This is a genomic window from Peribacillus sp. NPDC097224 (genome assembly GCF_044761985.1).
GTDB lineage: Bacteria > Bacillota > Bacilli > Bacillales > DSM-1321 > Peribacillus.
The window spans coordinates 1-57,671 of the sequence record NZ_JBIWDK010000002.1; the positions used below are offsets into that span (position 1 = coordinate 1).

The window sequence follows — 57,671 nt, forward strand, 5'->3', positions numbered from 1 at the left end:
CTCGACTTGCATGTATTAGGCACGCCGCCAGCGTTCGTCCTGAGCCAGGATCAAACTCTCCGAAGAAATGTTTGACTTGCTCATTTTGCTTTTTTTATAGTGTGTGCTCACTCAAAATTTACGTTGGCGCTTTGTTTTGTTCAGTTTTCAAAGAGCAATTTCGTTGTCGTTTCTCTCAAAGCGACTTCGTTAGTTTATCATGTTTCGTTGCTGTTTGTCAACAACTTTTTTAAAATAATTTTCAACAGCTTGTTGAGCCGTTTAAGTTGCTGTCTTAGCGACAAGAAATAATATACCATGTATAAAAAATGTTTGCAATATATTTTTACAAAGTTTTTTTTAAAAAAGTTTTCATTTTCATTTCTTCTATATAAACTTCCCCTGCATTCACTTTATCTCCGTAACAAAATTAAAATATCCCGCATATTTCATCTTGAATTTATATATAGATAGATTGATATCTTTTTTATGAGGTGAAATGATGAATCTTTTATTGGTTGCGCTACTCATTTGTTATAGCATGGCTCTTTATTTATTCTGCACCGCTTTTTATGAAGCCATTAAATTCAGTAAAGAAAAAGGGAAAGTGAACGGCACGACCTTCTTATTCAGCTTTATCTTCGCCTTGATTTTCACCAGGATGACCTATTTATTCTATCCCTATGAATAAAAGCAGTAAGTCGCGTCAGACTTACTGCTTTTATATGAGTCTTTTTCAACCTTCTTTCCCTTCAGCTTTTAAAAACGTCGTTAGACCAACCAAGATGATGGTGCCTCCGAGAACTTGAGTCCATAGAATAGGCTCATCGAGAATAAAGTAAGCAAGGACCGTGGCTCCTACCGGCTCCAGAAGTATCGCCATCGAAATGGTTGTAGTACTTAGCCATTTCAATGTCCAGTTGAATAACGAATGTCCTAATAACGTTGGAAAGATGGCAAGGAGAATGAAATAAATCCAATCTTCAACGGCATAGGGCGCGAGTGCCTCGCCTTTAACAAGAACATAGACGAACAAAGTAACCGCACTAATGCTATACACGACAAATGTGTATGTTATAGAAGAGATACGTTTTACAACACTCTGTCCAAACAATAGGTAACCCGTTACTAATGCACATGCGATAAGGGCTAGGACATCTCCCCAAAGTGCCATCCCGCTGATTCGGAAATCTCCCCAGCTGATGACAAAACTTCCGGCTATCGCGATGACGCCACTACCTATCGCTCTCAACGAAAACCTTTCTTTAAAAAAGAAGTAAGCCCCCGCGAAAGCGAATAACGGCTGAAGTGTGACAAGGACTGTCGAACTGGCCACAGATGTGTAATTGAGCGATTCAAACCACAGTATGAAATGAAAGGCTAGAAACACACCAGCGGCAATCGATAACAACCAGTCCTTTTTCCGGATGAGCTTGAGTTCATGCCGGTACTTGATAAGGAAAACAGGAAGCATCAATAGAACGGTAAATAATAATCGATAAAAAGCAATGATTCCCGAAGGCGCAGTTGCTAATTTGACCAAGATCGCCGAAAAAGAAACCGAGGCTACTCCTATAGCTAAAGCCAAATAGGGATTCATTTTTGGTTTGGGCTGCATTCTCTCTCCTCTTTCCCCGAATTCTAGTTTGAAGTTTATTTTACTATGGTAGAATTATAAGGGATAGTTTATTTGAAATGGGCAATATTGAATAGATTATTAATTCTTCTATCTTTTCTGAGGAGATGTGAATGGTATGGAATGGGTGTTCGAACCTCAATCTGAACTGCAGATATTGATAAAGTTAGGGATTTCGGCTCTCCTCGGATTAATCATTGGGTTAGAGAGGGAGATGAAACGGAAACCAGTCGGACTAAAAACAAGTCTGGTCATTTCCATCGTCAGCTGTTTATTAACAATCGTTTCGTTGGAATCAGCTTATAAATTTCCAGGCAGTGACGATGTTAATATCACGATGGACCCTCTTCGTCTTGCGGCCCAAATCGTATCAGGGGTCGGTTTCATCGGTGCAGGGGTCATCCTGCGTCGCGATAATAACAGCATTTCCGGTTTAACGACCGCCGCCATCATATGGGGTGCCGCAGGTATTGGGATTGCGGTCGGGGCAGGGTTCTTCCTTGAAGCGATCGCTGGAGTCATCCTGTTAATCATCAGTGTCGAATTGGTGCCGTCCCTTGTCACTTGGCTCGGACCAAGAAAATTGAGACAAAAGGAAATCTTTCTAAAGCTAGAGATCAAGGGTAAAGATGATATTGCTATCGTACTGAAGAAAATTAAAGAAGAGAATATTTACATCAAGGCGCTTCGGATTAAAGATGTCGAAGAAGACCTTCACCTTTTAACACTAAAAGTGTTGGTCGATTATAAAGTCAAGACTTCCGAGGTGTACTATACCGTCTCTAAACTCAGTGAAATATCCAGAGTGGAAATTGAAAATGGCTAATGTACAAAACCCGTTTGAATTCCTTCAAACGGGTTTTTCTTACTCATTTTACAAATTATAAAATTTAATATTGACTTTTCTTCGGATTCCGAATAAAATAATTATTGTACCATAACCCGGGGGCTTAGCTCAGCTGGGAGAGCGTTTGGCTGGCAGCCAAGAGGTCAGGGGTTCGATCCCCCTAGTCTCCATACTTCGAAACCCTTTGCTTTTAAGCAAAGGGTTTTTCTTTGTATCCCTCCCCTTTTCTTCTCAAAAAACTTCCCTTTATAATCGCCTTAACAGTAATTCATGCTTTTTCCCTCTACGTTGAAATAGCTACATTTTGCTTACCTTTGCCTCGATACCATTCTCATCTCACATCGGACGATTCAAACCAGCCACTCATCAGTTGTTTTTTCTTGTGTTTCTGATATTTTTAGAAGAGTGAAGGAGCTAACTGTTTTCGGAATAAATTCGTCAGGCACTTTTTCACATTTATTTTAACTAAAGTGGAAATAAGGGTACAATTAATAACTCTTATATAAATAATTAATGAGGTGAAAGAATGATTGCAAAGACTGAAGAAGATTTTAATGGCTTGAAAGAAATCGGCAAAATTATTGCCTCCATTAGAGATGAATTGGTACAAAGATCAGTCCCTGGCGTAACGACCAAAGAACTTGATGATATTGCTGGAGAACTGCTAAAGAAGGCAGGTGCCATTTCCGCCCCAAAAGGGGAATATGATTTTCCTGGTTATACGTGCATTAGCATTAACGAAGAAGTGGCGCATGGCATTCCAGGTGAACGGGTTATTCAAGAAGGGGATCTCGTAAATATAGATGTCTCCGCTTCAAAGAATGGTTATTTCGCAGATACAGGAATCTCATTTGTAGTAGGAGAGGGCAATGAAGTCTTAACGAAACTATGCGATGTCGCTAAAAAGGCATTTGATGCAGGTCTCAAGAAAGCAAAACCTGGTGCCAAGAAAAGCAAAATCGGAAAAGCGGTCTTTGAAACCGCGAAACAACATGGATTCACTGTTATCGAAAATCTTACGGGACATGGTGTCGGACGAAAGATCCACGAAGCACCTGCCCATATTTGTAATTATTATGATCCTTGGGATAACGAAATACTAAAGGAAGGGATGGTTATCGCATTCGAGCCATTTATTTCAACCTTTGAAGAAGAAGTATTCCAAAAAGAAGATAATTGGACCTATGCCACAGAAAAAAGCTTTGTAGCTCAATTGGAGCATACGATTATCCTTACTAAAAATGGCCCGATTATTGTCACCCTTTAATTCAAGCATAGACGGTAAAGTTTTATATTAAAATAGTAGTACACGGCGGAGTGTTCTTTACACTCCGCTTTTATCTCGTCAGGTAGGGAATATTGCGAGAATGATTCGGGGAGTGAAGGCATTTACGCTAACTTCTACTCATCATTTTCTTGATCTTGCGAACAGCGGGTACTAGAACGGATTCTTGTACTTTTGTAAGGGCTACACCCAACCCAACCATCAGCATCAAGGCGATAATCAATCCTAATACCAAGCTCACTATTTCTCCAACTTCTTTAAATACAGCAACCAATACGGCAACCATTCCACTCGCCTCCCTTTACCACCACTTTTTTACGAACTTCTCACCAAACTTAAGTGAAGGATTATTTACTTTCCCTTTTCCGTGACATTAACTGAACGAACGATTACCTATAGATAGTCTCATTATAACCAAATGTATAATATTGGTCCATTTACCACCTTTGTGAATATGAAGACACGCCCGACTCCGCTAGTCCGCTATCCATTTCTTTACTCATAATATGTAGTTCCCTTTTTGGTAATGACATCAAAAAAAGCTAGCCCAATCACTCGAGCTAGCTTAATTGAAATACATATATCATTTCATAGGATTATGATATTTTCTCTTCATCCTTCATATATTCATGCTCCCAGAAATCCGCATTTTTAATCCCCAATGCTTTTGGATCAAAAACTGGGTCCACCCCTTGTTTCTTTTGTTTCTCGTAATCCCGTAATGTTATGAGTGCTGGTTTGGCTAGAATCAGAATCGCTATGACATTGAGCCATACCATGATTCCTAACCCCGCATCCCCTAAGGCCCAAGCCACTTCTGCCGTTCGGATCGTTCCATAAAAAGTGGCGGCAAGGATAATGACCTTCAAGGTGTGCATCGCCCATTTACTATTCCGATTTCGCATCAGGTAAGCAATGTTCGTTTCTGCGATATAATAGTAGGCCATGATGGTCGTAAAGGCGAAGAAAAAGAGGGCTATAGCAACGAATCCTGCACCAAACCCAGGAATCACACTATCAATGGCCGCTTGTGTATAGCCTGGACCAGGTTCCACCTCTCCTAAGTTATTCACGATTGACGTCCCATCTTCCGCTTGCGTATTGTACATGCCTGTGAATAAGATCATGAAGGCAGTAGCCGAACAAACGAATAGGGTGTCTATATAAACGGAAAAAGCTTGGACAAGGCCTTGCTTGGCCGGATGGGAAACTTCGGCTGCAGCTGCTGGGTGAGCACCCGTTCCTTGACCAGCCTCATTCGAGTACACGCCGCGTTTCACTCCCCACGCGATGGCCATCCCGATCAACCCACCAAATGCAGAATCCAGACCAAAAGCACTTCTAAATATTAATGATATGACACCGGGTAATTCTGCGATATTCATGAAGACGATGATAACGGATAATAGAATATACCCGAGGGCCATAAACGGAACAATTAGTTGTGCTGCATTAGCGATCCTCTTTACGCCACCGAATATGATGAACCCAAGTAAAAGGACCACGGCAATTCCTGTGATGAACGGCTCAACACCGAAGGCATTTTCCACTCCAGCGGCAATGGAATTGGACTGGACGCCTGGCATAAGAATCGCCATTGCGATAAGTGCCGCGCCTGCGAAGAGGACGGCGAACCATTTCCACCCTATCCCTTTTTCAATATAATAAGCAGGCCCCCCACGATATTGACCGTCTTGCTTCACTTTATAAATCTGGGCTAACGTAGATTCTATGAATGCGCTGGATGCCCCTATGAAAGCAATGGCCCACATCCAAAAAACCGCACCTGGTCCACCGAAGGCGATGGCCGTCGCCACCCCAGCTATATTCCCTGTCCCGACACGTCCTGAAAGGGCAATGGATAAAGCCTGGAATGAAGAAACCCCCGCTTTCGAACTCTTTCCCCGGAACATCAATACAATCATTTCTTTAATATGCCTAACTTGTAGAAAACGCGTCAATATGGAGAATAATAGCCCGACCCCCAATAAGATATAAATGACCGGCGAGCTCCATAACACTCCATTCAAAGCATCTATGAATTCCTTCAAGTAAGTTCCCCCCTTTTATCGATTAGAATATTCAAAATTATATAACAATTTATATTTTTCCACAATATGTTATGTTAGTTTTTCTTACATTTGAAATAATTTTGTCGTAAAAAAGGGGAACCTTCTTGACAGCATAAAAAAGAAACGCCTGCGTTATCCGCTGGCGTTTCTACTTTCATATGGAGGTCACAAGACTGAAGTAGCGCCTTGTATTGCGTGTTCCAGTTCACTTGTTCTTTTCTTTGTAACTGATTCGTTCCAACCAAAGTATTCAGCCATGTAGTTGGTTACGGCTTCTTTATGAGTTTGAACCAAATCGATATCAAACAGAAGCGTTCCAGTTCTGCGGAAGAAGAAATCTACAGGAGTGGCTGCCATTTCATGGTCCAGTGCATATTGCAATTGTACGAATAACACTTGCGGTAGGCCTGTACGGCTTCCCCCATCCTTTTCATTGATGGCAATGTTAAATAACACCGGCGCGTTCGACCCGTACATGGACAGGATCTTTCTTGAATCTTCAACAGAGAGCCCTGCATCTACACCCATTTGAATATGGTTCTTGATGTATTCAGGGAAGTTGTTCGACCCACCTACATCTCCACCTGAAACGCGGATCCGTTTTGTACTATGATCAGCGAACAATTTGTTCAAGTCCTCTGAAAACTTCTTGGCCACTAGGTCTACGGTCGTTTTGGCCATTTTGCGGTACCCGGTCAATTTCCCACCGGCAATCGTGATAAGACCTGAATCGGACACCCATATTTCATCTTTTCGTGAAATTTCAGAAGGGTCCTTGCCTTCTTCCAGAATCAATGGTCTTACACCGGACCAGGTTGACTCGATATCTGCATCCGTAACCTTCACTTCAGGGAACATGAAAGCTATCGCCTTCAAGATATAATCACGGTCTTCTTGCGTTACACCCGGATCTATCGGATCTCCTTCATAAAAGGTATCTGTCGTTCCAACATAAGCTTTACCCGCACGCGGAATGGCAAAGACCATCCGTTTATCCGGCGTATCGAAATAAATGGCCTGTTTCAAAGGGAACTTCGATTGGTCAATGACGATGTGAACACCCTTGGATAGCTTAAGCGTTTTTCCTTTTTTCGAGTTATCTTTTTCACGAATTGAATCGACCCATGGTCCAGCTGCATTGACCACTTTTGCTCCAAGTATTTCGTATTCTTCATCTGAATGTACGTCCCGGACTTTTACTCCAGCAATTTTACCATCTTCATAGACCAATTTTTCTACCTTCGTATAGTTGATGGGAGTCGCCCCTTTATCGACGGCCGCCTTCATGACTTCAATCGTCAGACGCGCATCATCCGTACGGTACTCAACATAATACCCTCCACCTTTAAGCCCGTCTTTCTTGACAAGCGGTTCTTTCTTCAAGGTTTCATCCGCAGTAAGCATTTTTCTCCGTTCACTTCTCTTGACGCCTGCAAGGAAATCATAGACACGGAGACCGATAGATGTGCTGAATTTGCCAAATGTCCCACCTGCATGCATCGGAAGGAGCATCCATTCCGGTGTCGTTACATGCGGTCCATTTTCAAAAACGATTTCTCTCTCTTTACCTACCTCGGCAACCATCTTCACTTCCAACTGCTTAAGGTAACGCAATCCACCGTGGACAAGCTTGGTTGATCGACTTGATGTACCAGCCGCAAAGTCTTGCATTTCAACTAATGCCACTTTCATGCCGCGTACGGTCGCATCCAATGCTATCCCTGCACCGGTGATGCCTCCACCTATTACAACTAAATCAAATTTCTCTTTTTTTAATTTATCGATTGTTTCTTTTCTATATCTATTTGAAAACCTCATATCTAACTCCTCCTTGGGGTGTTATCTTGTTGGTTCTTCTAATAATCAGCATATACTCTATTATCTTCCCATTCTAGTAAGCCAATAACCATAATCAGGATATAAATATAGAGAAAGAGACCACAAATGCACATCATCGATTTCTCGATAACGCATTCGTGGTCTCTCCTATTCTCCGGCCGAGTTATTAACTTGTTTTCAGTATATCATAGTGTTGCCTGTATTTAAAAGACTTTGCTTATTTTATTTAAAAGCCATTGCCGCGTGCACGGCCTTTTTCCAGCCTTCGTATAATTTTTCACTTTCCTTCTCTTCCATGGAAGGCGTGAAAGTCTTGTCTATTACCCACTGCTGGGCGATTTCTTCTTGATCCTTCCAATAGCCAACCGCTAGTCCAGCCAAGTATGCGGCACCCAGCGCTGTCGTTTCATTCAGTGTCGGCCTTTCCACGGGTACCCCTAATAAATCACTTTGGAATTGCATTAAGAAGTCGTTCTTCACTGCCCCGCCATCCACTCGCAATGTCTTCAGCGCAATACCTGAGTCTGCTTCCATCGCATCCAGGACATCCTTCGCTTGGTAGGCAAGGGATTCAAGGGTAGCGCGTATAAAGTGCTCTTTCGTTGTCCCACGTGTTAGTCCAAATACAGAGCCACGTACATCGCTGTCCCAGTATGGGGTTCCCAGTCCTACGAAGGCTGGCACCACATAGACGCCATCCGTGCTGTCCACTCGTTTTGCATACGCCTCACTATCCTGGGCGTTATTCAGCATCCGCATGCCATCACGTAACCATTGGATTGCAGAACCGGCTACGAATATGCTGCCTTCCAGTGCATATTCAACCTTGCCATTCAATCCCCAGGCAAGCGTCGTCAATAGGCCATGTTCGGAATCGACTGCTTTTTCACCCGTATTCATAAGCATGAAACATCCTGTTCCATACGTGTTTTTCGCCATTCCCTGATTAAAGCAAGCTTGGCCGAATAAAGCGGCTTGTTGGTCGCCTGCTGCTCCGGCAATTGGAATCGATTGCCCGAAGAAATGATATTCGATCGTGTTCGCATACACTTCTGAAGAAGGTCTGACTTCCGGTAACATGGACTTTGGAACATCCAGGATTTCCAGAATCTCTTCATCCCACTTCAGTTCATGGATGTTATACATCAACGTTCTTGAAGCATTGGAATAGTCCGTCACATGGGCTTTTCCTCCTGAGAGCTTCCAGATCAACCACGTATCGATCGTTCCAAATAGTAGTTTGCCTTCATCGGCCTTTTGACGTGCACCTTCCACATTATCGAGGATCCATTTCACCTTTGTACCGGAAAAATAAGCATCAATCAATAATCCCGTTTTCTTCCGGAACATGTCATTATGACCTTTTTCCTTCAACTCTTCGCAGATGGCACTCGTCTGTCTGGATTGCCATACGATGGCATTATAGATAGGGACTGAGGTTTCCTTATCCCATACGACTGTCGTTTCACGCTGGTTCGTTATTCCAATCCCGGCAATTTGTTCAGGCTTTATGCCGGATTCCGATATGACGCTCGCAATGACGGCTAAAACCGACCCCCAAATCTCATTGGCATCATGCTCAACCCAGCCCGGTTTCGGGAAATGCTGTGTAAACTCCCTTTGGGCTACATGGACCAACTCGCCCTTTTCATTGAACAATATTGCCCGTGTGCTTGTTGTTCCTTGATCCAAAGATAAGATGTATTTTTTCATAGTATTTTCCCCCAACCTCTTTAAATTAACTAGCTATATTCTTACTCTCTATTTCATGCGACTGTTTTTTTCCAAATACGTAAGCCACTATCAATAATACTAGGCTTCCTGCAAAAACAGACCAACTTACTATCGTGATTTCACCTAAAAAGAATGCTTTATAAAAGATGGCTCCGAGTCCCCCACCTACTATCGGACCTACGACTGGAATCCATGAATAGCCCCAATTCGAATCTCCTTTACCTGGAATAGGAAGAAGAAAATGTGCAATACGTGGACCCAAGTCACGGGCAGGGTTAATGGCGTATCCTGTTGTCCCACCTAGGGACATCCCGATCACAACAATCAATAAACCGACTGCAAATGGATTTAACCCTTCCGTAAATTCATTGGCCCCTATAAATAGTAAACCAAGAACAAGGATGAATGTACCAATCATTTCGCTTAATAGATTGGAAAAAGTATGTGGGATCGCTGGTGAAGTCGCGAATACACCAAGCTTGGCACCCGGATCGTTCGTACCCTTCCAGTGCGGTAAATAATGCAAGAATACTAATGTTGCACCTAGAATCCCACCAATTAACTGACCTATGATATATCCTGGAACGTCTCCCCAAGGAAACTCCCCGATAAGTGCAAAACCTATGGTGACAGCCGGATTTAAATGGGCACCACTAATGGAACCGACTGCAAAAACACCCATTGTCACAGCTAACCCCCACGCAATCGTCACGACAATCCATCCAGCATCTTTGGCATAAGATCCTTTCAATGAAGATCCCGCCCCGATGCCTGCACCAAAAAGAACCAAAATCATCGTACCTACTACTTCTCCCCAAAATGGTGTCATATTAAAACCTCTTCCCCTCTAGAATAATGACCATAAATCAATAAAAGGAGGCCCACAGCAGAACTAACCCACAAGTAAATGGGAATTTTCCGTTGTGAATCTCCTTATCTCCGTCACATCTATTAACTTGTATTTTAGATTAATATACTAGTTAATGAAAACGCTGTCAAACTATTTATCAAAAAATAGAAAATTGTTTTATATTTTTTATTTAAACATATTCCATAACTCCGTTTTGGAAGTGGTGATCGACGATGCTCCCGCCTCAAGTGCGTTCAGGACCTCATCTGAATTACGGATCAACCCTCCGGCCAAAATCGGCGTTTGCAAATGTTCCTTCACCTCTTTAATCATCCAGGGCATGGCACCTGGCAACACTTCGATATAATCAGGCTTTGTCTTCTTTACCAACTTATAACTTTTCTCCAACGCATGGGAATCTATTAAAAAAATCCGTTGAATCGCGACAACGCCCTTTTGCTTCGCTTTTAAAATCACACTGGACTTTGTCGAAATCAAGCCATAAGGTTGGACCTCCTGGCAAATGAATTCCGTGGCATACTCATCACTTTTGATTCCTTGAATCAAATCTACATGGAAAATCATTTTCTTATTACGTTGCTTGGCCATCAAGCTCACATTTTTCAGCTGTGATATATGTAAATCCAGAAAAACCCCTATCTCATAGGAACTCTCCAAGAACCTCTCGAAATCCTTCATGCTTGCCGAAGCAGGCAGTATCTTCTGATCCATCATATCCTCCTCCTATGCTAACAATCCCATCATAATCAGAACCTGCCGTAAAAACAATAGGTCCCACCATCATTCCATAAGGACGCTCGCATTTATCCAAATTCCACTAGAAAAGAATGCATGTACCCTAAGCATACAAAAAACCTAAATAAAGAGCCATTATTTAGGCCTTTTGTTGTTTTTTGATAGTCAAAGAGCCAATTTGATATTCATGGCACCCTCAACCAGCTCAAATGACTTAATCTGCCCGACCGGTACCTTTTTCACCATATCCCATGCGTTAAAATCAATTTTGATCATCCGATTATGATATTCAAAAAATGGCGGTCTATTAAACAGTTTATGGTTGATGAAATTAACATTAATCGGTTTCATCCCAACAAGCTGAAAGAGAATCGTTCTTTTATCGATTTGCACCGGCTTCAACGTGACGGTGAAGGCAACTTTTTTCTTCAACATCATTTTCTTTACCTCTGTAGTCCCACTCAGCACGATATACTCTGGTGAAATATGCACATCAATGTCTTCTTCACCTGACTTCTTTTCTATTAAACCCGCCATCATCTTTGCCGTAATGGGGATGGAAACCCCCTCCGTTGTAGCCTTATTGATTATATCCTTGAATTTATCAAACATGATTTCCCTCCCTTGCCCTATGCAAAAAACTCCGTTGAATCATCTTATTCAAGATTGGGTAATTGCGGAACGACCCATTACCTCCCCTTCACACCCTATTACCATATTTTATCAGTATCTGCCCTGTTCAAACAGGTGACCACCCTCAAATAAAAAAACGCCACTCGGGATGAGCGGCAGTTAACGTCTTATTTTTTCTTCTTCAATTCGACTAGTTCACTGGTTTTTTTACCATTGACGAAGGCTTTAATCAGGCCCACATTTTTCGCGTAATATCTAGTAGAACCATTACTTTCCTTTACTTCAACAACCTTATTGAAGGTCCCTGCTGGTGTTTTGACGGTTTTACTCATCGATGTAACCTTAGCGATGTACGTATTACTTCCATCCCAGCTTTCCCATTTAGCTCCGACCTTTAGCGGGTAACCTAAAGCGATAAAATACTCTGATTCGGGCCAACCGATATAATAACCCTCACCCGTTTCTTTTTCAACTTCCTTCCAGCTCTCCCCGGCTCCCTTTAGGTTCCAGATTGTCCAAACCTTATTGTACTTTTCCCCAGTGCTCGAGTGGGTATATTTTTTTCCGTTACTTTTATAGACATACACTTTGGACGTATCCCTTTTATAACTCGCCACTTTTTTCTTGAACTTTAGAAATTCCGTGGATACATAGGCTTTTTTCTTATTATAACGGATTTCGGACCATCCTGATTTTGTTTTGGAATAGACCGTTACTTTGGTTCCTTTTTTCAACGAGCCCACTTTTTTCGCCTTATCGGAAGCCTTCTCCCTGACATTCAAGTTGCTTGCTGTCACAGTGGCACTTGATGTACTCGCCGCATCGGCTGTCGCGGTGAACGGAAATGCTAGGCTACTAATGAAAAGGATGGCCATCATCATTTTGAATAATTTGCTTACATTCATACTATATTCTCCCCCTGATCTCTTACCTAAATACCTAAATATGATATAGGTATTTTATCATAAATAATTGAAAAATAAGGTTTATAAGTAAAATAAAAGAAATTAAAAGCTATTTCATCTATAAAACAAAGACAGATGAATGCCCTCAAACAAAATAATTTAAATTTGGTATTACTCCCTACAGCATTAAAATTCTGGTAAAATTAATTCACGCTAAAATGGCGAACGATAGAATAGGAGATTACATGATAAAAAAAGGACTTTCACTATCCGTTACCCTCCTCTGCTTATTCTTCCTTGCTTCATGTTCAAATGATGGGTACCAGGATGCTTTGGACAAGGGGATTGAATATCTAGGAAAACGGGATTACCATCAGGCAGCCATCCAATTCGAATTGGCCTTAAAGGAGAAAAAAAGGGATGAGGATGCCTCCGCTTATCTAGATCAGGCAAATCATATGGATACGGCAGTCACTGCATATGAAGAAAAAGAATTTGATACTTCCCTTGAATCTCTAAATGCCGTCATTACGAATAAAAGCACGTTGAACACGTTGCAGACCGAAGCTAAAAAACTAAAAGAGGAAATCCTTGCTGATCAGGAAACAACTTCTTCGTTTGAAGACACGATGAAGATTGTGAAGGAACTTATCGCAAAAGAAAGTTACAGTTTAGCACAAAAGAAATTACAACTTTTAGAAAAAAGCTTCGAGTCGGATGAATTGCTATCAAGCTATCAATCTGAGTTGACTAAACTTACGGAACAAGTCGATCTTGCCCTGAAAGACCAGGAAGAAACGCAACCAGAAGAAAAGAAAGTAAAGAAAACTGAAGATAAGAAAACCGTAGAAAAAGCCGACGGTCAAAAAACTGCGTACCAACTATATCAAAATGGCCGTTATGGGTTCTCCATGTACTATCCCAAAGGCTTAAATATGGACACCCCGCCAACCAATGGTGATGGAGCCAGGTTCTATAATGAGGAATTTGAAATTACCGCCTTTGCTAGCCATACGAATATAATCAACGATGAAGAAACGATTGAAATGTATTATGAAGATGCTTTGAAAAATATCACAGAAGAAATCGCCTATCAGCGACTTACGGACGATTGGTATGTCATTTCCTACGAAGAAAATGGGAACGTTATCTATAAGAGGTACTACTTTAATGATCAAGTGGGCACTACCTTTATCATTAGCTATCCCGCTAGCGAACAGGAAAAGTACGGTCCAATCACTTCTCATATCGCAGAGACCTTCACCCCATCCACCAACTCATAACGGGGTGAGGACGAGGCCATGAGAATGAAAATGAATCAGGGCCAACATCAGTACCGGGGAGATTCTAGATTGAAAGGTTACATTCCCTTTGAAAATAGCCGCACCATCAAAAGAAGCAGCCAGGTCCCTTTGCCTGGCTGCTTCTTTCATTTACCCTCGTATTATTCAAAATGCAAGGTATAGTCTTCTGCTTTAATCCATTTTAATTTCTTTGAGAAAACGTAGATTAGTACAAGGTTCAACACAATCGGAAGAATGAAGAAAATGATGACCATGATGGATATGTTACTGAAAATCCATCCGCCTTCCGCCAGTTTCATGTAGTTCAAGGGACCGACCAATCCCGATAAACCAAATCCAGCACTATATGGGGTCCCTTGTATGTTTAACAAACCTGCCAACGCACCAAGAATAGCTGACGTGATTAACATGGGAAACGCAATTTTCGGTTTCATGAAGAAATTCCTCATTTGAATCTTAGGGGAACCCAACACATGGGCTAAAGCCGTCCCTAATGAATTCGCTTTGTAGCTTGCAATGGCTAGGCCAACACCAGCTGCCACGATGCCTAGGTTGGCCGCACCAGATCCTATCCCTGAGAGCATAATGACCGTCGCTACCCCAACCGTTGAAATGGGCGATAAGATAATAAGACAGAAGATAACGGAAATAATGGCTCCCATCAAAATGGGTTGCAAGGACGTCACGTTAGCGATGCCGACTCCTAATAGTCCCGTAGCGGATTTTACGTATGGCAGAATGAAGTATCCAATCATGCCTGGTACCAAGATACTTAAAGTCGGCATCAAGAGAATCGCATACGCCTTTAATTTGTCGCCAATTAATTGCAGGAACAATACCGTCAATGCCGCGGTAATTCCGGTATTGATGACAACGCCAATCCCATTAAGGGCAAATAAACCGTCAGCCGTTTTCTGGATGGCACCACTTCCGACCATGGCCGCTATCCCGATACTGGCCGTTTGAATGGATGGTAGCTTGAACGAAATCCCGACCATCACCCCAATCATGACAGGTAACAAACTCATCACGAAAACGGTGATATCGAATATATGCTGTAACACGGGAAAATGTGGAATCAATAGTTTAAGTATTTCCCCTAACAAAGCATTCGGAATTAATGAAACGACAATCCCTATGCTCATCCCCGTTAATAATTTATTAAAAAAATCTTTCATCTAAATAATCCCCTATCTCGCTATAATGTACACAATTATAAGAAATATTCTGACAATAGTCAAAGGATTTTTTTTAATACTTCACCGCGAAAGTGTATAAAAGTATTTTGAATAAGAGAAACTTACTTTCTAATAACGCATATATTCTAAATTATCTGTTTTCTATTGACCTTTACTAATACTACCTGTATAGTCGTAATTAATTGAATAGTTCATATTCTTATCCAGAGAGGTGGAGGGACTGGCCCTTTGATACCTCAGCAACAGACTTTACTGTACTGTGCTAATTCCAGAAGTGTTCAACTTGAAGATAAGAAGAGAATATAAGCATTGCTGATTATACCTCTTCTTTTTTTGAAAGAAGAGGTTTTTATATTTTAATAAGGAAAGTAGGAATCTACCATGTCTATCACTTTAACGAAAGCTCCATTCAAAGCCGATCACGTAGGAAGTCTATTAAGACCAGAAAGTGTACATCTGGCAAGAAAGCAACATAAAGAAGGAATCATTACCGCCGAACAATTACGTGAGGTTGAAACGAAGGAAATCAAGCGTATCGTCGATAAGCAAATAGAAATCGGTTTAGAGGCAGTGACTGATGGGGAATTCAGACGCACCTGGTGGCACTTTGACTTCTTGGAACATTTAAATGGAATCGAAGGGTATGTCACGGAAAAAGGCCTCACCTTTGATGGAATTGAAACAGAACGTTATAACGTTCGGAATACAGGAAAGATTTCTTTCAACCCCGATCACCCCTTTATTAAAGACTTTATTGAGTTTAATGAAATCGTGGACGGACGGGCTGTGGCGAAACAAACCATCCCTAGTCCCAATCAATTATTTGCGGTAGGTGTCCATAATGAAGAAATCTATCCTGACATCGAAGACTATGCAAAAGACATCATCAAAGCCTATCAAGATGCTTTACAAGCCTTTTACGATGCCGGTGTACGTTACTTACAATTAGATGATGTATACATAGCCAGACTTTCCGCTCCGGATTTCCAGTTCAAAGGAGGAAAATATACAAGAGAACAATTAATCGACCTAGCCTTGCGCGTGATTAATGGTACGTTAGAGGGGAAACCAGAGGATTTGGTTGTCACGACTCACCTTTGTCGTGGGAATTACCAATCGACTTGGGCTTTTGAAGGCAGCTATGCCCGTATCGCACCAACTCTATTGGCCAAGGAAAATGTAGATGGATTCTTCTTGGAATACGATGATAATCGTTCTGGGGATTTTAAGCCATTAGAACACATTCCAAATGACGGTGCACAAGTTGTCCTTGGCGTGGTCACTTCGAAGAATGGCGAACTTGAAGATAAAGAAACCGTTAAATCACGTATTAAAGAAGCGGCACAATTCGTGCCACATGAACAATTATGCTTAAGCCCTCAATGCGGATTCGCTTCCACACATCTTGGCAACAAGCTAACGGAAGAGCAGCAATGGGAAAAGTTAAAATTCGTCGTGGATGTCGCCAAAGAAGTCTGGGGATAAGAACAAAAAGGGACGAGCCTATGCTCGTCCCTTATTCAGCAACATCGATCGTCCTCATCCTCTTTCTTCCCCACTACATCATCTGTCACCTTATCATCGAGCTGGTTCTTCAATGTCAATTCTGCGGCCTTTCCATCACTTGGCGACCCATCGGAAAAATACATCGGAAATAAGGAAAAGAACATGATATAAAAAGAGAAATATATGAATTGGTACCAGAGGACCGACTTCTCCAAGATTCCCTGATAAACCAAACTATATATCAACAACATGCTAATTAGGTTAAAGAGGGCTCCCCCTAAGTAAATCAAACTATTCGTGAACTTATTATCATATTTTAATCCCTTGAACTCACAATGCCCATTCCAAAAGTAGTATTTTCTCACTTCTATATTGCAAAAGGAGAAAATCTTATCTCCACATCCGATCTTGATTTTTTTCTCCGTACCGCCAAATAGTGTGACAAAGAATAGATGCCCACCTAAATGAATGAGCGTGACAACCGGTAAAATCAGAAAAAAGGAAAAGAGAAATTTAGTGATATCAGACAAACCGAACATGCCAATCATCCTCCTTATTTGAGCTTGGTGTATACAGACAAGTCCTTATTCGAAGGATGATACTCTCTTACCCGGTGTGGATACGTTATAACTAGTAAATATTCACATGTCTTAAGGGACTCCCCCTTTAACCCACAAAAAAACCGGCAGATCATCTGCCGGTCCATCCGTTGCTATCGCTCCAATTCAAGAGTGCCAAAGACCTCATCATTACTTTGTCCCGGCTTCATCCCAACATGTTTATACTCTGGAGTGAAGACCGATGTTTTGATGGGACAAGCCATCTGCCTCTGCATCTTTCCTTCTCCATCAGGCACTTCGACTATCATGCCGCGCGCTTGCAGTTGCGGGTGATTGGTCGCTTCAGAAAAAGTCAGCACCGGTTCGACACAAGCCTCGAAATCTTCGAATATGCCCTGCCATTCTTCAAATGTCTTTTCAAGAAATGCATGCTTGATGATCCTTTTGAATTGGATGCTGCTTTCCGCATCTTGCTTCATGCTTAACTCGAACAGTTCAGGCTGTCCGATTGCTTCACATAACACTTCACGGAATGATGGCTCCAAGCTTCCAACCGAGAAGTAACGGCCGTCTTTCGTTTCATAAAAATCATAAAATGTTCCGCCATTCAATACCAATTTTTCCGGTTCAAGCTCCAATCCACCCTGTAAATGTAGGGGGGCAGATATCGCATTCAAAGCAAAGCTGCAATCGGTCATGCTAATATCGATGAACTGACCTTCACCCGTCCGCTCCCGGTAGATGACTGCCGACAAAATCCCGATGACAGCGTGCATGGAGCCTCCTGCAAGGTCGGCTATTTGTGTTCCATTTTTTGCAGGTCCTCCTTTTTGCGTACCTGAGTAACCGGACAATCCCGCTATCGAAATATAGTTGATATCATGACCTGGACGATTCTTGTAGGGACCAGTCTGACCAAAGCCAGTAAGCGAACAGTAAATCAACTTTGGATTGATTTGTTTTAATTCTTCGTATCCCAGCCCCAACCGATCCATGACACCCGGCCGGAACTGTTCAAGGACAATATCATATTCCTTCACTAGATTCTTTACGGCATCAATCGACTCCTGCCGTTTCAAATCAAGGGCAACCGATTTTTTTGAACGGTTCAAATATTGATCGACTCCCCATGTATCAACCTTGGCCGGCCGTTCTACCTTCAACACTTCCGCTCCTAAGTCTGCAAGCATGAGCGTAGCGAATGGCCCTGGCAAAAGTGTCGAAAAGTCTAGCACTTTCAGATTGGTCAACAGTGTCATCGTTCATGCACCTTCCTTTTCTACCAAATGGATGCATTCTTCCTCAGTTGGGATTTCTATCTTTTATACTCATTCTTCTTCCACCCTTTCGTTTCCTGCAAAACAACATTCACATCCAATTCAATGCGACTAACATTGGTACATGTTCAATTTAAAATAATAAAATAACCGGAACCATGTCTGTGAACATGGTCCGGAAGTTTTCAGTCATACTTTTCATCAAAATTAATTTCTACTTCTTCGAGCTTAACGAATCTCGTTTTCCTAATCAGTTTATACCCAAACCAGAGGGCGAGAAAAAGAGGGATTCCTAAGTACGCCGCCACCACACTTCCCCAATCGATATGGTCCGAAAAGAACGCTTGGATATTTTGAGCCAAGATGACGACCATTCCAATCGTAATGGCAAATATCGTCCCGATTGGAAACCATAAAGCCTTGTACGGCAGCTTATCCAATGAATGCCCTTGTAACACATATGCCTTACGGAAGCGATAATGGCTTATGGAAATGCCCAGCCAGAAGATAAATCCCGTTATCCCGATCGCGTTCATTAGCCATAGATATACGGTGCCATCACCGAATATGGAAGCCAAAAAGGCAAGCATTCCGATGGAACATGTTAAGATCATACCCGCCACTGGGACACCTCGTTTGTTCAGTTTGGCAAAAATCCGGGGTGCTTGCCCGGCTTTAGCCATCGAATATAACATACGGGTAGAGGCATATAAGCTTGAATTCCCCGCAGATAATACCGCAGTTAAAATCACGGCGTTCATCAGGGAAGCCGCAAAGGCTACTCCCGCTTTCTCAAATATGAGCGTAAATGGGCTGACCATAACATTCTCGCCTTGTAAACTTGAATTCGTATAAGGGATAAGCAGCCCTATCACGAAAATCGCCAATATGTAAAAAAGGAGAATCCTCCAGAAGACGCTTTTAATGGCCTTCGGTATATTTTTAGCTGGATTTTCACTTTCCCCAGCTGCAACACCAACGATTTCCGTCCCCTGAAAAGAAAAACCTGCTGCTATGAAAACGATGAATACCCCCATGAACCCACCTGGAAAAGGAGCATCGTCCACTGTGAAATTTTTAAAGCCTACCGCTTCCCCTCCCATAATGCCTACAATCATGAGTAAGCCGACAATGATAAAAATGATGATGGCCGTAACTTTAATGAAAGAAAACCAATATTCCCCTTCACCATAGCCTTTGACAGAGAGATAGTTCAATAGAAAAATAAGCACTAAAAATGAGAAACTCCACAATAGTGATGGACTATCCGGAAACCAGAATTTCATGATGATGGTCGATGCGGCTAACTCAGCCGCTATAGTCATGGACCAGTTGAACCAATATGTCCAACCCAAGGCAAATCCAAAGGCAGGATCGACAAATTTCGTTCCATATGTACTAAATGATCCACTGGTTGGCATAAAGGCAGCTAGTTCCCCTAAGCTTGTCATGACAAAGTACACCATGGCCCCGACCAATGCGTAAGCAAGTAGAGCACCGCCTGGTCCCGCTGTATGTATGGCAGCCCCACTGCTAAGAAACAATCCTGTTCCGATGGCTCCTCCAATGGAAATCATCGTTAAGTGACGAGATTTCAACCCTCTGTTTAACGCCTGTTCTTTTTTCGGTGTTTCGACTGGATACTCAAAGACTTCCTCTTCGCGTTTTACTATCATATGTACATCCCCTTTTGCTTTTGCACGCAGTTCAGAAAATTCCCACTTTAGAAATTATACTACTTGAAAGTTCTGAATGGATTAATTATTCTATTTCTTTCAGCAATTTTCATGCCACTTTTCACTTGTCAGCAAAATCCTACATCTTCACCCAATAAAACCGCGATATAGACAAATTCCTTTGCACTTACGCCATATTTCTTTGTATTTTTGTGCCACGATATTTTGCACTTATTGGGGATTCTTCAAGAGGATAACGATTAATTTCCCTAAATTAGTTGCTTTTCTTCCTAATTGCTGTCAAGCTTATACAATCTGGACTATAAAAGAAAAGAACAAGTAGGTGACGAATATGATCGAAGTTAAAAATTCCACACTCAGTGATGGAGAGTTCAATAGAGGCGTTTTCGCAAAACGTGATATTAAAAAAGGTGAGCTGTTGCATGAAGCACCGGTTATCGCTTATCCAAATGAAGAGCATGTTCATATCGAGAAAACATTGCTAGCGGATTATGCGTTTGAGTATGGCATCAACCATACTTGCCTGCTTTTAGGATATGGCATGCTGTTTAACCACTCCTATACGCCGAATGCCACATATGACATAAACTTTGATCATCATACATTCGATTTCTTCGCTTATACCGATATTAAGGCGGGAGAAGAGATTACCATCAATTATAATGGTGAGGTCGATAACGAAGATCCATTATGGTTCAATAAAGAAGACAATGGTGAAGAAGCTGAGTAATTGATGACATAAAAGCGCCTGCCGTTTAAAAAACTTTCTCCAGTTTTTTAAAGGCAGGTGCTTTTTACGTAATTCGGGAAACCAAAAAAGCTCCATCAAGGATATGCTATCCCTTGATGGAGCTTTTTTTCATGCTACCTTAATTGATTGTTGAATTACTTGATTTTGATTTAGTGAAGGATTGGAGTTGGCTCTTTACCTTATCAATCATTTCAGGATTAGCGATTGATTTGATCTGGCTTATTGTTTTCTCACGCGTTTCTTTATTGCGCATTAAGTAAGCAGCTGCTCCCAATACGACGGTTCCAATCATTTTGTTTGATGGCATCTGAGTTTCCTCCTTATATTTTAGTATAGTATAGTATTTCCCTATAACCACTTCTTTAAACAAGGAGACCCAAACATCCATCCTTCAGGCGACCGGAAACGCATATAGATTGCGTAGAAACTTGTCTTCTAATTCGTGTGCTGGCAACGGTTTACTGAACATGTAACCCTGTACCTGGTTACACTCCATTTCTTTTAAAAAGTCAAATTGCGTTTGATATTCAACGCCTTCTGCCACAATATTCAGCTGCATATTTTTGGCCAGCCCAATGATGGACGCCACAATCGCTTCATCCGGTCCACCGGTTGCCAAGTTCCTGATAAACGATTGGTCGATTTTCAATGTATTGATGGGGTAATCCTTTAAGTAAGCAAAAGAACTATATCCGGTACCGAAGTCATCTATGGCGATCTTCACGCCAAGTTCCCTTAACCTTTCAAAGGTAAAGATGGCCCTATTCACATTGTTCATCGCCGTACTTTCAGTAATTTCCAACTCGAGATTCCTTCCATCTATATTCCATTTGTCCAACATGCATCTCAACTTTTCGATGAAATTCTCCTGCATGAATTGCCGCGTCGATATGTTGACGGCGATATGAATGGAATCGAATCCTTCTTTATGCCAGGCATGGAGTTGGGCACATGCCAAGTCGAGTATCTTTTCACCGAGTTGGATGATCAGCCCCGTTTCCTCAGCCAATGGAATGAACTCAGCTGGTGAGACGAATCCCAGCCTTGGATGATTCCAACGGACCAAAGCTTCTACACCTGATATTTTCTCAGTCTGTGTATCGATCTTTGGTTGAAAGTATAATAGAAATTCATTATCTTTATGAATCCCCATCCTCATTTCTTCTTCAATCAGGATTTTATCCAATCTACTTTCCATGGACTCTTTAAAGAACTTATACGATGAGTCTCCCGTTCCTTTTCCTAAGAACATCGCCAGATCCGCTCTTTTCAAAAGTTCTTCGATGTCCCCCCCATCCTGCGGGTAAGCTGATATCCCAATACATGTGGTTGTGTAGATGTCATGGTTATTGACCTTGATTGGTTCTACCAAAGATTCCAGTAACTTTTGGGCGGTGATTTCCACTTGTTCAAGCCCGGATATCTGCGGCAGGAATACCGCAAATTCATCCACCCCGATTCTAGCTAGGAGTTCTCCTGGTTCCAGGCAATCGTCAAACCGTTTGGCAATTTCTTTTATAAACCAATCACCTTGCCCATGTCCCAAGGTATCGTTAATGGTCTTGAATCGATCAATATCCATCAGGAGTAAAGCAGACATGCCTTCCACATTTTGCTCAATGAAGATATTTGCTTTTTCCTTAAAGGACCTTCGGTTTGGCAACCCTGTAAGTTCATCATGATAGGCCATATAATTGACTTTGGCCAAGGCCGCTTTCTGCTCGGTGATGTCCTTGGCAATTCCGTATACACCTTCGATTTCATTATCGACATATACCGGAACGGTCAAGACATTAAGAGCGACCATACTTTCATTTTTATGGATGGCCATAATTTCAAAAGAGCGAAGGGTCCCTTTTAACGTATCCATATAGTAGTTTTTGCTTTCCTGCCATTCCTCTTCAGATAAAAGATTTTCAATCGAAAAGCTTAGAATGTCCTCCGGTGTATAACCTAAAACCTTAAAAACCGCCGGGTTGACCATTTCCAGCTTGCCTTCCTTATTGATCCTGAAAATGATATCTGGATTGTGTGTCACAAGGGAATCGTACTTTTTCTGGGTTAGTAGCAACTCCTTGTTCTGTAGGGTGAGTTTCTTATCAAGGCGAATGAAAAAGAGGACAACTATCTGAATGAAAAGCATGGCACTTCCGATTCCGAGTGCCAGAAAGAGCGTTCCAACAGGAAGAGCTGAACTGGTTGGTGAAACCGTGTGATTGCTATGATACGTAGCAGCCGCCATTCCCGTATAGTGCGTGCCTGCAACCGCTATCCCGATGATATTTGCACTGATGATTTTTTCAACCAGCCTGGTAGCCTTTTGATGTTTATAGTGAAAGTTGATCTTTAAAGCCGCGACCGAAGCGGAACAAGCAATTAGTACGGAACAGATCACCAATAGCGGATCGTACTGAATGGACGCCGCCATACGCATCGAAGCCATTCCCGTGTAATGCATCGTAAGGATGGCCGTACTCAATGAGGCACCTCCAATGAATAACTGTTTCCGATTCATCGTTTCACGACTGACAAAGAACAAGGACATCCCTGAAGCAAAAATGGCGATCCCAACCGATATCAGAACCTTAAGATAATCATACGTAATTGTTTCATGGACCTGTAAAGCCAGCATCCCGATAAAATGCATCGACCATATACCTAGACCCATCGTAATCGCTCCACCTACCAGCCAATATTTCTTGGCTTTCTGTTTTGAATGGATGATTCTTCCCACAAGATCCAAAGCCGAATACGAAGCCAAGGTCACAATTATGAAGGACAAAATGACAAGCCCTATGTTATAGCTTCCATGTATGTGCAATTTTTTTCTCCCTCATCAAAAATTCCCGTTTCTAGTCATATATCGGACACATTTCAGCAATTTCAATCTCCACATCCATTAAATATACATATTTACCAAGCCAGTTCCTTCAAAAGACGAAAAAGAACCCGAACGACACCGTTCGGGTTCTACTTCTTGCCAATTCATTCAAGGCCCAGACCATTGATATAATCCACGCTTTCAGGACTTTTCACTACTTTTGCAGCTTGTTCTGGGTCAACGGTCGTTTGTTGAATGTTGTTCAGTTTGTAAGTCAGGACGCGCTTTGTTGATTCATCGATTCGTTCCATCGGGATTTCCCCTTTTTTAACGGCATCGATTATCCCGTTATACACCTCTAATTGGTGGGGATGTTCGTGACAAACCAAGACGATGTCCACGCCTGCAAGAATCGCTTCTTTGCCCATGTCCTTAAAGGAAAAGTAATTTTTCACGGCTCCCATTTCCATATCATCCGTGATGATGATTCCTTTGTAGCCAAGCTTCTCTCGTAGCAGGTCTTCGATAATGACCTTGGATAGGCTGGCAGGTTTTTCTTTATCATAAGCCGGATATTTTATATGCGTCACCATCATGAAAAACTTGTCATTATCCACTTCCTTGATGATTTCTTTAAACGGATAGATATCCGAGTTTTCCAGGTCAAGCTGGTTTGCTTCCACGGAAGAGGTCTCGACATGTGGATCAATCTCGCTACGGCCATTCCCCGGGAAGTGCTTCAGGGCTCCTGTAACGGATGCTTCATTCAACCCTTCAATCACTTTTTCCCCATATTGATGGACTTTTTTTGGGTCCGTTCCAAATGAACGGCTATCTTTCTTCGATAAATCCAAAACAGGGGCAAAGTTAAGGTTGATTCCCATCGACTCCAGCTCTCTACCATTCAATTTAGCCACCTGATATACTTCATCCGCAGTGGCCTTTTCCCCTAACTTCTGTTGCGAAGGGATAGGGGAAACCTGTTCCCTCATCCGGGTAATGGCCCCTCCTTCTTGATCGATGGCAACCATGAGTGGAAGCGAGAATCGGCTACCTTCTGCAGATTCCTGCAGGGAGTTGGATAACTCGGCCACTTGTTTAGGAGAACTCATATTACGGTCAAAGTAAATGATGCCGCCTATATGCTTTTCTTCGATGAACTCCTGAACCTCGGTGCTCTTTTCCGTACCAGAAAAGCCGATCATCATGAGCTGCCCGACTTTTTCTTCGAGCGTCATCTTTTCTAGCATTTTCTCCACTTTTTCATCGGTATTGGTCAATGCATTAATTTCCTTATCACTTGTATCCTCTTTATTTATCTTATTCTCTTGTACGGTTGTTTCCTCTTTTTTATTGGCTTCCTTGGTACCACGATTCTCTGTCTTTTCACTTGGAAGATTCGTATCCATATTCAACTGGATGAGTACGACCGTTAAAAATGAAAGAAGCGCAATGAAGAGGAGTCCAATGTATATATACCTTTTCTTCATTGGACTATCTTATCCACTAATTTAATTTCAGGGTCTGAAAGTTTCCAATCAGAAGATTCCTTCACCAGATGCCATTTGCCCTTCCATGTTTGGACAAGTGTCTCTCCATCTTTCCAATCTTCAGAGACCATTTCAAATGAGACAGTGGCCTTGTTATCATTCATTGATTCAACTTCTACATACGTCACTTCATCACTCATGTTATCCTTCATTCCTTCTTCCCAGCTGCTGAATTTATTTTTCCCTTTTCTGCCGGTACTGAATAAATCATAAGCTGATTCATAATCTCCGTTTGTAATCTCTTCATAATGTTCATTGACTACCGCTATTATATCTTCCTCTTCTGTTTCTTTTGCAGCAGCTGCTTGGTAAGCTCGTTCTTCAGCTTCCGCGATTTCCGTATCATCCACCCATAAATCTATTGAAGCATTTTTAACCGAGACCTCTTCGCTTTTCAAGGTCTTTCCTTGCACTTTTACTTCCGCATGAATCTTCATCTTCCCATCTAAAGACACCGGACCGAATGATTCTAGATCCTCGACGGTTTTGCCCGTGCTCGTTCCATTTACGAAAACGGTCGCTTCATCATAATTAGAGGTTAGATACACATCATCTCCCGTCAAATCCAAACCAACGGGAATCTTATGGCTGTCTTCCTCTAATGAATCAATTTTAACCTTATCAGTTACCGTTGTATATTCCCCTTTATAGGAGCCTTTAACCTCATGCTCAACCGGTAAGAATGGCCCGAATGTCCGCTCTTCTCCCTCTTTCAGTTCCCCCACGCCTTTCTCATTAATGGAAACGGAGGCATGTGGCTGATTTGTTGAGACCTTTATGTAAACTGGCTGAAAGCTAACACCATATTGCTTAATGATTCCCCATTTTTTCTTAACCTTTTGCAAGGTTAAAAAACCTTCACCTTTAGAACCTATTACATTATCATTTTCCAAGTATTGAGCCGTTTTTTTCAGATTTGACTTGGTTTCGGCTAGAAGATCAGGATTTTCATCGAAATATTGAATAAGCATCTTCGCATCCGCTTCTTCTACCTTCATCACATCCTGTCCACCATTCAAAATCTTCGCTACGTCCTTAGTATTGTTACTTTTAATGGCATCTTCAAATTGTTTAACTACTTTAGCCGGTTTATACATACTCTGTACTGTTATATAACCAGCAAATCCAACCATTAGCAATAGGATTACAGAAATGGAGAGAACCTTAGAACTTTTCGACTTAAAAAAAGAACCCGTTCTAGGACTTTTTATCCGTGTTTCAGCAATAGGATTCTGATTTTCTATAGTCGTTCCGCACTTAGTACAAAAGGCCTTATTCCCACTTATTTTTTCCCCACAATTATTACAATGCAATGTTTTCTCCCCTTTTTTCACTTAAAATATATGCTAAATTATAAAAATCGATTCATATTATCTCAATAATACTATATTATGTAACATGACAACGCAACAAATCTTATGAATTTAGACCTATCACTATCTAATTATACATATAACTTTTGAATTATTTGATAGCTTAGGAAAATATGAAGGAGTGGTAAATTTGAATGAATTGCAAGATAAGCTAGGAAGTGGACTCAATAAGATTCAGGATAGCTTACAAACGAACAAACAAAAGCTTCAAAACGCCCAAACGATTAACCAGTACAAAAGGAGCATACAAGAAACCGGTATGAAACGGAACGAAATACTTTTACAGTTAGGGGAGGAATTATATAAAAAATTACGTAGCAACGAGATCCATCCCACTGAAGAACTGACAAAAAAAATGACATCTTTAATGGAATTTGACCACGTCATATACAAGGCACAACAGTCTATTACTGAATTGAACTCTCAAAGTCAAACAGAGCATGCCTGTAGTTCATGTGGGTCTCCGGTCACCAGTGAAGATAAATTTTGTGGAGGCTGCGGAGCCAAAGTGGAGTTACCAAAATTGGATACTCAAATAGAAACATCTTCCTGTCCTTCATGTGAAGAACAAATCCCATTACATGCTGTCTTCTGCAACTGTTGCGGTTTAAAGACATCATGAATGAAATGAAAGGAGACGAGGATAGCTATGTTCTGTACAACATGCGGAGAATCTAATCCGGACTATAGCAACTATTGCTCACATGATGGGACTGCACTAGGAAATTCATCATCTCTGCAACAGTTACAATTAGTAAATAATGAAACGAACTTTTGTCCCGAATGTGGAGAAGGAACTAACAAGATTGATAATTACTGCAATTCTTGCGGAAACTCCCTACTTAAATTCGGCACAACAAAGATTTCCATGAACGAGAAAGTAACACCACGAATATTAAATTCAAGGACCTTCTCGTTTACTTCTCTATTATCTAAAGATACATTACGAAAAGCCCTTATACCTGCCATTGCAGCTTTTATTCTCATGCTTCTTTTAAATCTTTTAGTGTATACGACAAATACTAATTTTTATGAGGACATATTTGAAGAATCGTTTGGGTTCACCCCAGAGGAAGCTGCCGAAAACATGGCGGATGAGTCTGGCTTCAAATTCAAAGAACCTGGAGCTATATTCGGATTCTCAGATACGGTCATGATGTCTCATACACTTTCACCAAGTTATACGTTAGATATGGAAAGCAATAACTCATATGAAGATTATAAAGGGTCCGGCGAATTGAGCCTTTCCTTCACATATGTTTTATTCATTATAATTCCCTTATTATGCTTATTCTTAAGTGGCATTGTATACAGAAAGAAACATACTGATATCTCTATACAATCTTTCCTTTCAGGAGCCGTTGGAATAGCATTGATTTACAGCCTTTTGTTGACGTTCTTATCTCTATTCAGTGGTTTTGATTATAAAATCAAGCACTCTGAAAGCGGAGAAAGCTTGAATCTAGCCATAACAACTGCTTATCCATTCTTCCAAACCTTCTTTAAAGGTTTATTGTTTGGAATCGTCTTTAGCATGCTGGGGATGTTATTTAGTATTAACTACCGCCAAATAACCAAGCAACTTGAATCATTGATTCCTTATGGGAATGCCGTCCACCAAGGGTTTTCTGCATTTATCCGTGGTTTCGTTACACTTACCATTGTAATGGTCGCCATCCTTATCAGTAAAATGAATGATGCAAAAGAAATGCTCTCGGTCCTTGATGTACCTGGTGTTAGTCAACAAATTTTAGAAAAGACCACCTTGGCAGCCTGCTATCTAGGTGTGCAATTATCTTCCATCGTTTATAGTATGCTCCATTTCACCCCACTCTCCCTAAAAGGAGAAGGGGACGGAGAAAGTGGAGAAATTAGTTTCTCCGTATTCTCCGGCTTTAGCACGGATGGTGACGTTATGGAAGGAGGAGATCTTTCATATTTAGATTTATTTTTCAGTTTTACGAACATCGACCTTTACTTGAAGCTAGCGATGATCCTTCCTATCTTATTGCTGATATTTGCCGGTTATTCTATGGCTAAGTCCAAACAGTCTTCATTCGTATCACTGGCTGTACTAAGCCTTGTATATAGTCTATTCGTTAGCGCAATAGCATCTTTCTCGGCAATTTCGCTGAATGGTCTATTTGATATGGGGGATGGAGAAAATGCCATTACCTTCTCCCTCCGCGTCAGTGTTGTCCAGGTCTTTATCGGTAGCTTTATTCTTTCCTATATTGCTGGATTTGCCGGTAGCTATTTGAACAAGTTCTTTCCCGGTTCTCTAAAATAATTACTCTTCCTCTGTTCCCTCAAGGGACAGAGGTTTTTTGTATAAAGCCTAAGATATGTGCCCCATACTACAGTATGACCCAATAAAAAGGAGAAGACTTCATGGATGATAAGGTAAAAAAACTTGCTGGGAAAGCACAGGCCTCTCTGAGTCATGCTGTAGATTATATGAAGGAAAAGATAATAGAACTTACGGGAGGAACCTCCATCACAATTATGGAGCTCGCTCTTTATATTCAAAACCAACCGGAGACGAATCGAATCGACAAGGAGCTTTTAGGGAAGACCTATACCTTTTATTCTCTAAAGAAAGAAGGAGCGACCTACCATTTGGAAATGAAAAATGCCCACATCCTCCAGTTGGATGTCCACATCAAAAATCACGATATCATCTCCTATCGTTCCTATCGTGATCATTCTAAACTGTCCAGTCCCATTAAGATTCCTAATACCCTCTTGCCAGATTGAACGTCTTGAGTGGCCCTTTATAAAAAAGGGCCACTTTTTACTTTTTATTCCTCTTAAAACGAGACATATAGGAATAATATGGGTATATGATAGAGAGAGAATGAGCAGGAAAGGAGTCGATGGTATGAATGAAAAGTGGAATGGCGACCAAATGGCAGATGTAAAGGGGAAAACAGTTGTGATTACAGGGGCGAATAGCGGCCTTGGTTTTGAAACGGCTTTTGTATTAGCGGGGAAAGGAGCAGAAGTCATTCTTGCTGTCCGGAATGCTTCGAAAGGGGAAAAGGCGGTGGATCGAATCACGTCTGCCCATCCTAAGGCAAATGTCTCCGTGATGCCACTCGATTTAAGTGATTTGAGGAGCATTCATCAGTTTAGCGATTCATTCTTGGAGAACTACGATTCCTTATCCATTCTAATCAACAATGCAGGGGTCATGATTCCCCCTTATAGTCAAACGAAGGATGGGTTCGAGCTACAATTCGGAAGCAATCACCTTGGGCATTTTGCCTTGACCGGCCTATTGCTTCCCAAAATCCTTTCGACGCCAAAATCACGGGTCGTCACATTAAGCAGTTTAGCCGCCAATAACGGGAACATAGACTTCGATCACTTGGATGGGAAGGATCAATATAAACCAATGAGGTACTATGCCCAAAGCAAACTTGCCAATCTTCTCTTTTCCCGGGAATTGCAAAACAAGTTCGAACAGCACCAAGCAAACTCGATCAGTGTCGCCTGCCACCCTGGACTTTCCCATACGAACCTCATGTCACGCGGATCTGGCAAGCCCCTGAATAAGTTTGTCCACTACCTCTCCAAGACCTTCACCCAGCCCGCCAATATGGGTGCCCTTCCCACGCTTTACGCAGCAACGGAACCTACCTTACGAGGTGGGGAATATATTGGCCCCGATGGAAAAAAGGGCAGAAAGGGCTTCCCTAAAAAAGATCCCATCATCGACTCACTATATGACAAAGATACTTCTGAAAAGTTATGGGAGATTTCAGCATCCATGACAGGTGTACAGTATCCCTTCACTTTTGCCAATATAAACCGATCATGATGCTTCTCTATAGAACAGGAACCAGCTGTTCTTTTTTTTCGTCCTTTTTCATGAAAGATGCGTAATTTCCCTTTTAAGAGAGATACTATAAAAAAAATTAATGAGGGACAAGCATGCTTGAAAACGGAAAAATTACTTCCTATCAATTGGCACTGATTATTTACCCAACCATCTTTGCTACAGCCATTTTGACCGTGCCAAACATATCCCATTCATATGCGGGGCGAGATATGTGGATATCTCCTATCATTGGCTCATTGAATGGTTTTTTCACAGCTTATATCCTATACCAATTACATAAGATGTACCCGAATGAAACGATATTCGAATACAGCCGGCATATTATAGGCAAGTTTCCTTCAAAGGCCCTGACTTGTTTGTATGTTTTCTTTTTCCTTTACATGTCGGGCTTCATTTTAAGGGAGTATGCCGATTTCATCATCATTACATTTTTGCCGGAAACGCCAAGGGTCGTCATCATGGGTAGCCTGGTCTTGGTGTCTGCCTTCGCCGTTTCTGGCGGTGTATCGGTGCTGGGACGTGCTTCATCTCTTTTCATTCCCATATTCATCATCCCGATTCCATTCATTATGTTGATTCTTTTTCAGGACTACGATACGACCAGGATTTATCCGATATTGGAAAATGGTCTAAAGCCGCCACTATTAGGCGCCGCCGTTCCACAGGCTTGGTTCAGTGAAGTCTTTATCATTGCGGTACTTCTACCATTCCTTAGGGATCGAAAGCAGGGGATGAAATGGATCATCATCTCCATCATCGCCATTATGCTGAGCCTTATTTGCTTGAATCTAACTGCCTTGTTCCTTTTCGGTGATCTCACGAGCTACTACACATTTCCCGTATTCAAGGCGATTCGCTACATCAGTTTCATGAATTTCTTTGAGCACCTTGAAGCGGCGATCATACCAGGATGGATGCTTGGGGCATACATCAAGCTCACGGTGTTCTTCTATATCCTAGTTGTGGGTACAGCTCAGTGCCTGAATCTTCCTAGCTATAAACCGCTTATCCTACCGTTAGGATTCCTGGTTACATTATTTGGTTTTTGGGAGTTTTACAACTTACAGGGTCAGACCGAGTTCACTAGAACCGTCTTTCCTTTTTTGCTTCCCTTCATGTTGACACTGCTCCCGGTCCTGCTATTAGTAATAGCTAAATTGAAAAGACGTTTATACCAGAAGAAAGAAGTGCCGAATGGCTCTTCATCCCTAACTAAAAACTAGCCTGTAGAAAGGAGTAGGCCATGTCATGAACCAATCCGAACAAGAGAAAATAAAGCAGGACTTGCCGCTATTTAAGGATCTTCCCAAAAACCTTTCCTATTTACAAGCGACTTATTCCAATTGTTACGATGTGGTTTTTCGGACTTTTTGCATTGGGGGGCATACGGATGCCGCCCTCCTTTATATGGAAGGACTATCCGATACGAAACAAATTGAAAATAATGTGATGAATACGCTGATGGAAGAGTCCCTCTCATTTTCTGACATCCATGAAGCCGTGAAAGAAAGGCTTCAAGTTCTTGATACAAAAGAAATTCGTACGTTTGCCGAATGCATCACCTATCTTTCTACCGGCTACTCGATTCTCTTGGTACAAAAAATGGATTATGCCCTGGCACTGGGCCTTGTGAAAGTTGATAAGCGCCCGATTGAGGACCCCGAAGCTGAAAGTGTGGTACGTGGTCCCCGCGAAGGATTCATCGAATCCATACAAACCAACACATCTCTCATTCGCAGAAAAATCAGCTCCCCCACGCTTAAAATGGAATCAGTAAAAGTGGGGAGTTATACAAAAACGGAGGTTGTCATTGCCTATATAGAGGGTAAGGCTGATAAACAAGTATTGGAGACATTGAAAACCAGGATCAACGAGATTGAATTGGATGGTGTTCTGGAAACAGGATATATCGAGGGATCCATCAAGGACAATCCATATTCGCCTTTTCCACAATTGCTAACAACGGAAAGACCCGATGTTGTGGCTGCCAATTTACTGGAAGGACGTATCGTCATCCTAGTCGATGGGACACCTTTCGTTTTAATCGCCCCGGTCAGTTTCTATTCTTTTATCCAGTCACCGGAAGATTATTATTTTGGCTTTTTAATCGGTTCTTCTGTACGGCTATTACGCTACCTATTTATTTTTTTCTCGGTTACCCTCCCGTCCTTGTATGTCGCCATCCTGACTTTTCACCAGGAAATGATTCCGACCACCCTGTTAATTACCATTGCCTCATCACGGGAAGCCATACCATTTCCGGCATTCGTGGAAGCAATCCTGATGGAGGTCACCTTCGAGGCTCTAAGGGAAGCAGGACTCCGGCTTCCTAAACAAATCGGTGCAGCCGTCAGCATCGTCGGGGGGCTAGTTATCGGACAGGCCGCGGTTCAAGCCGGAATCGTTTCCGCTCCGATGGTCATCGTCGTTTCTCTTACAGGAATCGCCTCCTTTTTAGTGCCCCGCTATTCGCAGGGCATCGCCTTACGATTATTACGCTTCCCCATTATCCTCCTTGCCGGGACACTGGGATTATTCGGGCTGATGCTTGGGGTCATCACTATCGTCATTCATCTATGCAAGTTGACCTCCATTGGGGTACCTTACCTACCTCCTTTGAAGAATGGTTCATGGCAAGACGCACTATTCCGGGCACCTTGGCAATCTTTACAGAAGCGGAGGAGATTTTTTAATGAAGACAACCACCCCAATCAGAAAAACCTTAGGATGAGAGGAAAGGACTCCAAAGCATGAATACCATTCTTTCCAAGCCAATCAAAAAAGCCATTACAGTGACCATGCTATGCTTTTTCACTTGTACCCTATCTGGCTGTTGGGGTAGCAAAGAGCTTTCCAATATGGCTTTGGTCATGGCAGCGGGGATAGATATTACAGAAGAAGATCAAGTGCAAGTTACCATCCAGGTTTTCATTCCCCGGGCCGCCAGCAGTCAACAGCAAGGAGCCGGTCCTGGGACGGGTGGAGTCGAAAGCCTTGTCCTCGTTAAATCCGCAACAGGGGAAAATATGGCGGATGCCATGGTGAACCTGCAAAAGTTATTTTCTCGCCAGATTTTCTGGGGCCACTGTGATGCCTTTATTTTCGGAGAAAAATTTGCCCTTAAAGGCCATTTGAATGATCAGATTGATTTCATCAATCGCCATCCTCAACCCCGGGCACGTGGTGACTTATTTATCAGCAAGGGGCCGGCTTCCGAGATACTCGAATTGGTCCCCGCTCTAGAAAGTTATATGGGGGATGTTTTACAAAAATCATCGGAATTGTATATAAAAAAACCGATCACAGTCAAGGATTTCCAGCTGATGACCATCAGTGATTCCAAGGGCGGCATACTCCCCCTTCTTGAAATATCCAAGCCTGATCAACCAGAAAAAGCAACAGAGACCATTACCACGTTTTCTGGTGTCGCTATTTTCAAAGAGGATAAAATGGTAGGATCGATTAAAGAAGATGTCACGCAAGGTTTGCTATGGATCCGGAATCAAAATAAATTGGGAGCGATAACCACATCGACCCCAGATGGAAGGAAAATCTCGGTGCACCCACTTCGGCAATCGACAAAGCTGATTCCCAAGATTGAAAACGGAAAGTGGAGTGTAACGGTTGATGTGAACGTAGACGGTTTACTGGTTCAGAACGGCAGCAATCTGGATATCATGGAGGAATCTAGCTCGAAGCAGATTGAGACCTATTTACAGCATGAAATGGAACGAGATATAGAGGCTGCCATTATCGAGGTGAGGGATGGCATGGGGACGGATGCCTTCGGTATTGCTGAATCCTTTCATCAAAAGTATCCAGAAGAGTGGGAAAAGGTAAAAGACCATTGGAAGTATGTCTTCCCACAAGTCACAATAAACATGGATATCCATTTGAAAGTACAAGAACCAGGTTTGATGACGAAAACATTAGGAACGATAAAGAGAGGTGAGTAGGATTTGAAAATGGCCGCTATATTGGGAGTGACTGTCTTACTCTTCCTCCTTTTTCTTTTCAACTATCCTAAAATCGACCGCTCCCATAAAAGAGAGAAAAAAACGGTGGTCCTTTTACTGGCCATCGGATGGGTTCTGGCAATCCTTCTCATACTCTTTCCGGAAATGCCGGGACCTACACAAATATTCAACATCCTGTTTGGTCCACTAAAAAAGCTATTATAACGAAAAAGAGGGAGCCTAGGCCCCCTCTTTCTTCATTTATTATTCAGCGTCAAAAACTTCTACTTTCTCCATTTTGTCGCCATTTTTCATTGCTTTAGCCGTTTCTAGACCTGATGTTACTTTACCGAATACAGTATGAACACCGTTTAGATGCGGTTGTGGTTCATGAACGATAAAGAATTGGCTTGAGCCCGTATCTTTTCCGGCATGCGCCATGGACAAGCTGCCTGCTTCATGCTTGTGCGGGTTTCCAGCTGTTTCACATTTGATCTGTGTGCCGCTTCCGCCTGCACCTGTACCTGTTGGATCTCCGCCTTGGCTTACGAAGCCAGGGATGACACGGTGAAAGACTACACCATTGTAAAAGCCTGTGTTTGCCAGGTTCTCAAAGTTAGCCACTGTGTTTGGTGCTTCATTAGGGAAAAGATCAAATTCGATTTTCTCTCCGTTTTCCATCAATATGTATCCTTTTTTAGCCATTATAAAACATCTCCTTTAAAATGAACTGAATCAGTCTTAATAGTACCATTTTTAGCAAGAGAAAGAAAAGAAAGCGCTGTGTTTTCAGATTCAATTATTATACAGCGTGCGTTTCTTCTCTTATAATAGGGAATATTCACTAAAAAAGGAGGAAAAAACAATGACCCAACAATTTGATGCCTTATTCGTAAACAAACAAGAAGATGACTTTTCCTTAACCATTCAGCAACTTTCACTCAGCGATCTTCCAGAAGGTGAAGTGCTCATCCGCGTGCATTATTCTGGCGTGAACTATAAAGACAGCCTAGCGACGATCCCTAACGGAAACATCGTTGGCCGCTATCCGATTGTCCCTGGCATCGATTTGGCAGGTGTTGTCGTTTCATCTAAGGATTCCCGTTTCAAAGAAGGAGACGAAGTGATTGCCACCTCCTACGAGATTGGCGTTTCACACTTCGGGGGCTACAGTGAGTTCGCCCGTATTCCAGCAGAGTGGGTTGTCCCGCTCCCTGAAGGCCTAACATTGAAAGAAGCCATGGTTATCGGAACTGCCGGTTTCACCGCTGCACTTTCCATCATGCGTCTAGAAGAAAATGGACTCAAGCAAGAGGACGGAAATGTTCTCGTCACAGGAGCCACTGGAGGCGTCGGCAGTTTTGCCGTCTCGATTCTTTCCAAGCTCGGCTATTCGGTAGAAGCGAGCACCGGGAAAAAATCAGAACACGCGTACATAAAGGAACTGGGTGCTACGAAGATTTTATCCCGTGAAGATGTCTATGATGGCACGCTTCGTCCACTTGGCAAGCAAAAATGGATTGGTGCCGTTGACCCGGTCGGTGGAGAAACATTGGCCTCTGTCCTGAGCCAAGTTAAATATGGTGGATCGGTGGCGGTCAGTGGATTAACCGGAGGGACAAACCTGCCTTCGACTGTCTTCCCATTCATTTTGAGAGGCGTCAGCTTGCTTGGCATCGATTCAGTGAATTGCCCTATGGATACGAGGCTGAAAGTTTGGAAACGCCTAGCAACCGACTTTAAGTTGGATCATGTAGAACAGCTCATTCAACAGGAAATTTCCTTGCAGGAACTTCCCGATGTCCTGCCTACCTTACTGAAAGGTCAAGCAAGGGGACGGACAATCGTCAAATTATAAAAAACAAAAGGTGACGTTAGCTCTGGCTCTCGTCACCTTTTAATGTGCCTTTGAATAGGGAGGATGATATCGACGGTGGTTCCTTTGCCGACCTCGCTACTAAATTTAATTTGCCCTTGATGCTCATGAATGATTTTTGTACTCACCATTAGCCCCAGGCCGGTCCCTTTTTCCGTTGTGCTATAAAAAGGCTCACCTAAATGCTTCATTCGTTCCTCTGTCATCCCACTACCCGAATCAATGAAGCGGATGACCAGGTTCCCTGGATCATATTCATCCAACTGGATATGAAGTTTCCCGCCATTTTCCATGGCTTCAATTGCATTATTCACTACATTAGTAAACACTTGCTTTAATAGATTAGGTTCACCAAATACTGTTGAATCGTCGACTTTAGTTTCCATCGTTATTTCGACATCGTTCAGATTCGCCTGAAGCTTGGCCAACGTTATGACACTATCTAAAATGGCAGGTATCCGGGTATGTTCACATGTTTGCAATTGGGGATTGGCAAGACATAAAAACTCTTTAGCCAACCGTTCGATCTTGTCCACTTCCTTCACTGACAGGTCAAGGTATTCCTGCTTGTCAGGCGTTTCACCCATTAATTGCAAAAATCCCTTGATGGCAGTTAGTGGATTCCTTATCTCATGGGCAATGCCCGCCGCCATCTGACCGACCGCAGAAAGCATATTCGTCTTGCATAATAATTCTTCTGTCTTCTTACGTTCGGTAATATCTCTACAGAAAACCTGGATGGCTGGTCGTCCCTTATAAATAATCGGAAGGGCGATGGTTTCACCATAAAATACTTCACCATTAAAGCGCCTGAACTTTTGCTCCAGTAACTCGACCGTCTTCCCCTCATCTCTCATCACTTCTATTCGCTTGCCGACCGTGTCTTGAGAATCGGGATGCACGAACTGAAAAACGGACTTCCCCATAATTTCTTCCACAGACAAGCCCAGCATTCTGGCACCTTCGGGATTCATATACTCAATGATTCCATTACGATGCACAAAGATTGCTTCAGGTGACACCTCGATCAGGTTGCGATACCGTTCTTCGCTCTCCCTCAACGCTATTTCAGCCAACTTTTGATTCGTAATGTCCCTGTATACGAACGCCAATGCCGTCGGTTCATCTTCGTTATTCCTGATCGTAAAAAGGGTGATGCTCACATCAATTAGCTGGCCATCTTTTCTTTGTCTGACCGTTTCGAACCCCTTCTCTTGTTCCCCCGACTTGACCCTATTATGCAACTCGTCAACAGATTCCTTCAGGAAATCGGGGATGATCGGAAAAGGCTTACCAAATACCTCGTCATTCATCCAGCCAAAAAACTCCTCAAAGGCAGCATTAACTTGTAGGGTTTTACCATCTAGATCAACGATGGAAATGGCATCCGCACTTTGTTCCATGAAAGATTGAAGCTGCTTTGTGATATCATCTACTTTTTCTTCCACTTGCCCTTGTCTATCATTAATTAGCTTTTTCAACAGATTTATTCCTTTCCAATTCCGAAAATTCACTTACTCAATTTTACAGTAACAGTAAATCATTTACCAGTATTTTATAGTAGTTTTCACTATCAATGTAGTGAAAACCCAATAAAAAGAAGCTAAATCAGTCATGCAGATTTAGCTCTTCTCTTTAAATGTATTATATTTACATTCTCCAACTATCGGTTCATAGAAGCATGTAACTTATTAAGATTGGATAGCATGTAACCACTATCATGGTATACGCACAATAATTTAACACGATATACATAAGAAAAGACGACACGTAGATGTGCCGTCTTTTCTAGTCATCAATCTTGTGGATCAAAAGCCGCTTCGAAAGCAGATGATACCTTTTCGAACTCCTCGTCCGTTTCGATATCATTTAACTCTCCTTCGCCTTCAACTCTGAAAAAGAAAATATCGATATCTTCCTCTGTGTCTTCTTCAATGTCTTCTAGCAAACCTACAGCTACATATTCCGTTCCTTCAACATCCAATGTTCCCAGAACTTCAACCTCGTGCTCTTGATCACTGTCGTCAGTAAGGGTAAACACTTCACCTTCGCGAATACTTCCCATCATAATCTCTCCTCTCAAGTCCATTTAAAATGGGTTTGTTTCCATAGTATATCTACTATTCCATACAGAAACAAATTTTTGCTTTAAAAAAGGGCAATTCTTTTCCTTTTCAATAGATAATCCATTAAAGTGGAAAAAAAACCCTATGAATTTTCGAACGAAATATAGAATACTCACCAATATAAAGTATAAAACGGAAGGAGGTAAGTGAATGTGTGACCAAACCGACTTGTTAAATACCATCAACCGTTTTTTAAATGGAGAGACACAAGCATACAATGACTTATATGAAAGGACCATCCAAACCGTCTATAAAAACGTCCATTTTCTTATAGATGAAAAATCAGAAGTAGACGATGTTGTTCAGGATGTCTACATACAGATTTATAAGTCTCTTCGTAAATATGATCGTGAGAGACCTTTTAAACCATGGTTGACGGGAATTGTCGTCAAAACAATTCAGACATACCGACGGAAAAGGTGGATGCGTCTTCGGATTTCCAAGAAAGCAGAAGAAACAAAGCAAGTCGCAATACCCGATTTTTCCAATGATATCGTAGAAAAAATCTCCAATCGGCATCTCGTAGATTTGGTGAACCAGTTGCCCTACAAGCTCAAACAGGTCGTGATTCTCCGGTACTTAAATGATTATTCTCAAGAAGAAGTGGCCCGAATATTAGATATCCCAATCGGGACCGTAAAATCACGAATCCATGCTTCTTTAAAAAAATTGAATGCTCACGGGAAAGAGAGCCTTTTATCCTTAGAGAAAGTGAGGAATGTATAATGAAGAACTTTCAGTCTCAATTAAGGGAATCACTACAAGAAGAAAGTACGGGCTTGAATGCTCCTCCTGAACTAAAAGTGAAAGTAATTAATAAACTGACTACCTATCGTGGAAAAAGAAAAAAACACCTAGTTACAGGAATTCTTATTGCCTCATTATTACTCCCGACGAGCGCTTTCGCCTATCAAACCTACTTGGCAGATGAGTTGTACGGGTCTTTCGATTATCTAAAAAAGCATGTAGCCAACGCTACCATGGAGGGGTACTTCCTTTTGGACGCAAAACTATCACAAGCTAAAGGGGATTTGGGAAAAGAAGAATATGTACAATTTAAAGAAAACCTGCAAGTTTTAACCGCGGCTAAATTGGAATATGGCAATTCTAACGGGAATATAGACTACGACACGATACCTGCAAGTAAAGCTGAAGAACTGAAAATCATTTTAATGGATCTACAGCCTTATTTTGATAAACTGAACGGACAGGTATCCAGCGAGGAGCTATTATCGAGCGAGGAATATGAAACGTATATCGAAGCCCTTATGACTTATGAAAAAATCACAGTGAAGAGCGAAACCGATGCAGACGTACCTACTAACGCCGAAAGCTTACCTTCTACTCTCCAAGCAGACTTTCAAGAAGCATTAGACTTCATGGACTACGTTAACGAGAAACAATTGAACGAACAAGCCTTTTGAATACTTGATAGATAATCTGTAAAGGTTGTCTTTTTATTTTTACGCCAACCTAAGTACTATCTTTATTAAAAATCAGATAATTTAGTCTATTTTACTGTATTTTTATACCTAATCATATATAATAGTATTGCTTATTAACAACAAGAAGGAGGAATCCCCTTTGACTATGAAGAAAGTCGATCATATCGGCATCGTTGTAAGAGATCTAGAAACATCCATCTCCTTTTATCAAGAAGTGTTGGATTTAAAATTGAAAGCGCGTGTACCTCATACGAATGGTGTCATTCAGCTTGCCTTCCTTGGGTATGAGGGTTCAGATGAAACCGAAATTGAATTGATTCAAGGATATAGTGACACGTTGCCATCAGAAGCAACGATTCATCACTTTGCCATTACCGTGGATGATATCGAAGAAGAATATGCGCGGATCCAAAGCCTTGAGAATGTTGAATTGATTGATGAAGAAATCGTCACCTTGCCAAACGGCTATCGCTATTTCTACATATACGGACCAGAGAAAGAATGGATCGAGTTCTTTCAGAGATGAAAACAAAAAGCAGAGCGATCAGCTTCTGCTTTTTTAATGAGTCCATTTAATAAATAGGTATCAAGCTTCGTCTACAGGTATCCGGTAATCAGGATTGCTCTGGTTCCAACCTCCGCCTTCTTCCACGGATTGATTGATACTACTGTCCCCATCACCATCAACCCAAATTCTCTCTCCACTTTCCAATGTCCGCCAATGAGGTTCCACACCATGTTCTTGATGATTTTCTTCTATTATATATGCTCCATCTGACCCATTTTCTAGTGCAAGATCCGAACCACCCAATCCGCCTTCATTCCCATTTACATCAATAACGTCCGCCATATCCAAAATGGATACCCCCAACGCACCAACGGCGACTGTTTTCCCCACATTGCGTAATCCTTCTTTCCAACGTGTTTCGTCCCCATCCCTAAGTCCTCCGGCTACATCTCCAACATTCCCCACCGTAGCCTTAATACCTTGTCCCACTGCTTTAGCTGTATTCCCTACACCGTCACCTAGATCCTTGAACCCTTGATCCACCTTCCCATCATCTTTCGATACTAGTCCACTTCCAAGATTCCAGACTCCCTCAGCCACATTCCCTACTTGCTTACCCGTGAACTCCGTGGAATTCTTAACACCATCGCCAACCTCTTGGATGAACTTAGATCCCGTTAATTCTCCAACTCCCTTAATAATGCCGCCAGTCACACCGCCAACTAACCATCCCGCACCTTCACCGGCACTTTTTAGAAAACCCATATTAATAGCCCCCAGATCCATTTAATAGTTCAATGTCACTACTTATTGTCATTTAATAACATACCACATTTTAAAAATATGGAAACCAATCAAAAAAAAAGAACCCGATTGGCCCTTTCCTTTAGAATGCATATTGGTATAACCCGTAATATAACGGTCCGAGGGTAATGAGTAATGTGACTCCAATGAGGATACTTTTCGCACGTCCTGAAATATCCTCCATTGCTGCTTCTCCATCATCATGCTTTCCGATATAACTGAAAAGTACATCCCACAGCAAACCACCTACAAACACGAATTTCCATATAAGAGGCGTGAGTATGGCTGTATTCGTCACAAATCCAAATAGTCCGATCCACGTAATAACTGAAATGATGAAATCCACTATTAAAGAGGGGGTACGAAGGCCTTTAAGCAAAAAAGCAATCGCCACCGTTCCTAAAATCCCTAAATAAATCGTCCAAAAAATATGCATATTCCATCCTTCTTCCGGTAAGATTCTTCAATTATATGAAGTATCGGATGAAAAGGGAATACAATAATGACATTCTCTTAATCTAGTACATATATCCTGTAAAACTATTTTATTTTTTAGATTAACCTGGTAAAATTTTCGAATGATGATAAAGGTTATGAGCGAAGAACATGCAAGTTTCCGCAGGAACGACCGTGAAAGGAACTCAAACAGATTATCGGAGGTTTGAATAGGAGAGTATCAAATGCTAGAAGAAGGTGATTCCGGCTGTAAATGCCCAGTGATCACCTTTTTCATTCTATCTTAGATTACCAGCTTGCCTTTTTGATGCCCGCGATTTGCCCAATATGTGCAAGATCACGGAAAACGATCCTGGACATGTTGAATTTCCGCATATATCCACGTGGTCTTCCCGTAACTCCACACCGATTGTGAATACGTGTTGGCGAAGCATCCCTTGGGAGCTTGGCCAATGCTGCATAATCTCCTTTCACTTTAAGTTCCTGTCGAACCTCTGCATACTTTTCTACTGTTTCCAGCTGTTTTTTTGCCTTTGCTATCTTTGACTTTTTTGCCACCTTAGTTATCTCTCCTTCTATAATAGTGTTTATATTGTACCCGGATTACTTTGTTTCACGGTGAAGCGTGTGTTTCTTTAAGCGCGGGCAGTACTTTTTCAATTCGATTCGATCAGGATGGTTTCGCTTATTTTTCGTCGTTATATAATTCCGGTCTCCCGTCTCTGTACATGCCAAGGTAATGTTTACTCTCATGTTTGTTCCCTCCTAAATGTTTTATAAATTTCATTAATCGTCATGATTACGGTTTATGATGTGTACCTCTATATATTAAAACGTAATCATTACTATTTGCAAGTTTTTTCGTAAGCTTTTTCGATTTTCCCCTTGTTCCCTACTCAACATCAAATATCTCCGTAATGAAAAAGCAGGCTTCCCGACCATGTCAGGAAGCCTGCTTTTTTCTAAAAATACATTTTTAAATCTGGAATTTACGAACCACTTGCTTTAGCTCATCTGCCATAGAGGTCAATGAATGCACGGATGAATTGATTTCTTCCATCGATGCCAGTTGTTCTTCCGTTGAAGCCGCCACTTCTTCTGAATTGGCCGCATTTTCCTGTGCGTGTGCCGTTAATTTATTCGACGTTTCCGATACTTCATCTACACTGACTGAAATTTGTTGAATGGAAGCCGTGATTTCCTCGATTTTCGGAGTAATGTCTCTCGTACTTTGAAGGATCTGGGCGAATTTATTCGATGTTTCCACTGAAACCTTCACGCCCTGTTCCGCATTATCCATCACGTCTTTCATGATCGTAACAGAATTCCTTGTGTCGTCTTGCATTCCCATGATTAAATCCGTGATCAACTTGGTAGAGTTCTGAGATTGTTCAGCCAGTTTCTTCACTTCATCGGCCACCACGGCGAATCCCTTACCATGTTCGCCCGCCCTTGCCGCTTCGATTGCTGCATTTAATGCCAATAGATTCGTCTGTCCGGCAATGCCCGTAATTACATCGATAATATTCCCGATTTGATTAGAACGTTCCGATAAAGAATCGATAACCTGATTCGATTGGTTAACCGATTCATGGATGAATCTCATTTGCTTCAAGTTCTCCTCGACATAGTGGCTGCCCTCTTCTGCCTGTTTCTCGGTTTCTTTTGAAAGCTCTGACATGCTAGCCGTACTGTCGGTAATCCGTTCCACACCCTGGCTCACTTCATTCAGTGAACCGAGACTAATTTCCAGTTGCCTTGTTGAACTTTCAGAAGCCCCGGAGATTTCCTGTATCGAAAGAGCGATTGTTTCTGCTGCCAACTTCGATTGTTCAGAACTGACACTTAATTGCTCAGCCGATAATGTAACTTTATTCGTATTGGAGGAGATGGCCGTAATCGTATGATGCAGATTTTGGGTCATCTTTTCAAAAGATTGATTTAACACATAAACCTCATCGCGGGTTCTTACCTCGATTTTTTCTATATTCAAATCTCCTTCAGCGACCCGGTTAGCCATTTTACTCAACTTCTCGATTGGTTTGGAAATAACGCTTGAAATCAATAATCCATCAGCCATCGCAAGCACGAAAGCTATCAGGCTTAGAATGATAATCTTCTTAGTTGCCGACTTAGATTTATCCTGAACCTCTTTCACCTTTTGCACCATGATGTCGTCTTTGATCCATGTATAGAATGAATTCGTTTGCTCAACCATTTTGGTACTGATGGGAACCACATTATCCCGGGCTAGGGACTTGGCTTTTTCAGGATCGGCTCGTACCGCTTCTACAGATTTACGACTCTCCTCAATCCATTCGTCATTTGATGCTTTGATTCCATCGAGCTCTTTGGTCATTTTATCTGAGTGCGACAAATCTCTCGCTTCTTTTATTAATTCATTAATGTTTTCATTCGATTCATACATCTTCTCTTTCATATCAGGTGTTTCATATAATAGATATCCTCTTAAATACGTTACCTGACGTGCTGCATCCGTCTGGATACTTTGAGTGATTGATTGAACCTCGGAGATATTATCAAGAATATAATCATACTTCTTGTTCATATCTTTCATACTGTGATAAGAAATGAAAGCTGAAACTCCAAAAATGATGGAGACAAGAAAAAAGCTTAGTAGTAACTTATTCTTTATGGATAATTTCATTCTTTTTTACCCCTCTATTTCTTTTGTAATGGTCACGCTTATCTATCCCTTTTCATATAAAAAGCCCACAATTAAAGTGGACGGTAAATATGTTCCCAAGGAGTAATAGTTTCCTTTTCTTTTATCGGTTAAGAAAAGGAAAAATTAAATGGAACATGGTGGTAAAATAAATATTATTTGTTAAACACTATCATTTAAGAGGGCAGGGGAATACATGTTATTAAGAAACGCAACATATTTGAATGAAGAGTATGCCATTTCAAGGGGAAATCTGTTAATACATGAAGGGAAAATCGTCACAAATCCTTCTCTCTCTGAAGGGAATGCTTCTGTCGAAGAAATGGATTGTGAAGGATATATACTAATACCTGGATTATACAATGCTCATTTTCATGGTTATTCATTAACTGCCCAAGGACTTCAAAGGGATATGAAAATTGAAGAGTGGTGTAATGACAGCAAACAAGGACACCTTCAATCCGGATATTTTGAGAAAATCGATGCACTGACCAGAAGGGAATATGAAACGATTTGTATGAAGGCTTACGCAGATATGGTGAAGAAAGGAATCACGTTCGTCAGTGAATCAGAGCCAAGTAATTGGCCGGATGCGATTGCCGAAACCATCAACCGCATTGGAATGAAAGGTTTTGTCGATACCTATGAGAAGATTCCGGAATATCACGATCTGCAAAGTGGGCAGGTCAACTTTGGTACGCATTTGCTAGAAGAAGAGGATATCACGGATGAAACCCTTGCTCTCTGTGTTTCTAGTAAAAAGGACTTTGATTCCCTCTATACCACGCATGGGATGGAAAACCAATGGAGAAGGGACCTGATTTATTCTCAATACGGAAAGTCATCCATCGAGTTATATAAAGAGCAAGGGCTACTCGATAACAAGACGATTTTTTTCCATGGCGTTCACTTGAATGAAATAGATATCGATTTACTAGCTGAGGCAGGTTCCTCTGTCGTCCATTGTCCCGTCTCGAACCTAAGCACTGGAGCAGGTATAGCCCCCGTATCCAGCATGCTTGAAAAAGGGGTGAATGTTTGCATGGGATCTGATTATGCCAGTACCGATTTATGGGAAAATATGAAAATCGCCTATTATCTACTAAAAGCGATGTCCCCGACACATCCGTTCACAGCGGAGAACATCTGGCAAATGGCAACGCAAAATGGCGCGTCCGCCTATCATCAGAACATGAGTGGAAGAATCAAGGATGGATTTCATGCAGATCTTGTCTTCATAAAAAAGAACCCCCTTATTCCAGAGGTCGATACAGACGAGTTTTCCACGACCGTGCATAATCTTTTACTTGAAACGAGCGAACCATCCATTCATCATGTAATGGTCAACGGGGAATGGATCATGTTCAATCGCACCCTTACACACGTGGATGAGGAAGAAATGAACCGGGCATATAAAAAAATCCTGACGAAAGTCTATCATCAGGTTGTTGAATAGGTTTCAATGACACAGGGGCTGTCCCAAAAGGTGTAATTACCCCGTAATTGAATAAATAGTAAAAGGCAGAAACGTTGATTTAACAACATTTCTGCCTCTTTGTTTTTGCGGAATTCAATGGAATAAGGACTTATTAGACAGCCCCTTGTCTCATGATTTAAACGGCCCGCTTCTCCTCGGGTTGACCTTCTCCGGCCATGCTATAATGTGCATGTTTTTCCTGAACGAAAGCAATGGCGATCGCTCCTACTACCGCAGCGATTGCAATCAAGGAAAAGTTCATTTGAGCTGGCAGGTTCATCGTTAAGAGGATGCCTACAAAAGTTGGTGCAAAAATACCACCTAGGCGACCGAACGCCATCGATGCCCCCACGCCACTGGAGCGCATGGAAGGTGGGTAATATTGTGATACCATCGCGTTGCTTATATTCTGCACCCCGACCGACGATGCACCGATGAAACCAATCAATATATAGGCAAGCACCGCATTTTGTGTAAGACCGATGCTTGCAAGGGCAATGGCTCCACATACATACAGGGGAATCATGACTTTTTTGAAACCTAGTTTATCCGTAAGCGGACCGAACGCAATCGTTCCGACGATCGCACCGACATTCATCATCGCAACAAATAGCAAACTAGAACTTAAACTATACCCTGCCTGGATCATCAATTTCGGCAACCACGTGTTCATCGAATATATCAGGACAAAGCAGCTGAAACAGGAAATCCAAAACATGATTGTACTCAACCCTCGTTTTTTCTCAAATAATTTCACAATGGTTGAACCTTGTTCAGGTGCTTCCGTTCTTTCGAGTCTTGTCTCCCCATTCAAACTTAACTCTGGATTGACTTTCTTAAGAATCTGCTTTACTTCCTCGTTTTTCCCTTTTTCCAATAGGAAGACCGCCGACTCTGGAATCGCTTTAGCTATAAAGGGTAGGATCAATAGCGGCAAACCCGCAATCCAGAAAATCGGCCTCCATCCAAATTCCGGGAGTATGGCACGGCTGGCTAGGGCGGCTGCAATCGCTCCGACCGAATACCCACAGAATACAAAGGAAATCATCGCACTCCGAATCTTTTTCGGTGCGTACTCCGTTGTCAGGGCAATCACGTTCGGCATCACGCCTCCCAGTCCGATTCCTGAAATGACACGAAAAACGGTGAACAAGACTGGTCCACCAGCCACCCCGGATAAAGCAGTAAAAAGACTGAAGAGAGCCGTACAAAATAAGATGATTTTCTTACGTCCGACCTTATCGGCCAAGTAGCCAAAAAAGACCGCTCCGACAACCGTACCCATTACCGTATAACTGCCGATTGCTCCCGCTGTCACCGATGATATGGACCACTCCTCAATCAATGAAGGAACGATTGAACCATAGATGACCACATCATAACCGTCGACCAGGATAATGAAAAAACCCCAAAAAATTAATAGTAAATGAAACAGGTTAAAACGACTTTTATCTATCGTTTCACCAGCATGGACTGTCCTCAATCCTACACCTTCTTCCCTCTATTTAGTACGTTGAAGCACAAAAGCAAAAGAACAGACAGATGCGTATGACACGCACCTTTAATCAATTAGTATCAAAGTCGACCACAATTAAATCTTCAAGTCCAATCTCTTCTAAATAGGCAAGAATCGCTTGATGGGATGGATGCGGCAAGTATGCTTCAAGTGCCGTCCTGTCCTCAAATCTGGCAGTCATGCCTATCTCGTACCCTTGACTGCGCCCCGCAAAATTCCTTCCTTGCTGGATATCCAGTAAACCTGGTATAACATCTTTTAGAGCCAGAGTCCTAGAAATCAATTCATCCACTTGATCATCTGTTACATCATCACTTAACTTAACCAAAACAATATGTTCAACCATTCTGCTCACCCTTATCTGCTATTTAAAACATGACGGTCAAAACCGGCAATTTGTTTATATTTATTAGCAATATCCTCTAGTTCCTGTTGTGATATGACATCATGTAAATGATCGAATCCCTCTGGAGCCCGGTCCTCGACAATCTGCATGACCTCTTCCGGTCCATTCTGACGATTGGCCAGCACGATGGCCGCCGTCTTCTCAAGACGTGATTCTTCATAAGCACATAAAGCCGCTTCTGCATGTACTCCACTTAAAATGGCTTCCCCTAACGCATCCGCATCCAGTATCGCCTGGGAAGCTCCATTGGAACCAATTGGGTACATCGGATGTGCGGCATCACCAAGCAACGTGATTCTGCCAAAGGACCAGCGTGGAAGAGGATCGCGATCGACCATTGGGAATTCGAAAACGGACTCCGTTTCCTCTATTAATTTAGGTACATTCAACCATCCAAAATCCCAATCGGCGAAAGCTGGTGCAAAGACTTCCTTCTCTACTTTCCGATTCCAATCACTTCGGGAAGGCGCATCCCCTTCAATCGTCAACTCCGCAATCCAGTTCATAAGCGAACGACCACTCTCTGCCAAAGGATCGACAGGATAAGCAACGAATTTCTGGTCTTGATAGCCAGCCATGATCATTGTCTTCTCGGTTAAAAAAGATGACGATTCTGTGATGCCACGCCATAAAATCCGGCCGCTGAACTTAGGGTCACCTTCATTCGGATAATAGAATTTTCGAACTGTGGAATGGATGCCATCTGCTGCAATCATGATGTCTGCTTTATATGCCCCTAGATTTTCCCCTGTTTTTTTATTCACAAATTGAGCTTCCACGTAATCATCGAACAGTTGGAATGAAGATAGATGGTGACCGGTTATGACCGAGTCTTCCCCCAACTCTTCCTTGACCGCTTTTAGTAGCAGCAGCAGCAGACTTCCACGATGGATGGAATATTGCGGCCACCGATATCCTGCATTCAGCCCCCTCGGTTCCTGCCAAATTTGTTGACCGTATTTATTGAAAAAACTCAACTCGGCCGTAGGCAGTCCAATCTTCTGAAGTTCTTCCCCTAATCCAAGCTCCGTAAGGACCCGTACAGCATGGGGAAGAAGATTGATGCCCACTCCCAATGCTTTTATCGTTTGTACACTTTCAAAGACTTGCACTGACACACCAACGCGGTGAAGTTTAAGGGCAGTAACAAGCCCGCCGATGCCCCCACCAGCAATAATTGCCGTATTCACTTTTGACACAGAAACCCCTCCAAATGACCTGATAAGTTATTCAAATATTTTAATTATTCTAATTATGTCACAAAACTCCAGTTTAGCAATATAAATTCTGGGATTATGCAATAAAATTTCATAGGATCATAAGGAAGTCTTACCTGTAATTCTGCTTTTACGCATAAAAAAGCTGATTGCGCATGCAATCAGCTTTCCTATTATTTATAAAATACTTTATCAATGTTGTATTTAGCATGAAGTGTATTGATGATGTACGTTTCATAGATTTCACGTTCCATCGCATCTTCTACGATGATAACCTCAATTTTTTTCACTTCATTACGATGTTCTTTAATCGGTGAAACATTATCCTCGAAATGCTTTTTGACTCTTTGTCTTAATTTACGTGCCTTTCCGACAAAGATCAACTCGTCCTTCTCATTATAAAACATGATGATGCCGCCCTTATCACGGGGAATCAAATGGAAATCAATGAATCCGAAGATTTCCGGGATGATGGCTTCATCGCCCTCAATCACTTGTTTTCTTTGTTTAATGCTGATATCCGCTGCTGGGATTTTAATATTAATCATCAAAAGTCACGTCCTCTATTTGTATATGTATGTGAGTGCTGGAAATAGTCATATTGATAAATCACACTATGTTCTAGTGGAATATAATGGGCTTGTTCAAGCTCTTTCCAACACTTGCTCTACCATGTCCTTAAAAGTAGATGGTATCATAATTTTGGCGGAAAAGCCATGGCATGAACATAGCGGTTCAGTAAAAGGCAATGGACCCTTGTATTTTTTTAAGGAAGGAAAAGAAGAAGACCCGTTACGAGTCTCCTTCTCCATGATCAGAAATATCCATTACCACCTGTGGGCCTTCGCATTGCTTCTTAGTATAATGTTCGTTTGCGATACTTCCGTATGGCCATTTACTTGAGACTTCGAACGCTTAGGTCTTGTCCAATTATGGTGAAACTTTTGAGAATGTGGATCTAATTGATCTTTATAACTCATGTTGTATCACCTCATCGTAAAAGATTGGGATATTTCTTTTCAAAGCAATAGGAGGTTCCTATCACAGTTTTAGTATGGATTGGGGACGAGTAAACATACATTACTTCTTAAAAAGAAAATTCTACCTTTTTCCCTTTCGAAAGCACTTTCCCTTCACCATTTACGGCATCACTGGTCAGAACCGAAATCCTCCTCACATCTTCCTTTTTGAGGATGAACCCGATATTCCCTTGCTTTGAGCCCTTCGCTTTTATATCCCCATTCAAATTCTCCAGGTAAATATCATCTTTCCAAGTCAAATGTTCTCCACCATCCGTCTCAAGAAAAGCGACAGGGGAAATCTTGGCGTCCGCATTGGTAGGATTATGGACTTTCACATTCATTTTCACGATATCGAATGCGTGTTCATGGGTGTAACCATGAAAGAAGTCAATCATGCTATAATCCGGAACCACATGCATCACCTTGATATCCTTCATTTCTACCGTGATTGGCCCGACCTTCACGGTTTCATTTATCGGCTTATATTCTTTTACTGTCAATTCGCCTCGTGAATCGGAAACCTGTTGGCCGACTTGTTTCAAATCACGATCATCCGGTAACTGGGGGTTAGGAACATAGACATCCTTCTTCACCAATGGTTCTTCCTTTTCCTCTGTCTTTTCTATTACGTTTGGTTTTTCATCAAAAGCTGGCTGCGTATTAAGTGCACCAAATGTGGTTAATAAAAAGGCACCAAAAAGTAGTTTGTTCACCGAATCCCTCCCAGCGTTTTATTTTCCTTTATTTAATAAGTCGAAGATGATCGTGGCATGATCCGTGTTATCGACCTGTCCGGCAAAACGGTCCTTGTAGGGCCCGAATGCATAGACGGGCACATCTTCCCCCGTATGTCCCCCGGTAGTCCAAGCCGTATTGGACCTGTTATCAAAAATGGCTTCGATTGCATTATCAATCGTCGTAACATGTTTACTTGTTGTGGCATCCTTGACGGATTGGATTTCCTCGTTTGTAAGTCTCACTTTCTTTTGATCAATATACCTTTTCAAAGTTTTTTCAACATCCTCACCCTTTACGATGGCATCCGCCATGAAGTCAGGTGTCCGTTTGGCAGCCTTAATCGGCTCACCGGACCAATTATAGACTCCCTTCGCTCCGATTGAGAACCCTCCCGTGGAATGGTCAGCCGTAGCGACAACTAAGGTATGTTTATCTTTTTTCGCGAACTCGATGGCTGCCTTGTAGGCTTTTTCAAAATCCTCCATTTCACTCATCGCCCCGACAATGTCGTTATCATGGCCAGCCCAATCAATTTGACTTCCTTCCACCATCAAGAAGAATCCATCTTTATCTTTATTCAGGCGTTGAATCGCCGAGTCCGTCATCTCTTCCAATGAAGGCGTTTCATTGGTGCGGTCAATCATTTTAGGCAAACCTCCTGAAGCGAACAACCCAAGCACCTGTTTATTTTTATCCTTTAAGAGCTGCTTTTTATCGGTAACATAACTATATCCATCTTTTTTGAACGCTTTTGTCAAATCGACATCAGGCCGGACAAAATTCGATTGGCCTCCCCCCAAGAGGACATCGATTTTATGTTGACCCTCTATTAGGTCCCGGTAATAATCATCAGCAATTCCATTCATGTTTTTCCGGTTTTCGTCATGGGCACCGAATGATGCTGGGGTGGCGTGGGTAATTTCCGATGTGGCGACAAGACCGGTTGATTTCCCGCTTTCCTTGGCCGCTTCCAATACCGTTTTCACTTCTGTCTTATCGTTATCGACTGCGATTGCTGCGTTATACGTTTTCACCCCGGCTGACATCGCGGTTGCTGCAGAAGCGGAATCCGTGATATTTTGTGTCGGATCTTCTGGGTATGTCATCTGCTGACCCACCAAGTATGGATCGAATGCCGTCCTTTCAGCCACCGTCGTAGAAGGTCTATCTTTTAAATACCGGTAGGCGGATGTATAAGAGACACCCATTCCATCCCCTATCATGAAAATGACGTTTCTAATCTCCGGTTCTTTCTTAGGCTTTCCTTTTGCCAGGACATCGTTGTTTGTGACCGACCATGTAAGACTTCCAAGAGCTAGTGTGGAAATGATGGCAACAGGCAAAATCTTTTTACTGAATGAACGTTTCAAGAAAACGACCTCCTACTGATTTAATGGATGATTCAGTTAAAATATACCGCATGAAGATGAACCTACTGTGAAGGGAGTGTAAATATATGGGGGTTTTATGTAAATGAATAGTAAAGAAAAGAAAAATAGGTGGGGAATGAATAGGTTCAGGGACTGCTACAACAAAGACAATTCCGCCACTTCAAAAGAAGTCTTCCAGTTCATGAAAGAAAGCACACACTAAAAAAAGACCGCCCCAGAAGAGGCAGCCCATGCTGGATTATTCTTTGCCTTCCCCTGGGGCTGGGCGTCATCAGTCAAAACATAATTATTGATAGCGTAAACACTATGCTGATAAATCGGGATGTCCATTTTTTTGCATCGCTCGTTGATTCAGTAATTTAAATAATGGCGGCAAAGTCACATACACCATCAACACCCTAAGTACCTGAACAGCAACGACAAACATCGGGTCGGATTCGAGGGCTACTGAAGTGGCGGTCATTTCCGCAACTCCTCCAGGCGCAAAGGCCAATGAAGTAGTCATAAAGGACATTCCAGTCATTCTGGAATCGATATATGCACAAAGGATCATCATGAATATAAAAGCAACGGTACTTAATGAAGAGACGACCAGAATTTTTTTCATTCCTACGAACATTCCCCTATTGAACTTGGATCCCACACTTGCCCCAATCATAATTTGTGAAACAATCATGATGCTATCTGGCCACCAGGCAATCAAATCCACCCCCGCAATGAGTGAACCGGAAGCTTGAAAAAATGCAACCGTCAACATACTGCCTACTAGCCACGGCGCAGGTAACTTGAGGATTTTCCCGACATGGAAACCACCCCAGGCAGCGAGAGCCAGCACAAGCGTCCATCCTATTTCAACTTCATTAAAACTTTCCACCCCACCGAAAAAACGAGCCGGAGTTGAGGCTAATGGATTAGCTCCAAGTACAAAGAAAGGTACAATCATGACAACCAAAAAAATCCGGATGGTTTGTATGATCGTCACAACTCCGGTATTGGCCCCTGCTTCCTGAGCCATTCCTGGCATGGCGGAAAGACCTCCCGGTGCCGTAGAAAAGAAACTCGTCAGCATATCCATTTTACATAACTTGTACAAAAGAAAACCGGAGCCTAAAGAAAACAACAACGATAAAGCCAAGACGATGATGATCGTGATGCTATTTTCCATGAATATTCTCAACACGGAAAGGTTGAGTTGTAAGCCCAATTCAATACCAAGCAGGCATTGTCCTGTTCTTAACCAAATTTGCATGCTATTCGATTGACTATCAGGTAACTTCAAGAAAGCTGGCTTCCAAAAAGAAAGCAGGGCGGACATCAACAGGGATCCGATCATCCATCCGATGGATAATCCCGTTGACGCCAGAAAAGCCCCTCCTAGGCCGCATAGTATCACTAGCCAAATGCCTTTCATTGTATCTACTAATCGCTCCATCCAATGACCTTCCCACTTTTATTTTTCATCTTTTCGTACAAATCTCAAAGAAACGAATATACCTGTTCACTCTTTCCTTGCCACTAATAACATCGCCTGCCCTTGGAAAGAGAGAACTTGGTTTTCAACCACCTCGATTGAAAGAAAATCGGTTGTTTCCTTTTCAGCCGCAATCATATAGGCCATCAATTCATTTTGATCCTTTTCAGGAAGCTGCATCATTTCACACCACTTCTTAAATTCGAACTTTTTTTTGAATGTCGTAAAACTTTCAATAATAAAGCCTGTGTTCTCAATAAGTGAAATCCATTCAGTTTTTTTATAGGCCCTGTAATGGCTAGGGTCCCTTTTCTTTTCTATATAGTTATAAAAGTGATCGTATTCATCCTTTTCGGCTGCAACGTTATCTATTAGGAGGAAAAGGCCATTTCTTTCTAAGACCCGGTTTGACTCCATTACAAATCGGTTTATGTTCGGGAAATGGTGGGGTGCAATCCGACATGTAACCGTCCCAAATGATTGATTGGAAAAAGGGAGCTGCTCGGCATCTCCTTGAACAAACGATACATTTCCAATGCCATTTGAGGTGATGAATGTCTCTGCTTTCTCTAACATTTCAGGGGTCAAGTCAAGAGCGGTCACTTGTTTAAATAGTGGAGCTAAAGCTTTGACCACATGACCGCCTCCCGTTGCGATATCCAAAAGGTTATCCTTTCTGTTCTTTTCCACGATCTTTATAAGTAAATCCAGATCTTCTCCACTCGCATGCGTTTTGCTCGTCACATAGTTGGCAGCGTTTTTCCCAAATTGGGAAAGAACTTGATCTTTTTCTCCCATCTTAAAACCTCCTTCTTCTCGCTTCCTTTCCAAATAAAGAAAACCGAATTTTCTAATATAGAAAAAGTCGGCTTCCTTATCTTCATCCATTATTCTTTACTGAGTAACCGTGTCTCTTCGGTTTTCCAAGGCATACGAAGCGGCAGATGTTCCTGCAAGTTTACCATATACAGAACCTGACATTAACCCAGATCCGCCTGGATAGTTTTCGTAGAAAATCCCTCCGACCATTTCACCCGCAGCGAACAATCCCGCAATAGGTGCTTCCTCTTCATTCAATACCTCGCCTACCGTGTTGACATGTATTCCACCAAACGAAAAAGTGATTCCACATGTTACCGGGAAAGCATAAAATGGACCTTGTTCAATGCGAAGTGCCCAATTTGATTTTGGTGGGGTAATTCCATCCGTTCCTTTACCGTCTTTTTCCGTAGGATTATAATTTCCTTCTTGTACAGAATGGTTATACTCCTCAATCGTTTTCAAGAATTGTGCTTGATTGACCGGCAGCAAATTAGCAAGTTCTTCGAGCGTATCCGCCTGATAAATGGTAGCCTCTTCAAGGTCATACTCTTTACGCAGATACGGTCGCACCTGAGAATCATAAATCTGATAGGCTACATGATCAGGCTGTTTCAAGATTTCCCTTCCATACTTGGCATATGTATAGTTTCGGAAATCCGCACCCTCATCGACAAACCTGTTTCCATCTTTATTTAGCATGATGCTTAAAGGATAAGAATGTTTTTTGAAGATGTCTCCTGGTTTCGTAAAATCACCGACTTTTGGAGCATTATAATCCGTCCCAATTGAATGGCAGCCGGACCATTGCCCATATTTCTGTGCTCCTACCGCCAAAGCCATAGTTAACCCGTCTCCAGTATTATATTCCGTTCCTCTCACAATAGCCGCATTCCATTCCTCACCGATAAATTCGCTCCGTAGCTTTTTATCTGCTTCAAATCCTCCACACGCTAAAACGATGCTTGTCGTATTGATCGTTAGCTCCTTGCCTTCTTGCTGTACAACGATTGACTTGATCTGATTATTCTCGAGCTTCAGCTCGGTAGCGCGCGTCTCGTACCAAACCTCTATGCCAAGTTCTATCACACGTTCATTCAGTTTTCTAATCAGCCCTACACCTTTATCATTGGTTTTTAACGGAAGACCACCCCAAAATATCCGTTTGCCGTCTTTTTCAAAAGATTGATTTTCATAATTAAGTTCAAATTCAATGCCATGGCCCTGCATCCATTGAATGGTTTTATATGATTGAGTAACCAATTGCTTCGCCAATTGAGGATCACTCTGTCCTTTCGTAACCCTCATGAGATCATCATAGTATTCTGTTTCACTATAAACGGGCACATGAATTTTCTCGGCTTCCTCGTCAGTGATAGAAGGAATGATTTTTCTGATATCATCCAGACCATTATAAGCAGTGCGAATGGCTCCATCCGTAAAGAATGAATTTCCACCTCTCTTTTGCTTCGGTCCTCGCTCGAGTACTAGTACGCTTGCGCCTTTTTCTCTAGCTGCTATAGCTGCACATAAAGCGGCATTTCCCGCTCCTACTACTATTATATCGAAATTAGATTGAACCATATATCTTCCTCCTAACATATTTTTACTTGAGCTAAGCTTAATACACTTCAAAAAATAAATGAAATATATAAATTTAGCTTAAGTCGATAAAAAATATTTATAACCACACAAAAAAAAGACTTAGGATGGAGTCATTCCATATCCCTAAGCCCGCTTTATTATCTTTCCTTAACAAGGAAATCCACAAAAGCTTTTACTACCGAAAGATTTAAAAAATTGGCATCATACATTAACCACGTGTTCCGTTGCAAAGGTGTTCCCTGTTTATCTTTTAAGCATAACTTATGTAGAAAATCATTGGGCTGTAGAGACATCTCCGGGATTATTGCCACCCCTAATTCATTTTTGACCATTTCCTTGCATGTCTCCAGCTTATCTACTTCCATGGTGATACGAGGTGGAGACGAAAACTGATCATGCCACCAATCACTGATTAAATTTTTCAATGAGTTGTCGGTATGATAATTAATGAACGGCAAGCTCGGCAGCTCCTCTATCGTAATCTCTCTTTTCGAAATCAGATATAACCTCTCTTGGGATAATAGGGACTTTTCTCCCTTCCATTGATAGTTGTTCCGCACGATCCCCACATGTACCTTTGATGAATCCAGGAGGCTCATGATTTCGGTACTCCATCCCGTATTTAAATTAAATTGTATATCTGGATATTGCTTCGAAAATCTTTTCAAGATTTCAGGCAACTTATACCGTGCAAAATTACTGGAAACACCTAAACGCAACGTTCCATTGATTCCATCATTCATATTCATCACATGGTCTTTCGTTTGTTGCAATTTCCTTTGCATTTCCTCGGCGTACTTGACTATATAGTCGCCCTCAGAGGTAAAATCGATTCCTTTCTTCGTCTTGAAAAATAAAGCTACGCCAAACTCTGCTTCTATATTCTTTAATCGATAGCTTAAAGCTGGCTGCGATATATATAGTCGTTCTGCCGTGCGTGTAATGCTTTTCTCCTCATGAAGTATGTTTAAGAAAATCCAATCCTTTTCATCCATTCGAACCCGCCTTTTCTAATGTTATAATTTGTATTTATAAGATATTAAAGAAAGTATACATTGAATTTATGAGTTTATCGAATACCCTTTCCTCTCTTTCGACTTCTTCCAAGCCTAAATAGTTTAGTATGCTTTAGCGTTACTTCCTCCTTTAGGTACCAAAAAAGAACCCCTGACATTCCCCTTAAGATTGTGATGATGTACATAGGTTATAAACTTTTTTAATGACAAATCGAAAAAAATATATATTTAACTTATTAACTTTCCTGTATTACTATTTAACAAAGATAACCAATAACAACATTGAGGTGATGCAAATAGGAATTTTTAAAATTAATTTTCTGAATAATCAATCAAGAAAAGTCTTTATTGTAAGCGTATTCAAAAGGAGGGGAACCGTCCATTGCTAACTATATTAGGAGTTTCCATGGTTACTATCTTTACATATTTGATTATGACCAAAAAGATGTCACCGATTGTGGCTTTAACACTTATACCTATCATTTTCGCTATAATTGGTGGCTTTGCTTCTGATATCGGTCCCATGATGCTTGAGGGGATAAAGCTCGTTGCACCTTCAGCCGCTTTATTATTATTCGCTATATTGTTTTTTGGAGTGATGATCGATGCTGGGTTATTCGACCCGCTTATCGCAAAAATATTACAGATCGTTAAACGGGACCCTGTCAAAATTGCGATAGGGACAGCCATTCTATCCCTCATGGTAGCATTGGATGGG

The 57,671-nt window shown here is 41.8% G+C and carries 57 protein-coding genes, 1 tRNA gene, 1 rRNA gene and 1 riboswitch (1 of these 60 running past the window's edge); of the genes, 21 read left to right on the top strand and 38 right to left on the bottom strand.

Annotation, left to right across the window (positions count from 1 at the left end; translation table 11 throughout):
* A 16S ribosomal RNA gene (locus tag ACIQXR_RS03535) occupies window positions 1-66 on the bottom strand; the annotation flags it as partial.
* A 415-nt stretch (window positions 67-481) separates the two neighbouring features.
* Here ACIQXR_RS03535 and ACIQXR_RS03540 point away from each other — a divergent pair.
* Window positions 482-670, top strand: coding sequence for a hypothetical protein (locus ACIQXR_RS03540; RefSeq protein ID WP_402876058.1), 189 nt, complete (start codon window positions 482-484; stop codon window positions 668-670).
* A gap of 45 nt (window positions 671-715) precedes the next feature.
* Here the strand turns inward: ACIQXR_RS03540 and ACIQXR_RS03545 are convergent, their stop codons facing one another.
* On the bottom strand, window positions 716-1,597 hold the full coding sequence (locus ACIQXR_RS03545) for a DMT family transporter (RefSeq protein WP_402954150.1): 882 nt from the start codon (window positions 1,595-1,597) through the stop codon (window positions 716-718).
* 136 nt (window positions 1,598-1,733) lie between these two features.
* Between ACIQXR_RS03545 and ACIQXR_RS03550 the strand changes: the two genes are divergently transcribed.
* The 3 genes from ACIQXR_RS03550 (at window position 1,734) to map (ending at window position 3,729) form a co-directional block, all read left to right on the top strand.
* A complete protein-coding gene (locus tag ACIQXR_RS03550; protein WP_402876056.1) occupies window positions 1,734-2,441 on the top strand; it encodes an MgtC/SapB family protein in 708 nt (235 codons plus the stop codon).
* Window positions 2,442-2,559: 118 nt separating this feature from the next.
* A tRNA-Ala gene (locus ACIQXR_RS03555) sits at window positions 2,560-2,632 on the top strand.
* Window positions 2,633-2,988: 356 nt separating this feature from the next.
* Window positions 2,989-3,729: a type I methionyl aminopeptidase gene (gene map / locus ACIQXR_RS03560; protein ID WP_402876055.1), complete on the top strand. Its 741-nt coding sequence runs from the start codon at window positions 2,989-2,991 to the stop codon at window positions 3,727-3,729.
* A gap of 127 nt (window positions 3,730-3,856) precedes the next feature.
* On the opposite strand, the gene ACIQXR_RS03565 is transcribed toward map, so the two are convergent.
* The 8 genes from ACIQXR_RS03565 to ACIQXR_RS03600 all read right to left on the bottom strand — a co-directional run bounded on the left by ACIQXR_RS03565 (window position 3,857) and on the right by ACIQXR_RS03600 (window position 12,536).
* On the bottom strand, window positions 3,857-4,033 hold the full coding sequence (locus tag ACIQXR_RS03565) for a hypothetical protein (protein WP_402876053.1): 177 nt from the start codon (window positions 4,031-4,033) through the stop codon (window positions 3,857-3,859).
* Window positions 4,034-4,343: 310 nt separating this feature from the next.
* Window positions 4,344-5,798, bottom strand: a complete 1,455-nt coding sequence (locus ACIQXR_RS03570; protein ID WP_402876051.1) for an alanine/glycine:cation symporter family protein — start codon at window positions 5,796-5,798, stop codon at window positions 4,344-4,346.
* A gap of 186 nt (window positions 5,799-5,984) precedes the next feature.
* The gene (locus ACIQXR_RS03575; protein WP_402876050.1) at window positions 5,985-7,637 is read right to left on the bottom strand and encodes a glycerol-3-phosphate dehydrogenase/oxidase; all 1,653 of its coding nucleotides are present in this window, start codon (window positions 7,635-7,637) and stop codon (window positions 5,985-5,987) included.
* A gap of 243 nt (window positions 7,638-7,880) precedes the next feature.
* Complete coding sequence (gene glpK / locus ACIQXR_RS03580) at window positions 7,881-9,371, bottom strand: glycerol kinase GlpK (RefSeq protein ID WP_402876048.1); 1,491 nt, start codon at window positions 9,369-9,371, stop codon at window positions 7,881-7,883.
* Between the two features lie 25 nt (window positions 9,372-9,396).
* Window positions 9,397-10,221, bottom strand: a complete 825-nt coding sequence (locus ACIQXR_RS03585; protein ID WP_402876046.1) for an MIP/aquaporin family protein — start codon at window positions 10,219-10,221, stop codon at window positions 9,397-9,399.
* A 207-nt stretch (window positions 10,222-10,428) separates the two neighbouring features.
* Window positions 10,429-10,974 carry a glycerol-3-phosphate responsive antiterminator gene (locus ACIQXR_RS03590; protein ID WP_402876044.1) on the bottom strand — a complete coding sequence of 182 codons (546 nt, stop codon included), beginning with the start codon at window positions 10,972-10,974 and terminating at the stop codon, window positions 10,429-10,431.
* Window positions 10,975-11,163: 189 nt separating this feature from the next.
* The gene (locus tag ACIQXR_RS03595) at window positions 11,164-11,610 is read right to left on the bottom strand and encodes a hypothetical protein (protein WP_403079481.1); all 447 of its coding nucleotides are present in this window, start codon (window positions 11,608-11,610) and stop codon (window positions 11,164-11,166) included.
* A 188-nt stretch (window positions 11,611-11,798) separates the two neighbouring features.
* On the bottom strand, window positions 11,799-12,536 hold the full coding sequence (locus ACIQXR_RS03600) for an SH3 domain-containing protein (protein WP_403079483.1): 738 nt from the start codon (window positions 12,534-12,536) through the stop codon (window positions 11,799-11,801).
* A gap of 245 nt (window positions 12,537-12,781) precedes the next feature.
* Between ACIQXR_RS03600 and ACIQXR_RS03605 the strand changes: the two genes are divergently transcribed.
* Complete coding sequence (locus tag ACIQXR_RS03605; protein WP_403079485.1) at window positions 12,782-13,819, top strand: outer membrane protein assembly factor BamD; 1,038 nt, start codon at window positions 12,782-12,784, stop codon at window positions 13,817-13,819.
* On the opposite strand, the gene ACIQXR_RS03610 is transcribed toward ACIQXR_RS03605, so the two are convergent.
* Together ACIQXR_RS03610 and ACIQXR_RS03615 are read right to left on the bottom strand one after the other, a co-directional pair.
* Window positions 13,814-13,969 (bottom strand): hypothetical protein, encoded by a 156-nt coding sequence (locus ACIQXR_RS03610; protein ID WP_403079486.1) that lies wholly within the window; start codon window positions 13,967-13,969, stop codon window positions 13,814-13,816. The genes ACIQXR_RS03605 and ACIQXR_RS03610 overlap by 6 nt on opposite strands.
* Window positions 13,970-13,980: 11 nt before the next feature.
* Entirely contained in the window at window positions 13,981-15,018 is a 1,038-nt protein-coding gene (locus ACIQXR_RS03615) for a PTS sugar transporter subunit IIC (RefSeq protein ID WP_403079488.1), read from the bottom strand.
* A 217-nt stretch (window positions 15,019-15,235) separates the two neighbouring features.
* Window positions 15,236-15,335: riboswitch (SAM riboswitch) on the top strand.
* 85 nt (window positions 15,336-15,420) lie between these two features.
* Between ACIQXR_RS03615 and ACIQXR_RS03620 the strand changes: the two genes are divergently transcribed.
* Entirely contained in the window at window positions 15,421-16,524 is a 1,104-nt protein-coding gene (locus tag ACIQXR_RS03620; protein WP_403079490.1) for a 5-methyltetrahydropteroyltriglutamate--homocysteine S-methyltransferase, read from the top strand.
* Between the two features lie 35 nt (window positions 16,525-16,559).
* Here the strand turns inward: ACIQXR_RS03620 and ACIQXR_RS03625 are convergent, their stop codons facing one another.
* From ACIQXR_RS03625 to ACIQXR_RS03635, 3 genes are all read right to left on the bottom strand, one after another.
* On the bottom strand, window positions 16,560-17,084 hold the full coding sequence (locus ACIQXR_RS03625; RefSeq protein ID WP_402876034.1) for a hypothetical protein: 525 nt from the start codon (window positions 17,082-17,084) through the stop codon (window positions 16,560-16,562).
* 173 nt (window positions 17,085-17,257) lie between these two features.
* Window positions 17,258-18,364 (bottom strand): CaiB/BaiF CoA transferase family protein, encoded by a 1,107-nt coding sequence (locus ACIQXR_RS03630; RefSeq protein ID WP_403079492.1) that lies wholly within the window; start codon window positions 18,362-18,364, stop codon window positions 17,258-17,260.
* 203 nt (window positions 18,365-18,567) lie between these two features.
* Window positions 18,568-20,058, bottom strand: coding sequence for an amino acid permease (locus tag ACIQXR_RS03635; protein WP_402871283.1), 1,491 nt, complete (start codon window positions 20,056-20,058; stop codon window positions 18,568-18,570).
* A gap of 352 nt (window positions 20,059-20,410) precedes the next feature.
* On the opposite strand from ACIQXR_RS03635, the gene ACIQXR_RS03640 reads away from it, so the two are divergent.
* Entirely contained in the window at window positions 20,411-20,809 is a 399-nt protein-coding gene (locus ACIQXR_RS03640; RefSeq protein ID WP_402871281.1) for an SET domain-containing protein, read from the top strand.
* A 139-nt stretch (window positions 20,810-20,948) separates the two neighbouring features.
* Here ACIQXR_RS03640 and ACIQXR_RS03645 read toward each other — a convergent pair whose 3' ends face one another.
* The 4 genes from ACIQXR_RS03645 to ACIQXR_RS03660 all read right to left on the bottom strand — a co-directional run bounded on the left by ACIQXR_RS03645 (window position 20,949) and on the right by ACIQXR_RS03660 (window position 26,514).
* Complete coding sequence (locus tag ACIQXR_RS03645; RefSeq protein ID WP_402871278.1) at window positions 20,949-21,137, bottom strand: hypothetical protein; 189 nt, start codon at window positions 21,135-21,137, stop codon at window positions 20,949-20,951.
* Window positions 21,138-21,221: 84 nt separating this feature from the next.
* Window positions 21,222-23,612, bottom strand: coding sequence for a bifunctional diguanylate cyclase/phosphodiesterase (locus ACIQXR_RS03650; RefSeq protein ID WP_403079494.1), 2,391 nt, complete (start codon window positions 23,610-23,612; stop codon window positions 21,222-21,224).
* 203 nt (window positions 23,613-23,815) lie between these two features.
* Entirely contained in the window at window positions 23,816-25,141 is a 1,326-nt protein-coding gene (gene nagZ, locus ACIQXR_RS03655) for a beta-N-acetylhexosaminidase (protein ID WP_403079497.1), read from the bottom strand.
* Window positions 25,138-26,514, bottom strand: coding sequence for a zinc ribbon domain-containing protein (locus ACIQXR_RS03660; protein ID WP_402989857.1), 1,377 nt, complete (start codon window positions 26,512-26,514; stop codon window positions 25,138-25,140). The genes nagZ and ACIQXR_RS03660 overlap by 4 nt, the downstream gene beginning before the upstream one ends.
* A gap of 190 nt (window positions 26,515-26,704) precedes the next feature.
* Between ACIQXR_RS03660 and ACIQXR_RS03665 the strand changes: the two genes are divergently transcribed.
* The 8 genes from ACIQXR_RS03665 to ACIQXR_RS03700 all read left to right on the top strand — a co-directional run bounded on the left by ACIQXR_RS03665 (window position 26,705) and on the right by ACIQXR_RS03700 (window position 34,599).
* Complete coding sequence (locus ACIQXR_RS03665) at window positions 26,705-27,196, top strand: zinc ribbon domain-containing protein (RefSeq protein ID WP_402989860.1); 492 nt, start codon at window positions 26,705-26,707, stop codon at window positions 27,194-27,196.
* 27 nt (window positions 27,197-27,223) lie between these two features.
* Window positions 27,224-28,864: a zinc ribbon domain-containing protein gene (locus ACIQXR_RS03670; RefSeq protein WP_403079499.1), complete on the top strand. Its 1,641-nt coding sequence runs from the start codon at window positions 27,224-27,226 to the stop codon at window positions 28,862-28,864.
* Between the two features lie 101 nt (window positions 28,865-28,965).
* Window positions 28,966-29,331, top strand: coding sequence for a hypothetical protein (locus ACIQXR_RS03675; protein ID WP_403079501.1), 366 nt, complete (start codon window positions 28,966-28,968; stop codon window positions 29,329-29,331).
* 124 nt (window positions 29,332-29,455) lie between these two features.
* Window positions 29,456-30,397 (top strand): oxidoreductase, encoded by a 942-nt coding sequence (locus ACIQXR_RS03680; protein WP_403079503.1) that lies wholly within the window; start codon window positions 29,456-29,458, stop codon window positions 30,395-30,397.
* 113 nt (window positions 30,398-30,510) lie between these two features.
* A complete protein-coding gene (locus ACIQXR_RS03685) occupies window positions 30,511-31,641 on the top strand; it encodes a GerAB/ArcD/ProY family transporter (RefSeq protein ID WP_402954184.1) in 1,131 nt (376 codons plus the stop codon).
* Window positions 31,642-31,666: 25 nt separating this feature from the next.
* Window positions 31,667-33,172 carry a spore germination protein gene (locus tag ACIQXR_RS03690; RefSeq protein WP_403079505.1) on the top strand — a complete coding sequence of 502 codons (1,506 nt, stop codon included), beginning with the start codon at window positions 31,667-31,669 and terminating at the stop codon, window positions 33,170-33,172.
* Window positions 33,169-34,374 (top strand): Ger(x)C family spore germination protein, encoded by a 1,206-nt coding sequence (locus ACIQXR_RS03695; protein WP_403079507.1) that lies wholly within the window; start codon window positions 33,169-33,171, stop codon window positions 34,372-34,374. The genes ACIQXR_RS03690 and ACIQXR_RS03695 overlap by 4 nt, the downstream gene beginning before the upstream one ends.
* 9 nt (window positions 34,375-34,383) lie before the next feature.
* On the top strand, window positions 34,384-34,599 hold the full coding sequence (locus tag ACIQXR_RS03700) for a hypothetical protein (RefSeq protein ID WP_402871350.1): 216 nt from the start codon (window positions 34,384-34,386) through the stop codon (window positions 34,597-34,599).
* Window positions 34,600-34,638: 39 nt separating this feature from the next.
* On the opposite strand, the gene ACIQXR_RS03705 is transcribed toward ACIQXR_RS03700, so the two are convergent.
* The gene (locus ACIQXR_RS03705; RefSeq protein ID WP_251540275.1) at window positions 34,639-35,079 is read right to left on the bottom strand and encodes a peptidylprolyl isomerase; all 441 of its coding nucleotides are present in this window, start codon (window positions 35,077-35,079) and stop codon (window positions 34,639-34,641) included.
* Between the two features lie 160 nt (window positions 35,080-35,239).
* Here ACIQXR_RS03705 and ACIQXR_RS03710 point away from each other — a divergent pair, with 160 nt between their 5' ends.
* On the top strand, window positions 35,240-36,232 hold the full coding sequence (locus ACIQXR_RS03710) for an NADPH:quinone oxidoreductase family protein (protein ID WP_402871253.1): 993 nt from the start codon (window positions 35,240-35,242) through the stop codon (window positions 36,230-36,232).
* A 32-nt stretch (window positions 36,233-36,264) separates the two neighbouring features.
* Here the strand turns inward: ACIQXR_RS03710 and ACIQXR_RS03715 are convergent, their stop codons facing one another.
* Window positions 36,265-37,731, bottom strand: coding sequence for a PAS domain-containing sensor histidine kinase (locus tag ACIQXR_RS03715; RefSeq protein ID WP_402871251.1), 1,467 nt, complete (start codon window positions 37,729-37,731; stop codon window positions 36,265-36,267).
* 314 nt (window positions 37,732-38,045) lie between these two features.
* Window positions 38,046-38,315 (bottom strand): DUF1292 domain-containing protein, encoded by a 270-nt coding sequence (locus ACIQXR_RS03720; protein ID WP_402871248.1) that lies wholly within the window; start codon window positions 38,313-38,315, stop codon window positions 38,046-38,048.
* A gap of 211 nt (window positions 38,316-38,526) precedes the next feature.
* Between ACIQXR_RS03720 and ACIQXR_RS03725 the strand changes: the two genes are divergently transcribed.
* The 3 genes from ACIQXR_RS03725 to ACIQXR_RS03735 all read left to right on the top strand — a co-directional run bounded on the left by ACIQXR_RS03725 (window position 38,527) and on the right by ACIQXR_RS03735 (window position 40,347).
* On the top strand, window positions 38,527-39,102 hold the full coding sequence (locus ACIQXR_RS03725) for a sigma-70 family RNA polymerase sigma factor (protein WP_402871246.1): 576 nt from the start codon (window positions 38,527-38,529) through the stop codon (window positions 39,100-39,102).
* A complete protein-coding gene (locus tag ACIQXR_RS03730) occupies window positions 39,102-39,800 on the top strand; it encodes a DUF3600 domain-containing protein (protein WP_402871244.1) in 699 nt (232 codons plus the stop codon). The genes ACIQXR_RS03725 and ACIQXR_RS03730 overlap by 1 nt, the downstream gene beginning before the upstream one ends.
* A gap of 166 nt (window positions 39,801-39,966) precedes the next feature.
* Window positions 39,967-40,347 carry a VOC family protein gene (locus tag ACIQXR_RS03735; protein WP_402871348.1) on the top strand — a complete coding sequence of 127 codons (381 nt, stop codon included), beginning with the start codon at window positions 39,967-39,969 and terminating at the stop codon, window positions 40,345-40,347.
* 60 nt (window positions 40,348-40,407) lie between these two features.
* On the opposite strand, the gene ACIQXR_RS03740 is transcribed toward ACIQXR_RS03735, so the two are convergent.
* The 5 genes from ACIQXR_RS03740 to ACIQXR_RS03760 form a co-directional block, all read right to left on the bottom strand.
* On the bottom strand, window positions 40,408-41,094 hold the full coding sequence (locus tag ACIQXR_RS03740) for a hypothetical protein (RefSeq protein WP_402871241.1): 687 nt from the start codon (window positions 41,092-41,094) through the stop codon (window positions 40,408-40,410).
* A gap of 121 nt (window positions 41,095-41,215) precedes the next feature.
* Window positions 41,216-41,569, bottom strand: a complete 354-nt coding sequence (locus tag ACIQXR_RS03745) for a hypothetical protein (RefSeq protein WP_402871239.1) — start codon at window positions 41,567-41,569, stop codon at window positions 41,216-41,218.
* Between the two features lie 308 nt (window positions 41,570-41,877).
* Window positions 41,878-42,147 carry a 30S ribosomal protein S14 gene (gene rpsN, locus ACIQXR_RS03750; protein ID WP_402871237.1) on the bottom strand — a complete coding sequence of 90 codons (270 nt, stop codon included), beginning with the start codon at window positions 42,145-42,147 and terminating at the stop codon, window positions 41,878-41,880.
* A 45-nt stretch (window positions 42,148-42,192) separates the two neighbouring features.
* Complete coding sequence (gene rpmG, locus ACIQXR_RS03755; protein ID WP_402871234.1) at window positions 42,193-42,342, bottom strand: 50S ribosomal protein L33; 150 nt, start codon at window positions 42,340-42,342, stop codon at window positions 42,193-42,195.
* A 223-nt stretch (window positions 42,343-42,565) separates the two neighbouring features.
* On the bottom strand, window positions 42,566-44,257 hold the full coding sequence (locus tag ACIQXR_RS03760) for a methyl-accepting chemotaxis protein (RefSeq protein WP_402871231.1): 1,692 nt from the start codon (window positions 44,255-44,257) through the stop codon (window positions 42,566-42,568).
* Window positions 44,258-44,471: 214 nt separating this feature from the next.
* Between ACIQXR_RS03760 and ACIQXR_RS03765 the strand changes: the two genes are divergently transcribed.
* Window positions 44,472-45,731: an amidohydrolase family protein gene (locus tag ACIQXR_RS03765; protein WP_402871229.1), complete on the top strand. Its 1,260-nt coding sequence runs from the start codon at window positions 44,472-44,474 to the stop codon at window positions 45,729-45,731.
* Between the two features lie 157 nt (window positions 45,732-45,888).
* Here ACIQXR_RS03765 and ACIQXR_RS03770 read toward each other — a convergent pair whose 3' ends face one another.
* From ACIQXR_RS03770 to ACIQXR_RS03820, 11 genes are all read right to left on the bottom strand, one after another.
* Window positions 45,889-47,235 (bottom strand): MFS transporter, encoded by a 1,347-nt coding sequence (locus tag ACIQXR_RS03770; protein WP_402871226.1) that lies wholly within the window; start codon window positions 47,233-47,235, stop codon window positions 45,889-45,891.
* A gap of 82 nt (window positions 47,236-47,317) precedes the next feature.
* Entirely contained in the window at window positions 47,318-47,614 is a 297-nt protein-coding gene (locus ACIQXR_RS03775; RefSeq protein ID WP_402871224.1) for a Dabb family protein, read from the bottom strand.
* 11 nt (window positions 47,615-47,625) lie between these two features.
* Window positions 47,626-48,873 (bottom strand): flavin-dependent oxidoreductase, encoded by a 1,248-nt coding sequence (locus ACIQXR_RS03780; protein WP_402871221.1) that lies wholly within the window; start codon window positions 48,871-48,873, stop codon window positions 47,626-47,628.
* A gap of 191 nt (window positions 48,874-49,064) precedes the next feature.
* Entirely contained in the window at window positions 49,065-49,439 is a 375-nt protein-coding gene (locus tag ACIQXR_RS03785; RefSeq protein ID WP_402871219.1) for a nucleotide excision repair endonuclease, read from the bottom strand.
* Between the two features lie 279 nt (window positions 49,440-49,718).
* Entirely contained in the window at window positions 49,719-49,871 is a 153-nt protein-coding gene (locus tag ACIQXR_RS03790) for a YpzG family protein (protein ID WP_402871217.1), read from the bottom strand.
* Window positions 49,872-49,978: 107 nt separating this feature from the next.
* On the bottom strand, window positions 49,979-50,626 hold the full coding sequence (locus ACIQXR_RS03795) for a DUF4352 domain-containing protein (protein ID WP_402871215.1): 648 nt from the start codon (window positions 50,624-50,626) through the stop codon (window positions 49,979-49,981).
* 18 nt (window positions 50,627-50,644) lie between these two features.
* Window positions 50,645-52,021 (bottom strand): alkaline phosphatase, encoded by a 1,377-nt coding sequence (locus tag ACIQXR_RS03800; protein ID WP_402871213.1) that lies wholly within the window; start codon window positions 52,019-52,021, stop codon window positions 50,645-50,647.
* Window positions 52,022-52,346: 325 nt separating this feature from the next.
* Window positions 52,347-53,474 carry an AbrB family transcriptional regulator gene (locus tag ACIQXR_RS03805; RefSeq protein ID WP_402871210.1) on the bottom strand — a complete coding sequence of 376 codons (1,128 nt, stop codon included), beginning with the start codon at window positions 53,472-53,474 and terminating at the stop codon, window positions 52,347-52,349.
* A gap of 66 nt (window positions 53,475-53,540) precedes the next feature.
* Window positions 53,541-54,311 carry a class I SAM-dependent methyltransferase gene (locus tag ACIQXR_RS03810; protein ID WP_402871207.1) on the bottom strand — a complete coding sequence of 257 codons (771 nt, stop codon included), beginning with the start codon at window positions 54,309-54,311 and terminating at the stop codon, window positions 53,541-53,543.
* A 96-nt stretch (window positions 54,312-54,407) separates the two neighbouring features.
* Window positions 54,408-55,916 carry an FAD-dependent tricarballylate dehydrogenase TcuA gene (gene tcuA, locus ACIQXR_RS03815; protein ID WP_402871205.1) on the bottom strand — a complete coding sequence of 503 codons (1,509 nt, stop codon included), beginning with the start codon at window positions 55,914-55,916 and terminating at the stop codon, window positions 54,408-54,410.
* Between the two features lie 158 nt (window positions 55,917-56,074).
* The gene (locus ACIQXR_RS03820; protein ID WP_402871202.1) at window positions 56,075-56,932 is read right to left on the bottom strand and encodes a LysR family transcriptional regulator; all 858 of its coding nucleotides are present in this window, start codon (window positions 56,930-56,932) and stop codon (window positions 56,075-56,077) included.
* A gap of 403 nt (window positions 56,933-57,335) precedes the next feature.
* Between ACIQXR_RS03820 and ACIQXR_RS03825 the strand changes: the two genes are divergently transcribed.
* Window positions 57,336-57,671 carry the start of a CitMHS family transporter gene (locus tag ACIQXR_RS03825; protein ID WP_402871199.1) on the top strand. The gene runs 996 nt beyond the window's last position, so only the first 336 of its 1,332 coding nucleotides appear in the window; it begins with the start codon at window positions 57,336-57,338; the stop codon falls past the right edge of the window.

Excerpts from the sequence above, each read along its gene's own strand:
- ACIQXR_RS03545 (WP_402954150.1), bottom strand. The coding sequence starts at position 1,597 with ATGCAGCCCAAACCAAAAATGAATCCCTATTTGGCTTTAGCTATAGGA.
- ACIQXR_RS03670 (WP_403079499.1), top strand. The coding sequence starts at position 27,224 with ATGTTCTGTACAACATGCGGAGAATCTAATCCGGACTATAGCAACTAT.
- nagZ (WP_403079497.1), bottom strand. The coding sequence starts at position 25,141 with ATGAAGAAAAGGTATATATACATTGGACTCCTCTTCATTGCGCTTCTT.
- map (WP_402876055.1), top strand. The coding sequence starts at position 2,989 with ATGATTGCAAAGACTGAAGAAGATTTTAATGGCTTGAAAGAAATCGGC.
- ACIQXR_RS03805 (WP_402871210.1), bottom strand. The coding sequence starts at position 53,474 with ATGGAGCGATTAGTAGATACAATGAAAGGCATTTGGCTAGTGATACTA.
- ACIQXR_RS03775 (WP_402871224.1), bottom strand. The coding sequence starts at position 47,614 with ATGGTTGAACATATTGTTTTGGTTAAGTTAAGTGATGATGTAACAGAT.
- ACIQXR_RS03640 (WP_402871281.1), top strand. The coding sequence starts at position 20,411 with ATGATCGAAGTTAAAAATTCCACACTCAGTGATGGAGAGTTCAATAGA.
- ACIQXR_RS03565 (WP_402876053.1), bottom strand. The coding sequence starts at position 4,033 with ATGGTTGCCGTATTGGTTGCTGTATTTAAAGAAGTTGGAGAAATAGTG.
- ACIQXR_RS03620 (WP_403079490.1), top strand. The coding sequence starts at position 15,421 with ATGTCTATCACTTTAACGAAAGCTCCATTCAAAGCCGATCACGTAGGA.
- ACIQXR_RS03585 (WP_402876046.1), bottom strand. The coding sequence starts at position 10,221 with ATGACACCATTTTGGGGAGAAGTAGTAGGTACGATGATTTTGGTTCTT.
- ACIQXR_RS03690 (WP_403079505.1), top strand. The coding sequence starts at position 31,667 with ATGAACCAATCCGAACAAGAGAAAATAAAGCAGGACTTGCCGCTATTT.
- ACIQXR_RS03695 (WP_403079507.1), top strand. The coding sequence starts at position 33,169 with ATGAATACCATTCTTTCCAAGCCAATCAAAAAAGCCATTACAGTGACC.
- ACIQXR_RS03550 (WP_402876056.1), top strand. The coding sequence starts at position 1,734 with ATGGAATGGGTGTTCGAACCTCAATCTGAACTGCAGATATTGATAAAG.
- ACIQXR_RS03685 (WP_402954184.1), top strand. The coding sequence starts at position 30,511 with ATGCTTGAAAACGGAAAAATTACTTCCTATCAATTGGCACTGATTATT.
- ACIQXR_RS03790 (WP_402871217.1), bottom strand. The coding sequence starts at position 49,871 with ATGAGTTATAAAGATCAATTAGATCCACATTCTCAAAAGTTTCACCAT.
- ACIQXR_RS03605 (WP_403079485.1), top strand. The coding sequence starts at position 12,782 with ATGATAAAAAAAGGACTTTCACTATCCGTTACCCTCCTCTGCTTATTC.
- ACIQXR_RS03600 (WP_403079483.1), bottom strand. The coding sequence starts at position 12,536 with ATGAATGTAAGCAAATTATTCAAAATGATGATGGCCATCCTTTTCATT.
- rpmG (WP_402871234.1), bottom strand. The coding sequence starts at position 42,342 with ATGAGAGTAAACATTACCTTGGCATGTACAGAGACGGGAGACCGGAAT.
- ACIQXR_RS03630 (WP_403079492.1), bottom strand. The coding sequence starts at position 18,364 with ATGACACTGTTGACCAATCTGAAAGTGCTAGACTTTTCGACACTTTTG.
- ACIQXR_RS03725 (WP_402871246.1), top strand. The coding sequence starts at position 38,527 with ATGTGTGACCAAACCGACTTGTTAAATACCATCAACCGTTTTTTAAAT.
- ACIQXR_RS03590 (WP_402876044.1), bottom strand. The coding sequence starts at position 10,974 with ATGGATCAGAAGATACTGCCTGCTTCGGCAAGCATGAAGGATTTCGAG.
- ACIQXR_RS03635 (WP_402871283.1), bottom strand. The coding sequence starts at position 20,058 with ATGATAGTAAAACGCGAAGAGGAAGTCTTTGAGTATCCAGTCGAAACA.
- ACIQXR_RS03740 (WP_402871241.1), bottom strand. The coding sequence starts at position 41,094 with ATGGGTTTTCTAAAAAGTGCCGGTGAAGGTGCGGGATGGTTAGTTGGC.
- ACIQXR_RS03575 (WP_402876050.1), bottom strand. The coding sequence starts at position 7,637 with ATGAGGTTTTCAAATAGATATAGAAAAGAAACAATCGATAAATTAAAA.
- ACIQXR_RS03720 (WP_402871248.1), bottom strand. The coding sequence starts at position 38,315 with ATGGGAAGTATTCGCGAAGGTGAAGTGTTTACCCTTACTGACGACAGT.
- ACIQXR_RS03700 (WP_402871350.1), top strand. The coding sequence starts at position 34,384 with ATGGCCGCTATATTGGGAGTGACTGTCTTACTCTTCCTCCTTTTTCTT.
- tcuA (WP_402871205.1), bottom strand. The coding sequence starts at position 55,916 with ATGGTTCAATCTAATTTCGATATAATAGTAGTAGGAGCGGGAAATGCC.
- ACIQXR_RS03595 (WP_403079481.1), bottom strand. The coding sequence starts at position 11,610 with ATGTTTGATAAATTCAAGGATATAATCAATAAGGCTACAACGGAGGGG.
- ACIQXR_RS03710 (WP_402871253.1), top strand. The coding sequence starts at position 35,240 with ATGACCCAACAATTTGATGCCTTATTCGTAAACAAACAAGAAGATGAC.
- ACIQXR_RS03730 (WP_402871244.1), top strand. The coding sequence starts at position 39,102 with ATGAAGAACTTTCAGTCTCAATTAAGGGAATCACTACAAGAAGAAAGT.
- ACIQXR_RS03615 (WP_403079488.1), bottom strand. The coding sequence starts at position 15,018 with ATGAAAGATTTTTTTAATAAATTATTAACGGGGATGAGCATAGGGATT.
- ACIQXR_RS03760 (WP_402871231.1), bottom strand. The coding sequence starts at position 44,257 with ATGAAATTATCCATAAAGAATAAGTTACTACTAAGCTTTTTTCTTGTC.
- ACIQXR_RS03745 (WP_402871239.1), bottom strand. The coding sequence starts at position 41,569 with ATGCATATTTTTTGGACGATTTATTTAGGGATTTTAGGAACGGTGGCG.
- ACIQXR_RS03675 (WP_403079501.1), top strand. The coding sequence starts at position 28,966 with ATGGATGATAAGGTAAAAAAACTTGCTGGGAAAGCACAGGCCTCTCTG.
- ACIQXR_RS03625 (WP_402876034.1), bottom strand. The coding sequence starts at position 17,084 with ATGTTCGGTTTGTCTGATATCACTAAATTTCTCTTTTCCTTTTTTCTG.
- ACIQXR_RS03820 (WP_402871202.1), bottom strand. The coding sequence starts at position 56,932 with ATGGATGAAAAGGATTGGATTTTCTTAAACATACTTCATGAGGAGAAA.
- ACIQXR_RS03680 (WP_403079503.1), top strand. The coding sequence starts at position 29,456 with ATGAATGAAAAGTGGAATGGCGACCAAATGGCAGATGTAAAGGGGAAA.
- ACIQXR_RS03705 (WP_251540275.1), bottom strand. The coding sequence starts at position 35,079 with ATGGCTAAAAAAGGATACATATTGATGGAAAACGGAGAGAAAATCGAA.
- ACIQXR_RS03610 (WP_403079486.1), bottom strand. The coding sequence starts at position 13,969 with ATGAAAGAAGCAGCCAGGCAAAGGGACCTGGCTGCTTCTTTTGATGGT.
- ACIQXR_RS03540 (WP_402876058.1), top strand. The coding sequence starts at position 482 with ATGAATCTTTTATTGGTTGCGCTACTCATTTGTTATAGCATGGCTCTT.
- ACIQXR_RS03765 (WP_402871229.1), top strand. The coding sequence starts at position 44,472 with ATGTTATTAAGAAACGCAACATATTTGAATGAAGAGTATGCCATTTCA.
- ACIQXR_RS03810 (WP_402871207.1), bottom strand. The coding sequence starts at position 54,311 with ATGGGAGAAAAAGATCAAGTTCTTTCCCAATTTGGGAAAAACGCTGCC.
- ACIQXR_RS03735 (WP_402871348.1), top strand. The coding sequence starts at position 39,967 with ATGAAGAAAGTCGATCATATCGGCATCGTTGTAAGAGATCTAGAAACA.
- ACIQXR_RS03785 (WP_402871219.1), bottom strand. The coding sequence starts at position 49,439 with ATGATTAATATTAAAATCCCAGCAGCGGATATCAGCATTAAACAAAGA.
- ACIQXR_RS03645 (WP_402871278.1), bottom strand. The coding sequence starts at position 21,137 with ATGCCATCAAACAAAATGATTGGAACCGTCGTATTGGGAGCAGCTGCT.
- glpK (WP_402876048.1), bottom strand. The coding sequence starts at position 9,371 with ATGAAAAAATACATCTTATCTTTGGATCAAGGAACAACAAGCACACGG.